This window comes from Rhizobium acidisoli, from assembly GCF_002531755.2.
GTDB classification, from domain to species: domain Bacteria; phylum Pseudomonadota; class Alphaproteobacteria; order Rhizobiales; family Rhizobiaceae; genus Rhizobium; species Rhizobium acidisoli.
Genome location: NZ_CP034998.1, coordinates 3,109,069 through 3,163,350, shown reverse-complemented (window position 1 = coordinate 3,163,350; position 54,282 = coordinate 3,109,069). Strand labels below are relative to the sequence as shown.

The following is a 54,282-nucleotide window of genomic DNA, read 5'->3' as shown; positions in this document are numbered from 1 at the left end:
TTTGCGAAGCCCGTGCGCGCCTAGCCACCACGGATAGACGGATGCCAGAACGTCACCGCCCGTTCGGTCAGGGCGATGATGCCATAAAAGATCGATCCGGCCAGCGCCGCGATAGCGATTTCCGCCCAAACCATGTCGACATTCATACGGCCGATCTCGGTGGAGATGCGGAAACCCATGCCGACGATCGGCGTCCCGAAGAATTCGGCAACGATGGCACCAATCAGCGCCAGCGTCGAGTTGATCTTCAGTGCGTTGAAAATGAAGGGCATGGCGGCCGGAAGCTTGAGCTTGAACAGCGTCTGCCAGTCGCTCGAGGCGTAGGTGCGCATCAGGTCGCGCTCCATGCTGCCGGAGGCGGCAAGGCCGGCGACGGTATTCACCAGCATCGGGAAGAAGGTCATGATGATGACGACGGCGGCTTTCGACGGCCAGTCGAAGCCGAACCACATAACCATCACCGGTGCGACGCCGATGATCGGCAAGGCCGACACCATGTTGCCGATCGGCAGGAGACCGCGGCGCAGGAAAGTGATGCGGTCAGCCAGCACCGCAACCACAAAGCCACTGAGGCAGCCGACGATATAACCGATCAGCACCGCCTTGAAGATCGTCTGCCTGACATCGGCACCGAGGATAGGCAGGGATGCCATGATACGGGCACCGATGGCGCTCGGCGGCGGCAGGATGATGAAGGGAATGCCGGCGCCGCGCGTCGCGGCTTCCCAGAGGATGAGGATCCAGGCGCCGAAGATCGCCGGGATCAGCAGCTGGAGCGCCGATTTGCCGAAAGAAGTGACGGGCTGCAGTTTCGACAGCTCGGTGACGCATCGCCAGGCAAGCAGCCAGCAGGAAAACAGCAGCAGGAAATACGCCCGCGTAGCCATGCCCTCATTGCCGGAGAGAGCGGAAAGCAGCATCCAGGCGGCGCCATGCGCGCCGATGAACAGCACGGTGGCGCGGTAGGCCGGCGGCTGCGGCGCAAAGGACAGCAGGGCAGCCGCAACGACGATGGTGAAGACGAGGCTTGCCGTGCCGTCGGTGAAGGGCTGCGCCGCACCTTCGGCCAGAAGCGGCAGGGTGACAAGCGCTGCCATGCAGAAGAGGAGGGCGGTCACGCCCTGCCAGGAGAAGGTCAAATGTCTCATGCCGGCCTCCCGCCCATGGCACGGTCGACGATCTTCGCCGCAAGGCCGACGATCGCAACCAGGATGCCCGCCAGCAGCGACCCGGCGACGAGAGCCGCCCAGATATCGATGGTCTGGCTGTAATAGGAACCGGCCAGCAGCTTCGAGCCGATACCGGCAACCGCACCTGTCGGCAGCTCGCCGACGATGGCGCCGACGAGGCTGGCGGCGATTGCGACCTTCATCGAGGTGAAGAGGAAGGGGATCGAGGCCGGAACCCGCAACTTCCAGAAGGTCTGCATGGGGCTCGCATAATAGGTGCGCATCAGGTCGAGATGCATGATCTCAGGTGACCGCAAGCCCTTCACCATGCCGACGGCGACGGGAAAGAAGGAAAGGTAGGTCGAAATCAGCGCCTTGGAGACGAGGCGGGAGGCGTCGGAATCGAGGTTTAACAGATGCGCAAGCGCATTATCGCCGGTCAGCACATTGTAGGAGATGATGACGATCATCGGCGCGATGGCGAGGATCGGGATGGTCTGGCTCGCTACCAGCCAGGGCATCAGCGAGCGGTCCATGGCGCGGTTATGCACGATCAGCACCGCAAGAAGAATGCCGAGCAGCATGCCGAAACCGAAGCCCAGCAGGGTGGAGGAGAGCGTCACCCAGCTGTGATAGATTAGGCTGCGATTGCTCGAAAGGCTGCGCAGGACGGTGTTCTCATAGACGTTTTGCGCCACCTGATGCGGCGCCGGCAAGATCGGCTTCGGCTGCGCCAGCGTCTTGCCGATGAACTCGAGCGTCGTCGGTGTGGCGCCGGCACGGCTGTCCATGTCGCGCTGGAACGGCGCGTTCATCAGAACGGCTGCGACATACCAGATGGCGATGAGAGCGAGCAGGATGGTGGTGACGGGGACGATCTTGTTTTTGAAGGTGTCGGGTTTCACAGCGACCGCCCCCATTTGTGTGCTTCCAAACTCAACCGCCTAAACCTCATGGCTATGCCCCGTCCTCAGCCCTTCGCGGACACGATGGGCGATCTCCAGAAACTCGGGGGTGTCGCGGATGTCGAGTGGGCGTTCGGCCGGCAGGGGCGAGTCGATTACGTCGGTGACGCGGCCGGGGCGCGGCGACATCACCACGATCTTGGTCGAGAGGTAGACTGCCTCGGGGATGGAATGGGTGACGAAACAGATCGTCTTGTTGGTGCGGGCCCAGAGTTTCAGCAGTTCTTCGTTCAGATGGTCGCGGACGATCTCGTCCAACGCGCCGAAGGGCTCGTCCATCAGCAGCAGGTCGGCGTCGAAGGCCAGCGCGCGGGCGATCGAGGCGCGCTGCTGCATGCCGCCGGAAAGCTGCCAGGGGAACTTCTTCTCGAAGCCGGTGAGGCTGACAAGATCGAGCGCCTCGGCGATGCGCCTCGTCCGGTCGGCGCTGGAATAACCCATGATCTCCAACGGCAGGGCGATGTTGTTTTCGATGGTGCGCCAGGGATAGAGCGCCGGGGCCTGGAAGACATAGCCGTAGGCACGGGCCTTGCGGGCTTCTTCCGGCGTCATGCCGTTGATCGAAATCTCGCCCGAAGTGCTCTTTTCGAGATCGGCGATGACACGCAGGAAGGTGGTCTTGCCGCAGCCGGACGGGCCGATGAAAGAGACGAAATCGCCCTTGCGGACATCGAGATTGACATCGCTCAGAGCCCTCACCGGGCCGTCATTCGCCTGGTAGGTGAGACAGAGATCCTTGGCGGATACGACGGAGGGTGCTTGCATCAATGCGACCGTTCTTGTTTTCGCCGCGGGGAGGCGGTTTGCATGTTACCATCGCCGCAGGCCCTGCCGGCGGCGCATTTCATGGAGGAAGAGAATGGACGCGACATCAAAACCCACCTGCCACATCGTTCGGCCCAACCATGCCTATGACGGCAAGCAGGGGCTCAGCTATTTCCAAGGGATCGCGGCCGAGACGGTGGGCGCCAAGGGCATCTGCATGCACCTGCTGACGATCCCGCCCGGCGTGCGCGCCAAGGCGCATCTGCACGAGGCGCATGAGACGGCGATCTACATGCTCTCTGGCGAGGCCCATACTTGGTACGGAGACCGGCTCGAGCAGCACGTTATCGTCCATGCCGGCGAACTCTTCTACATCCCGGCCGGCGTGCCGCATATGCCGGCAAACCTCAGCAGCACGCCGTGCACGGCGATCATCGCCCGCACCGATCCGAACGAGCAGGAAAGCGTCGTGCTGCTGCCGGAGTTGGATGCGCTGGTGCCGGCATGAGGTCATCGACATGAAGGCGCCGTTCTCCGGTTGATGGCCGTATCGTCATAGAACATCGTCAAACGCCGGTCGCCGGAATGCCGTTGCGCGTCACCTTGCGCGGGGCGGTGATCTCCTTCCAGGTGGAGAGTGCCTTGCTGACGGCCGTCACCGGTTCGCGCCTGACGAATTCACCATGGCCCTCTTGGGTCTTGATGGTGCTTTCCTCGATAGCGACGACGCCGCGCGTCAGCGTGTAGCGCGGCAAGCCGGTCACTTCCTTGCCTTCGAAGACATTGTAGTCGATCGCCGACTGCTGGCTCTTGGACGAGATGGTTTTCGACCGCTTCGGATCCCAGACGACGATATCGGCATCGGCGCCGACGAGGATCGCGCCCTTCGTCGGATAGATGTTGAGGATCTTGGCGATGTTGGTCGAGGTGACGGCGACGAACTCGTTCATCGTCAGCCGGCCGGTATTGACGCCGCGGGTCCAGAGCATCGGCATGCGGTCTTCGAGGCCGCCGGTGCCGTTCGGGATCTTGGTGAAATCACCGACGCCGAAACGCTTCTGCGCCGTGGTGAATGCGCAATGGTCGGTAGCAACCACCTGCAGCGAGCCGGAGGCAAGCCCGGCCCATAGGCTATCCTGATGCTGCTTGTTGCGGAACGGCGGCGACATGACGCGGCGGGCGGCGTGATCCCAGTCGGGATTGGAATATTCGCTCTCGTCGAGCGTCAGGTGCTGGATCAGCGGTTCGCCGTAGACACGCATGCCCTTGGCGCGGGCTCGGCGGATCGCTTCGTGTGCCTGCTCGCAGGAGGTATGCACGATATAGACCGGGCAGCCGGCCATGTCGGCGATCATGATGGCGCGGTTGGTGGCCTCACCCTCCACCTCGGCGGGGCGGGAATAGGCATGCGCCTCGGGACCGTTATTGCCTTCGGCGAGCAGCTTTGCCGACATCGAAGCGACCACGTCGCCGTTTTCGGCATGCACCAGCGGCAGCGCGCCGAGTTCGGCGCAGCGCTGGAAGGAGGCGAACATCTCGTCGTCATCGACCATCAGCGCGCCCTTGTAAGCCATGAAGTGCTTGAAGGTGTTGATGCCCTTGTCGCGGACGATAGTCTCCATCTCCTTGAAGACCTGCTCGCTCCACCAGGTGACCGCCATGTGGAAGGAATAGTCACAATTGGCCCGGGTCGACTTGTTGTCCCACATGGTCAGCGCTTCGAGCAGCGACTGGCCGGGGGCGGGCAGGGCAAAATCGACCACCATGGTGGTGCCGCCGGAAAGGGCGGCCCGCGTGCCACTTTCGAAATCGTCGGAGGAATAGGTGCCCATGAACGGCATTTCGAGATGGGTGTGCGGATCGATACCACCAGGCATGACATAACAGCCGGTCGCATCCAGCGTCTCGTCGCCCGAGAGGTTCGGGCCGATCTCGACGATCTTGCCGCCGTCGATCTTGACGTCAGCCTTGTAGGTCAGGTCGGCAGTGACGATGGTGCCGTTTTTGATGACTGTGGTCATGGCTGCTGTTCCTTCTCCCTGCGGTCTGTTGCTGTTACTGCTCAACTGCCATTGTGGGTGCGCCACTTCGCAGGAGCGTTGCGCCCTTGGCGATGAGGCCGTAGACGGCCTCTTCGCTCAAATCATCGGGCGCGTCGTGCTCTTCCTCATAATACCAGTCGGGTTGGTCAACAACGTCGGCGCCGCCAACTGACAATGACCAAAAGCCATCGCTTTCGCGAAAGTAGAAATCCTTGCCATCGATGAGCCCAGTTGACTGTACGGGTTGGCTGCCGTTGGGGCGTTCGATCAGTATTCCAGGCATGGAAGGGCCGAGTTCGATCCGAACGACGCCCGGCCCAGGCCCGGACAGATAGTAGGTTTGATGGGGTGCATGTGGGTCACGGTTATCTGAATCGGCCAGGTGAACACCGGTAGGTTTATATAGCCAGAAGCTTGATAGTTGCGGAAGTCTGATCCGCTCGCCTGCTAGGTTGATGCCAATATAGAAAACCTGCACGCCAGGGACGTCGCCCCACGGACCTTCGTTCACCGGCGTCACATTGGCATTGGCCCATGCAAGGTCGTCTGCGGTTCGCTGGTCATAGAACTTAAAAGCGTCAGCATCATTGAGATAGATTGCTGGCTGGTCTGGCGCCATCACACCACAATCTCCGCCGTCTCCACCACCGCATGGAACAGCACATCGGCGCCCGCCGTCGCCCATTCCTTGGAAATCTCTTCCGCTTCATTGTGCGACAGACCGCCGACGCAGGGGCACATGAGCATGGTCGCAGGCGCGACCTTGGCCGCCCAGCAGGCGTCGTGGCCGGCGCCGGAGATGAGGTTCATGTGGGTGTAGCCGAGGCGTTCGGCGGCGGAGCGAACCGAGGTGACGAGCTTTTCGTCGAAGGTAACAGGCGCGAAATGGCCGATCGCCTCGACGGAACAGCCGACACCCAGCGCATCGCAGATTTTTGGCGCTTCCGCCTCGATCTTTGCCCGCATGCGGTCGAGCTTGGCCTTGTCGGGCGAGCGGATGTCGACGGTGAAAACGGCTTTGCCGGGCAGCACATTGCGGGAGTTCGGCGAGAAGAACACCTGGCCGACACCGCCGACGGCGCCCGGCTGCTCACCCATCGCGACACCTTGCACCATTTCCAGGATGCGCGCCATGGCAAGGCCGGCATTGACGCGCATGTTCATCGGCGTCGAGCCGGTATGGGCTTCCTTGCCGGTCAGCGTGAATTCCAGCCACCAGAGGCCCTGACAGTGGGTGACGACGCCGATCTGCTTGTCTTCGGCCTCGAGGATCGGGCCCTGCTCGATGTGATATTCGAAATAGGCGTGCATCTTGCGGGCACCGACCTCTTCGTCGCCGAGCCAGCCGACGCGTTTCAGTTCGTCGCCGAAGAGATTGCCCTCGGGATCCTTGCGATTATAGGCAAAGTCGAGGCTGTGCACGCCGGCGAAGACGCCTGAGGCCAGCATGGCAGGGGCAAAACGTGCGCCTTCCTCGTTCGTCCAATTGGTGACGACAATGGGATGTTTGGTCTTGATGCCGAGATCGTTCATGGTGCGCACGACTTCGAGGGCTGAGAGCACGCCGAGCACGCCGTCATATTTGCCGCCGGTCGGCTGGGTGTCGAGATGCGAACCGACATAGACGGGCAGGGCATCGGGATCGGTGCCGGGGCGGGTGGCGAACATCGTGCCCATCTGGTCGATGCCCATGGTGAGGCCCGCTTCGTCGCACCATGTCTTGAAAAGGCTTCGGCCCTCGGCATCCGAATCCGTCAGCGTCTGGCGATTGTTGCCGCCCGCAATGCCGGGGCCGATCTTCGCCATGTCCATGAGACTGTCCCAGAGACGGTCGCCATTGACGCGCATGTTTTCGCCTGGTGCTGCCACCATTCTTCAAGCCCTCACCTGTTTGCGGCAGCCATGCGAAGTGGCATGCCCGCCTGTTCCCGTGGTCTCTTCCAACGCGCCTCTTATTGCTTTTGTCAAGCGCCGGAAAATCGCCAGTTGCCTTTGTTTTTCATCTGGCGGATAATTTGACCGATTGGTAAACATTACAACTTCCACCGCCGGGCTCAAGACGAAAATCACGAAAATTGCCGATAAAAATACGGGCAGTTGCTCAAGAATGCGGCAGGGTCGCCTCCTGCCAAAACTTGAGCGAAGAAGTTGAATTTCAAGGGGAAACGACAGCCTGTGACCATACCGAGAGCAGCGAAAACCCTGAGGCGGACGCGAATTCAGGAGGAGAAGGAAGAGCAGATCCTGGAAGCGGCGCTCGACGTGTTTTCGGCAAGCGGCTTTCGCGGCTCGACCATCGACCAGATCGCCGAAGTGGCCCGCATGTCGAAACCCAACCTGCTCTATTATTTCCGCACCAAGGAAGCGATGCATCGGGCGCTGATCGACCGGGTGCTCTACACCTGGCTGGAACCGTTGCGCGCCTTCGACGCCGAGGGCAATCCGGAAGAGGAAATCCGCAGCTACATCAGACGCAAGCTGGAGATGGCCCGCGATTTTCCGCGTGAAAGCCGGCTCTTCGCCAATGAGGTGCTGCAGGGCGCGCCGCATATCGAGGACGAGCTGAAGGGGCCGCTGAAGGAACTGGTCGACGAGAAGGCGGAGGTCATCCGCGCCTGGACGAAATCAGGCAAGATCGCCAAATGTGATCCCTACCACCTGATCTTCTCCATCTGGTCGACGACGCAGCATTACGCGGATTTCGACGTGCAGGTGCGTGCGGTGCTCGGGCAGGAGCATTCCGGCGAGGGGCGCTTCGAGGATGCGGCGCGGTTTCTGGAACAGCTCTTCATCGGCGGGCTGCGCCCGGATCGCTCTGAGAGCTGACGTTTATTGCTTGTTCAAAACGGGCAGGCGAGCGAGGGTGTCCGTCACACCGTCCATCGTATAGGGCTTCTGCAGCACGGGCGCGTCCGAGTGGCTGTTTGCCTGGGCAATGCCTTCCCCATAGCCTGTGGCAAAAGCGAAGGGCACGCCTTCGGCTGCCAGCCGGTCGGCAATTCCGAAACTCGTCTCATCGCCGAGATTGACGTCGAGAAGCGCCAGATCGAAGGACTGGCCGGCCAGGATCTCCATCGCCTCGGCGACACTGGGCGCCGTTGCCACGTCGGCGCCGAGGCGGCGCAGGATGTCCTCCCCGTCCATCGCGATGATCAGGTTGTTTTCCACCAGCAGCACCGTCAGGCCGGAGAGCGGCCGGTGATCGCCGGCAATCGGCGTATTATCGGCCGTGCCACCCGGACCCGGATCTGACCGTTCGCTCGTCGCTGTGACAACATATCGGGCCGGAATGGAGAAATCTGCTTCGACCCCATCTCTGTTGTAGCGAACGTCGGCCTTGCCGCCGAGATCATAGGGAATCGAGCGGCGGATGATCGTCGAACCGAAGCCGTGGCGTTTGGGCTCGACGACCGGCGGACCATCCTTTTCGCGCCAGTCGATGTGCAGATTGCCTTCGTCATCGCGGTGCCAACCGAGTTGGACGGTGCCGCTGCCGGTGCCGGAAAGGCTGCCATATTTGGCGCTGTTGGTCATCAGCTCATGGAAAACAAGGGCTGCGGTGGAGAAGGCCTGCGGCTCCAGCAGCACGTCTGCTCCGCCGATCTGAATACGCTGGGCATTTTTGCCGAGATAGGCGGCCGTCTCGGCTATCAGCAATTGCCGCAGCGACGCCGGCGCCCAATGATCGCGGGTGATCTGGTCATGCGCGCGGGCGAGCGACTGAACGCGGCCCTCGATCTGACGGATGTAGTCGCCAACGCTGACCGACGTCGCCTGCGATTGCCGAATGATGCCGGTAATCAGGCTCAGTATGTTGCGGACTCGATGGTTCAGTTCGGCGATCAGCAGTTCCTGGCGCTCGTTTGCGGCCTGGCGCGCCATGCTGGCCTCGTCGGTGAGGCGCAATACCACTTCGATCAGCGTGATACGGATCGTTTCGGCGACACGGCGCTCGGCCTCCGTGAAGGGCAGGGAGCGGCCGCGCACCAGTTCCGACCAGGCTTCGAGCGCGGCGTTAGCCGCGGGCCATTGGGGCCGTATTCAACCGGCTTGTGCGGGTCGCCGCCCCAGCGGACGGTGCGCACCAGCTCCTGGCGGAAAAGCACGACATAGTCGCGCGGCGAGCGCGAGATCGGGATGGCGAGCATGCCCGCCACCGCTTCGTCGAGTTCGAGATCCGGATAGGTCTCGGCAAGCCTGTCGACGGCGTAGATGCGGCCGGCGGCATTGCGGTTGAGATGGCGGACAAGGGCTGCGAAGCTTCTCTCATCCGGCCCGATGCCGGCAAGCGCCAGCCGGCCGTTGATCCAGACGCCGATGCCGTCGGCAGGAATGGCGTCGGCGAGCGCTTCGATCAGCCAGGCCGGATCGTCGAGCAGGCTGGCATTGTCGGCGACGGAGGTGAGAAGCCGGTCGGCGATGCGGCGCGCCTTGGTCTCATAGTCAAGCGCCAGCCGCCGTTCGCGGCTTTCAAGGCGCGACGCAAACATCTGGCCGAACAGTTCGGCGGTGGAGCGGCTTTGCGCCGAGGGCAGGCGCGGACCGTAATGATGGCAGGCAAACAGGCCCCAGAGCTTGCCGTCGACGACGATCGATATGGAGAGCGAGGCGCCGACGCCCATGTTCTTCAAATATTCGATGTGGATCGGCGAGACCGAACGCAACACCGACATAGAGAGATCGAGCGGCTGTCCGTTCTCGTTGAGTTGCGGGAGGATCGGGACCGGAGCGGCGTCGACATCGGCAATGATGCGGAACAGGTTGCGCAGATAGAGCGCCCGCGCCTGCACCGGAATGTCGGATGCCGGATAGTGCAGTCCGAGGAACGAGCCGATGCCGGCCCGGGCCGCTTCGGCCACCACTTCGCCGGAGCCGCTGTCGTCGAAGCGATAGACCATGACCCGATCGAAGCCGGTCAGGGCGCGCGCCTGTCTTGCCCCGTCGCGAAAGAAGGCCTCCATCGTTTCCGTGTGGTCGAGACGGGACATCATGCTGCGCATGGAAAGGGAGGGGACGTCGTGCCTGTCTTCCTGACAGCGCTCGCCTTCGATGATGACCCCGCTGTCACTCATATGCACGGCAAGATCGAACCTGTCCTGAGCTGATGTCAGGGCAATGCCGAAAATGCGCTCGACAACGTCGGAACCGCGCAGCGTGGTCAGCTTGTTGCGGATTGTGTGGAGCGACTCTGGTGTGATCAGCGAGGTGACAGGGCGACCGAGCGCGTCGGCCTGGGTAATTGCGAGGAACTCCGCCAGATTTGCCGAGGCGCGTGTGACAATCCAGTCCGAGGATATCGCCAGCAGAAAGCCGAAGGGTTGAACCGATCCGAGCTGATGGATCGGCTCGCGGTCGCAATTGGTCAGATCGACGGGTTCAAAGGTGCCGCTCATGGGACGGCTTCCAGTTCGAGTTGCCCGGCTTTTAAAAACAGGCCGAAAACATCGCGGGCTGCGGAAATGGCGGCGGCGGGATCGTCTATACCGCTCGCATCGAGACGATCCATAAACATCCTCGTGGCGCCCTTCGGACCCTGCGGTGTGAGGTAGCTGCCGGGCAGGTGATCGGGTACGGATTTGGCAAGCAGGGCGCCCCCGAGCTTGGAGCCTTCGAGCACGTAGACGGCGCCCCAAAGCGCTGCCTCGCCATGCAATGCCGGCGGCGGAAGCAGCGGGGGTATTGGATCGCCGAGCTTCCGGATATCGGCCAACAGCAGCTGCGTGCGCCGTCGTTCCGGCCAGTCGGGCAGCAGGCGGATGATTCCCGCATCCTCAAGGGCGTCTTCGGTCGCCGGCACAATCCGGGCATGGGCGCGCAGGAATGTGCTGTATTGCTGTCTATGGGAGAGGTCGAACGTGCCGAAAAGCTTGTCGACCTCGGCGTGGCAATCTGCTGTTTGTGCGCGAAGCACGCTGCGAAGTGACATGCGGACCGTGTTCTAAGGAATATGGCATAGGATGCCGTTCATGCGGGATGGCAAATTGGCGATATATTGCAGCATCCCTGTATTTCCAGACAAACCCATAGAAAAACATGGGCTTCCCCCTTCTCCGCAACTCGTTGGTCGCCTGCACCGCTAGAGAGCAAGGTCAGCCCATCAGGCGCGGTAGATCGGTCGCCAGCATATCGATGGCAAGGCGCACCTTCGGCAGCATGACGGGCGATCTCGGCCAGACGGCATAGGCATCGAAGATGCTTGGCGGTCTGTCGGTCAGAACCCGCACGAGTTTGCCCGACAAGACCCTGTCGCGCACCAGCCAGCAGGTCAGCCAGGCAAGTCCTCGGCCTGCGACAGCGGCGTCGGCTATCGAGGCGAGATCGTCGAGGCGCAGTCGCGATTTCGGCAGAATTTCGCGTGCGGAGCCCGCGACAGCTGGAAAGGTCCAAGCTTTGTCGTTGTCTCCCCGGCGATAGACGATGCCGTGGTGATGGGCAATATCGTCCAATGTTTGCGGCACCCCATATTTCTCCAGATAAGCGGGCGAAGCGCAGACGGTCATGGGCTGTCGGGCGATCGCCCGCGCCATCAGGTCGGGATTGTCTTTCAGCGGGCCGTTGCGAACGGCAAGGTCGAAACCGTCTTCCAGAAGATCGATGACGCGATCGCTGAAGGAGAGGTCGAGTTCGAGATCCGGATGGTCGTCGAGCAGGCGGGCCAGGATGGGGGCGGCGCAATGGCGGCCAAACAGCGTCGGCATCGATACGCGCAGCCGGCCGCGGACTTCGCGCTTGCCCGATTCAAGCTGGGCCTCGCCGATGCGGATTTCCTCGACGGCTCTCAGGCAGCGCTCGTAGAAAAATCGACCTTCGTCGGTCAGGTTCTGGGCGCGAGTCGTGCGGTTAAAGAGCCGGACGCCGAGCCGCTCTTCGAGCCTCGCAATCGTCTTGCTGACCGCCGAGCGGGTGAGATGGAGCCGCTCGGCGGCGGCCGAGAAACCGCCAGCCTCGACAGTCTCGACAAAGATCGAAATTCCCTTCAACTGCTCCATCTTTGTTTCCCAAGTGGCACCATTATGACGATTTATTATCGCAACTAGAGAGGAATATTCAACGATATATCTCCTGCTCCGCCATCGAGAAGGAGCAGAAAGATGCAGACGACAAGACAATGGCAGACCGATGCCATCGGCCCGCAGGCCAATCTGAAGATCGGCGAGGTAAGAATTCCCGAGGTGTCAGGCGCGATGATCCGGGTGCGCACGCAGGCCGTCTCCCTCAATTTCCGTGACAGGCTGGTGCTTGAGAGCGGCATGGGCCTGCCATTGCAATTCCCCTTCGTGCCGGCCTCGGACATGGCAGGCGTGGTCGATGCCGTTGGGCCTGATGTCACGCGCTTCAAACCCGGCGATCGGGTGATCTCCACCTTTTCCCCGGACTGGATCGACGGACGCGGGCCTGGAACTGCCCGCAATCCACATTATCAGACGCGCGGTGGCTTCTATTCAGGTGTACTTTCCGAGCACACGGTGCTTTCCGAGGAATGGTTTTCGCTTGCACCCAAAACGCTCGATGCGGCTGAAGCAAGCACATTGCCGTGCGCTGGACTGACGGCTTGGTTTGCGCTCATCGAATGCGGCAAGCTCAAGGCTGGCGACAAGGTGCTGGTGCAGGGAACCGGCGGTGTTGCGCTCTTCGGTCTGCAGTTTGCCAAGGCGCATGGCGCCAAAGTCTTCATCACATCAGGCAGCAGCGAAAAGCTCGAACGTGCATCGGCCCTCGGCGCCGATCATCTGATCAACCGGTACGCGGGCGACTGGGTGGAGCAGCTCCATCAACTGACCGGCGATTATGGCGCCGATCATGTGCTCGAAATCGTCGGCGGGCCGCATCTCGGCCAGGCACTGAAGGCTGTGGCGGTCAACGGCCGCATTTCGGTGATCGGTGTGTTCGAAGGCTTCGAAGTGTCGGCGCCGGTGGCGCCATTGCTTCTCAAGGCGCCCGTCGTGCAGGGAATTACCGTCGGTCATCGCCGAGCGCTGGAGGATCTGGTGCGGGCTGTCGATCAGATCGGGCTGAAGCCCGTGATCGACAGGCGTTACTCTTTCGAGAAGCTACCGCAGGCGTTCGATCATCTCTATCGCGGCCCGTTCGGCAAGGTCGTCATCGAGTTCTGAGACATACGCTCCCCTCCCTCAGAGGAGAGCGTTCTCCTATTCGGCGGCAATGGCTTCACTTTCGAAGGCGAATCCCTCGTCGGCCCAGCCGGTCATGCCGCCGATCATCAGCTTGGCCCTGAGGCCGAGTTTGGCCAGGCGGAAGGCGGCCTTATCGGCACCGTTGCAGTGAGGACCGGCGCAATAGACGACGAAGAGGGTGTCCTTCGCCCATTCCGACATGCGGTGCGCGGTCATCTTGCCGTGTGGAAGGTTGATCGCGCCCGGCAAGTGGGACTGCGCAAACAGCGCCGGCGAGCGCACGTCGAGGAGAATGAAATCGGCCTTGGCGCCGGCAAAGGCGGCGTGGACATCGGAGCAGTCGGTTTCGAAAGCGAGCTTGGCGGCAAAATGGGCGGCGGCGATATCTGGCTCGGCGGCCGGGATTTCGGAGACGGGGCTTGGCATCGGTCTTCCTTTCCATGTTTGAATTGCCGTCCGGTATCACCGATGTTAAAGCTCTGCGAAATTGGCCATCATGACCGATAGCGTAAAGATCATGCCAAACGCATTGTTGCAGCAGACGAAAGGACCATTGGTCGCAGCCCTTGCCTATGACGGGCTCTGCACCTTCGAATTCGGCATTGCCTACGAGGTCTTCGGCCTGCCGCGTCCGGAGATGGGCGAAGGCTGGTATCGCTTCTCGGTCTGCGGCATCGAACCGGGTCCGCTCCGCGCCGCGGGAGGGCTGACGGTCGCGGTCGACAAGGGGCTGGAGGTGCTCGACGAGGCGGAGCTAATCGTCGTGCCCGGCTGGCGGGCGATCGATGCGCCGGTGCCGGAGCCGCTTGCCGTAGCGCTCAAGGCAGCGCATCAGCGCGGCGCGCGCATCATGTCGCTCTGCTCCGGCGTGGCGGTTCTGGCCGGATCGGGACTGCTTGCCAACCGCAGGGCGACGACGCATTGGCGTTACGTCGCTTCGATCACCGCACGGTATCCCGACATTGCGCTCGATGCCGGCGTTCTCTACATCGACGAGGGCAGCCTGCTGACGGCTGCGGGGAGTGCCGCCGGCATCGATCTCTGCCTGCATGTGGTGCGCGGCGATTTCGGCGCGGAAGCGGCAAACAGCGTCGCCCGCCGCCTCGTCGTGCCGCCGCACCGTGAAGGCGGACAGGCGCAGTTCATCCACGCGCCGGTCCCCGAGGCGCGCGAAGGTATCCGCCTGGGCCCGCTGATCGAATGGATGCGGGCAAGCCTTTCCGAGCAGCAGCCGATCAGCCTGCTTGCGAAAAGAGCGGGCATGAGCATGCGCACCTTCCAGCGCCGGTTCGAGGCGACGACGGGTCTCAGCGTTGGCGAATGGCTGCTGAAGGAGCGGCTGCGCCATGCCCGCGATCTTCTCGAGAAAGAGCTTGCGGTGTCGCTCGACGACATCGCGGTATCAAGCGGCTTCGGCACGCTGGCGACGATGCGGCATCATTTTCGCAAGCGGCTCGGGACGAGCCCGAGCGCTTACAGGCGGTCGTTCGGTCTTTGACCCACCTCACGCTTGCATTTCTGTCTCACTTCGCCGACCTGACCGCGACAATAAACGACGCCCTTCGATGGAGGGCGCCGTCACGTTCAATCGCGGTCTCTAAAAATAGTGATCCCGTTCGATGCCGTCATAGCGGCCGGATTGCAGGCAGCAGTTTTTGAAACCGCCTCCTGGAACCGCAGGGGCAGGGATCGTTGCGGCCGAGTTTTTCGATCAGCTCGACGTCGCCATGAACGATCTGCGAGCCGGTCTTGACCCGGGCTTCGGACGGGAAGGATTTGCGTCGTTTCGACGTGACCTCAAAAGCTGAAGTCGGTGAGGTGTTTGCGAGCCATGGCTGCCTCCTCTGCGGTTACACGCTGCGATCGTGCAGCATGAACCCCCTAACTCCATTGCCGGCTCAGCGCAACGCCGCGGAGCGATCTTCTCCGCGGCGTGGCAAGCCGATCACTCCGCCGCCTGGCGGGCCATCGGGTTGTTCGGGTGCGTCGTCCAGTTGGCGTAGTTCGGGTCGACGGTGCGGCCGGTGCGCTTGTCGAGCGTGCCGGCGGCAAGCGGCTCCATGGTGATGCAGTTCTCGACCGGGCAGACGTTGACGCAAAGATTGCAGCCGACGCATTCTTCCTCGATCACCTCGAAATGGCGCAGGCCGTTGACGACGTTGGTGATCGCCTGATGCGAGGTGTCCTCGCAGGCGATGTGGCAGCGGCCGCATTTGATGCAGGCGTCCTGGTCGATCTTCGCCTTGGCGATGTAGTTGAGGTTCAGATACTGCCAGTCGGTGACGTTGGGCACGGCGCGGCCGGTGATATCGTCGAGGCTGCGATGGCCTTTTTCGTCCATCCAGTCAGAAAGGCCAGAAATCATTTCCTGCACGATCTTGAAGCCGTAGGTCATCGCCGCTGTGCAGACCTGGACGTTGCCGGCGCCGAGAACGAGGAATTCGGCGGCGTCCCGCCAGGTGGTGATGCCGCCGATGCCGGAGATCGGCAGGCCGTAGGTTTCGGGATCGCGGGCGATCTCGGCCACCATGTTGAGGGCGATCGGCTTGACCGCCGGGCCGCAATAACCGCCATGGCTGCCCTTGCCGCCCACCGTCGGATTGGGGGCGAAGTTGTCGAGATCGACCGAGACGATCGAATTGATCGTGTTGATCAGCGAGACGGCATCGGTGCCGCCGGCCTTGGCGGCGCGGGCGGGGCGGCGGACATCGGTAATATTCGGCGTCAGCTTGGTGATGATGGGCATGCGGGTGTACTGCTTGCACCAGCGCACGACCATTTCGATATATTCCGGCACCTGGCCGACGGCGGAGCCCATGCCGCGCTCCGACATGCCGTGCGGACAGCCGAAATTGAGTTCGACGCCGTCGGCGCCGGTCTCTTCGACGAGCGGCAGGATCGACTTCCAGGCCTGCTCCTCGCAGGGCACCATGATCGAGGCGATCAGCGCCCGGTCCGGCCAGTTCATCTTCACCTGCTTCATTTCACGCAGGTTGGTATAGAGGTCGCGGTCGGTGATGAGCTCGATATTGTTGAGGCCGAGCAGGCGGCGGTCGGCGCCAAAGATCGCGCCGTAGCGCGGACCGTTGACGTTGACGACAGGCGGGCCTTCCTCGCCGAGCGTCTTCCAGACTACGCCGCCCCAGCCGGCCTTGAAGGCGCGCTCGACGTTATAAGCCTTGTCGGTCGGCGGCGCAGAGGCCAGCCAGAACGGGTTCGGGGACTTGATGCCGACGAAATTATTGCGGAGATCAGCCATGTTTCATTCTCCCCTTCAAGCAACCGCGACAGCCGGAGCGGCGGCTGCGGTGAGGGTGCGATGGATGGATTCAGCCGCGTCGCGGCCGTGAGCGACGGCGGAAACCGTGAGATCGTCGCCGCCGAAGACGCAGTCGCCCCCGGCCCAGACGCCGTCGAGCGAGGTGTGACCGTCGGCATCGACAGCGATACGGCCGGATTCCATGCGCAACGAACCGAGGCCCGAGGCGTCAAAGCTCTGGCCGATCGCCTTGAAGATCTGGTCGGCGGCGATTACGCCGGTTTCGCCGGTGCCGATCAGGCGGCCTTCGAGGATCCGCGTGTATTCCACCTCGATGGCGGCGACCTTGCCGTCCTGCGACAGGATCGATTTCGGCGCCAGCCAGTGGCGGATGATAACACCCTTGGAGCTTGCCAGATCCTGCTCATATTCCGAGGCGTTCATGTGCTCCTTGCCGCGGCGGTAACAGATCGTCACCTCCTCGGCGCCGAGCAGCTTCGCCTGGACGGCAGCGTCGATCGCCGTCATGCCGCCGCCGAGGACGACGACACGGCGGCCGATGGCGATCTGGCTCTTGTCTTCGGCCTGGCGCAGTGCGGCGATGAAATCGACGGCGTCGTCGACGCCGGCGAGATTCTCGCCGTCGATGCGCAGCGCATTGACGCCGGCAAGGCCGATGCCGATGAAGACGGCGTCATATTGCGCCTGCAGATCGGCAAGCGAAAAATCGCGGCCGAGAAGAGTGCCGTGGCGAACCTCGATGCCGCCGATCGAAAGCACATAGTCGACTTCCGCCTGGGCGAAATCGTCGACCGTCTTATAGGTGGCGATGCCGTATTCGTTGAGGCCGCCGGATTTTTCCCTGGCATCATAGATGACGACGGAATGGCCCTTCACGGCCAGTCGATGGGCGGCGGCAAGGCCGGCCGGGCCCGCGCCGACGACGGCGATCGTCTTGCCTGATGCTTCGGCCCTGGCGTAGAACTGCCTGCCGGCCTGCATGGCGGTATCGGTTGCATAACGCTGCAGGCGGCCGATCTCGACAGGGCGTTCTTCGGCAGTGTTGCGCACGCAGGCCTGTTCGCAGAGCTCTTCGGTGGGACAGACGCGGGCGCACATGCCGCCGAGGATGTTCTGGTCGAAGATCGTCTTGGCCGAGCCGATCGGATTGCCGGTCGAAATCTGGCGGATGAACAGCGGAATGTCGATCGAGGTGGGACAGGCCGTCATGCACGGCGCGTCATAACAGAAATAACAGCGGTCGGCGGCGACCAGCGCCTCGTGATTGTCGAGGCGCGGATGAAGATCGGAAAAATTAGCCTCATACTCGGCGGGCGAAAGCCGGCCGGCATGAATCCCAGTTTCCAGTCGTTCCATTGAAGTTCCCTCATTATTGGTAGACGGCCTGTAAGGGAAAGCGTAACTCAGGTTTAAAAATTTATCAAACGGTAAAATTTTGACGGACTTGCCTTCGGCACGTTGAGGCAAGTGTCTGTTTTATCATCTTAATTTATACAGGTGCACATCGGCGAAACGGTTGTGCGTGGGGCGGGAGAAGGACATCCGAAAAAAGATACAAAAAAGTCGAATTTTTTTGTGGGTGGAGGGAACCAATGTCTGAGGTCGTCGTTATTGCGATATCCGGATGGTGATCGCATCGACCCAACATGCGCGCCCCCAACCCACTATCCGGACGTACTCACGGTCCCCTCCCGGTGAGTGAAGACAGCCGGTGCGCCGCCCTCGCACCGGCTGTTTTTCCGTTCGGCCGTCCCGTTTCCCAGGTGTCAGGTTTTCACACGCGCTTGAAGATTTCGAATTCGGTTTCCGGAATGGTCAGCCGATATTCGATACGGCCGGGAACGAGGTTGAGCTCCGCCTTGCCGTTGACCGACGAGGGTACAACACGCTCGAGCACGGTGCGGCCGAAGCTGTTGTCGCTGAATTCGTGGACTTCCCTCTGGTTCTGCAGCACCTCGGCCCAGGTGACTTCGATCGCCTTCTTCTCGCCGATCATGGCGTCGCGGCAATTCAAGGTGATCGAGGCGGCGCCACCGGATATCGCGCCATAGGAGGCGGAGTTGACGATGAGTTCGTGGAGGGCGAGCCCGAGATGGACGGCGGCGTTCGGCGTCAGATGGGCGTTGATGCCGTAGATCGGCATGGAGCCGGCCGTTTCCGGCCAGTAGGGAGCGAATTGCTTTTCGGCCAATTCGAAGAGATAGGCGCCGCGCCAGCTTGAATCGGTGATCAGATCCTGCGAGTTGGACAGGGATTGCAGCCTTCCGCGGAATTTGAGAAGGAAAGTGTCGAGGGAGAGCGTGTTGCGTGCCGTCTGCGTGGCGATGCCCTGGATGATGGCGAGAAGGTTCTTGGAGCGGTGCGAAAGTTCGCGCAACAGCGATTTCAGCACTTTTTCACGATGCCGGCTTTCGGTGACTTCCGCCATGACCGAGAGAAGTCCATGGGTGCCGCGTTTGCCGGTGCGCTGGATCTTCAGTTCATAGGTGCGCATTTCGCCGTCGACGTCGATCTCGACCTCGGCATTATTTGGCATTCCGGTTTCCAGCACCTTGTGTTTCAGCGCCGTCAGATACCGGCCGTGCGCATCGCCGAACAGGGCGGCATCGCCTTCGCCCGGCGTGAAGAGTGCTGCGAAATGCGGCGGCAGATTCTCGGCATAGAAGATTGCCAGCCGGTCATCCTGGCAGAGGATTGAAATCCCGGCGCTGCCGAGCGCACGTTCCATCATTGCGGCTTTGCCCTCGAAGGTAAAAGGCATGCCGGATAATGGTTCAGTGGTATTCACTCGGCCGCCTTTCCTTGTGACATCTTGAACGTCGCTGAAGGAAGCGCCCATAGGGACGCCGCCCGTCAACTTTAGAACAAAGCGCTGCAAAAACAGTTAAAGCAGCGGAGCGTCCCGGTAGCACCGGAACGTCTGCTTTGGCGATTTGGTTCCGAAGGCCGGAAAATTGCGTCTCAGGCAGCCACTCTGGTCGATTCGTTGAAGAAAAGAGCTTGGCTGATCAATGCCTTGACCATGTCTGGGTTGAACGGCTTGGTAACAAGGAAAGTCGGTTCCGGGCGCTCGCCGGTCAGAAGCCTTTCCGGGAAGGCGGTAATGAAGATCACCGGCACGCTCGAGGTCTTGAGAATGTCGTTGACGGCGTCGATGCCGGAGCTGCCGTCGGCCAGCTGAATGTCGGCCAGCACCATGCTCGGCTTGGTCTTGTTGTAGAGCGCCACGGCCTCAGCATGGGTGCGGGCAATGCCGGTGACGCGATGGCCGAGGCTTTCGACCATTTGCTCGATATCCATGGCGATCAGCGGTTCGTCCTCGATGATCATGATATCGGTGGCGACCTGACGTGAAATCTCCTGCGACGCCATGTCGAGCAGACGCATGACATCCTGTTCGTCGAGTTCCAGGATTTCGCCAATCTCGGCGACGCGGAAATTCTCTACGGAGGCGAGCAGGAAGGCTTGTCTGGCGCCCGGCGAAACCTTCGAAAGGTTCAGGGTGGCGCGCTGTTCCCAGGCATAGGGCGAGGTCGGCTCTGGAATCTGGACGGCGGTGGAACCAAACAATTGTGTAAACAGTTTGTAGAGTGCCACCCGGTCATTCGCCGTATCCGGGAAAATGGTGAGATCGGCGATGATAGCTTCGAGAACGGCAGCGACATACGCGTCGCCTGAAGTCTGAGTGCCGGTAAGGGCGCGGGAATAGCGGCGCAGATAAGGAAGGTGCGGCGCAATTCGAGTGGAAAGTGTCATTAAGTGCTCCCGTATGCAGGCCGGTCATTGGCTCCAATGAGCGGTTAACGTCGCCTTGATAAAAAAGTTCCGGAACGGCAGGAACTTTTTTTGTCGCGCCGCATTATCAAGCCGACGAAGAAAGGGCGTAGCGTTTTGACCCACCCAGCAAAATATGCCAGCGACATCGACAAGCGAAGGCTCGGTGTCGATGGTTGAAATCGCAATCAGCCCCGTGCACGCCCCAACAGATAACTGGCGAGAAGACGAATTGATGACGACACGCAAGAAAGAAGCAGCCGATCAGCGCAAGCTGGAGCTGCGGGCAAGCGATATCCTGGACCCGAACAATCAGATCGGCGTCAGGCTGCGGTCGCTCTATGCCTCCGCGCAGGAGGAGGCGATTCCCGATCGTTTTCTCGACCTTCTCGAAAAGCTTGACCATGCCGAAATGATGGCCTCTGCCAAGATGGCCGAATAGGATCATGCGCATGGAAGATAAAGCGCAACCCAGCTTCAAGCGGGAACTGCTGGCGGCCCTCCCAAGTCTCCGCGCCTTCGCAATTTCGCTCATTGGGCGGCATGATCGTGCCGATGATCTCGTCCAGGACACCATCATGAAGGCCTGGGCCAAACAGGATCATTTCGAGATGGGCACCAATATGAAGGCCTGGCTCTTCACGATCCTGCGTAACGAACTCTATAGCCAGATGCGCAAGAGCGGCCGCGAGATCCAGGACAGCGACGGGCTGTTCACGGAATCGATGGCGATGCACCCCTCGCAATACGGCGCCCTCGATCTGCAGGACTTCAAGAAGGCGCTGGACCAGCTGCCGCCGGATCAGCGCGAGGCGATCATCCTCGTCGGCGCCTCGGGTTTTTCCTACGAGGAAGCGGCCGAAATCTGCGGCTGTGCCGTCGGCACCATCAAGAGCCGCGTCAACCGCGCCCGCCAGCGGCTGCAGGAATTGCTGCAGATATCAGGCGAAGCCGATTTCGGCCCCGACGCCACCTCGGCGCCGCTGACGTCGAAGGCGTTTGCTTTCTGAGAAAGTGATAGAGAAGCCGGTTGCCTGTTGGGGCGCTGGCTTTTTTGGTGTTGTCGGTTGGTCGAGCAGAACGAGCATCTGCTTGGCCGACGCCATTAGGGCACCCCTCTTCACCCTTACTCCTGTGCCTGTCACAGGAATCCAGTGTGCCCAAGTCCTTGGGCGCGAAAGACTTTTCCATTGGTTCGGTTCATTCACGGCGCGGACGCGCCGTGGCTGGATTCCTGTGACAGGCACAGGAATGAGGGAGGATGGGCGACCGTCCTTGCCTAATTTTTTCACTGGCGCACGAGGAGGAGGTTGCGATGCTCGCTGCCAGTAACGGCGTTCATGAGCGGTTGTCCACTAACTGTTAAACCGCAGACAACGTGGCATGCCTATACCCACTCGAGATAAAACTCTCCCGAGGGGCTGGCAATCGGTCTGGAGAGCAGCTATCCGGCTCTGGCCTGCCCCAGACTCCTCCGGCTTGATGTTCAACGGCCGAAGCATGAGTGGACTTCGCGCGCCGCTCCGGACATCAGGAACTGAAGGCTGGAGAGATGGGATGAACCGTTAAAGCATCCATCCCATACCAATTGAGTGGTCTTCTCCCTGGTTTTGGTGAAAGGTCAGGGTGGGGCGCCTTGTCCAAGCCATCAATCCTCCCGCTTCGACCCCACCAGATTGGCCGCGACGATGGCCGCCAGTACGCCCGCGGTCAGCAGCGGTTGAGAGCGGATCAGGCCGATCCCCACTGCTGCCATCGATTCCAGTGCGGCGCGGCGCTCGCGGGCGCGACGCTTTTCCCGGGCATTGATAACCGCCATCACCACCAGTGCGATGATGGCGATCAGCAGCGCGCAGGCGGCGAGGAAGAGAACGGCGCCGAACGCGCCGTAGATGCCGGCGAGCCAGATAGCGCCGGCGGTGACGGCCAGCGCGTAGGCGGTGAGGAGAAAAAGCGCGGCGACCGCGATGAAAATGCTATTGCGCTTGGCGCGTGCAACGGTTCGGTGCACGCTTGCGCCCGTCACGAGACTGAGGATCGACAGCATCGCGCTTCCTCAGCGGCGGGCGAGGAAGGCGATGGCGAGGCCGAAAGCGGCAGCCGCGCCGAGGGTTGCCAGCGGATGTTTGCGCACGGTGTCGCGCATTTCGGTCGTGCCGCGCTCATAGCCGTGCTGCAATTCGCGTAAGAGATCCTCGCTGCGGCTGAGCAGTTCCTCATAACCGGCGCCGGCCTGGCTGCGGATTTTCTCGCTCTGGTGACGCGAATTCTTGCCGACGAGGCGCGTCAGTTCCGCGAGTTCGTCGCGCAGCGCTTCGACCTGCTCCTCGATGCCGGATTCCAGATTGTGGAAGGTGCCGTTGCGGCGGCTGCGGCCGGACTGGAAGATAGAATAGCTCATGGCTGTCTCCATTGGCTGGGGCGCGCGCAAGCCCGCCTATTTCGCACTGGGGGTCACCACCGTCCGTTGCATGAAAGATATCGCGCGGCATTGACCCAAATCACTGCCGAAAACGCCCTGGGCGGTCAAAAGTTCCGTCGCGCCGGCGGTCAGCGCTGGGAAACGGCGCTGTGGGCGAGCACGAAGGGCGTGCCGTCGGTCGGCACCTGGTTGATCCGCAGCGCGCAGCCGAAGACCGACAGCATGGTCTCGTCGGTCAACACGTCACGAATGCCGCCGGCAACGGCGAGGCGGCCGGATTTCATCAGCACGATGCGGTCGGCAAAGAGCGCCGTCAGGTTGAGATCATGCATGACGGCGATGACTCCGCCGCCGCGTTCGCAGAAATTGCGGGCAAGCGTCATGATCGTCAGCTGGTGGCTGATGTCGAGGCTTGAGACCGGCTCGTCGAGCAGCAGCCAGCAGGGTTTGCCATCGACGACAGGCTCGGCGATCTGGCAGAGCACGCGGGCAAGCTGAACGCGCTGCTGCTCGCCGCCGGAGAGTTCCTGATAGAAGCGGCCTTCGAAGCCGGTCAGGTCGACCGATGCAAGTGCGGCGGCCGCCGTCTGCTCGGCCTTGTCGGGATTGACGTTGATGCCCGATGTCAGGCCCATGCGGACGATCTCGCGCACGGTGAAGGGAAAGGAGATGGTGCTTGCCTGCGGCAGCACGCCGCGAATGGCGGCAAGCTGCCAGGGTTTCAGCTCTTTCACCTCGTCGCCGCCGATGCGCACTGAGCCACCATAGGCAAGCTCGCCGGAGATGGCTTTCATCGTCGTCGTCTTGCCGGAGCCGTTCGGCCCGGCAATCGCCGTCAGCTCGCCGGCCTTTGCCGTGAAGGCGACATCGCTGATGATTGATTTGCCGGAAAGGCGCACGGAGAGGCCGGACACTTCGATCATCTCGTCACTCACGACAGCACTCACAGGGCAAGGCGCGAACGCTGCCTCAGCAGAATCCACAGGAAGAACGGCCCGCCGACCGCCGCGGTGATGATGCCGATCGGCAGCTCGGCCGGGGCGACCAGGGTGCGCGCCAGGACATCGGCGAAAATCAGCAGCGAGCCGCCGAGAAGAGCTGCGGCCGGCAGCAGGAAACGATGGTCCGGACCGATCGCCATACGCAGGATATGCGGCACGACGATGCCGACGAAACCGATGCCGCCGCTGGCGGCGACGGACGCACCGGTCGCCGCGGCGACGCCGACGACAGCGACATTCTTCAGCCGCTGCACCGGCACGCCCATATGAAAGGCGGCGGCCTCGCCGAGGGTGATGGCATTGAGGCCGCGGGCCATGAAGGGCAGGGCGGTCAAGGACAGCAGAATGATCGGGGCGGCGGCGGCGATCTTCGTCCATGTGGCGCCGGCCAGCGAGCCCATGCTCCAGAATGTCAGGTCGCGCAGCTGCTGGTCGTTGGCCATGTAGATCAGCAGGCCGGTCAAAGCGAGCGTGAGGGCGCCGAGCGCGATGCCGGCCAGCAGCATCGTCGCTACCGAGGTTTGGCCGTGACGGGTGGCGATCCTGTAGAGCAGCAGCGTCGTGACGAGACCGCCGCCAAAGGCGGCCGCCGGCAGGGCATAGATGCCGAGAAGCGCCTGAAGCGGCGCTGCAAGGCTGCCGCCGAGCACGATCATGATAACCGCACCGAGACTTGCACCGGAGGAGACGCCGACAAGGCCGGGATCGGCCAGCGGATTGCGGAACAGTCCCTGCATCACCGTGCCGGAAACGGCCAGCGAAGCGCCGATCAGGAAGCCGAGGATCGCTCTCGGCAGGCGGATGTCGAAGATGATGATCCGGTCGCGCGTGCTCAGCGCCGTCTCGGAGCCGGCCATGTTGCCGACCACGTCGAGGATCGAGGCATCCGAGGCGCCCGTCGTTACCGAAAACAGCATCGAGAAGACCGAGCCGACGACGAGCAGCGCGATGACCAGCAAGGCGAGCCGCGTTCTGTCGCCCGCCTGCCGGTTTGCGCTGATCTCCACCATCGGGAATGTTCGCCTTCGGTCCATCATGGCTTGCGGCAGGGCCATGATCAGCCCCCGTAGATCGCCGCGTTGAGCTCACGCGCTGCGGCTGCGGTGCGCGGGCCGAAGCCGAGCAGGTAGATGCCGTCCATGCGGATGATCGCCTTCTTCTCGCCAGCCGGCGTCAGCGCGATCGCCGGCTGGGCCAGCAGGTCCTCGTTCTTGGTGCCGGCGCCATCGCCGCGGTTCATCATCAGGATGACGTCCGGCTTGGCTTCGATGATCGCTTCGTCGGTCAGCGGCTTGTAACCCGGGAATACGCCGACGGCGTTGATGGCGCCGGCGAGCTTGACGATGCCATCGGCCGCCGTGCCGGTGCCCGATGCCATGATCCGGCCGTTCTGGGCGCTGAGGATGAAGAGAACGCGCTTGCGCTCGGCCTCCGGGCGCTTTTCGGCGTCGGCAATCGCCGCATCGAGATCGGCGGCCACCTTTTCTTCAAGCGTCCTCGCCTTTTCGGGCACGTTAAGCAGCGCGCCGACGCGATCGATCTTGGCGATGATGCCATCGCGGGTAAAGGGGCTCGGCACGGTCTCGAAGGGCACGCTGGCATTCTTGAGCACAGCCAGCGCCTCCTTCGGGCCCGACCCCTCGACGGCGATGATCGCCGTCGGGTTCATGGCAAGGATGCCTTCCGGCGAAAGCGCCCGCATGTAACCGACGTTGGGCAGCTTCAGCGCCGCCTCAGGATAGATGCTCGTCGTGTCGCGGGCGATCAGCCGGCTTTCCTCGCCAAGCGCATAGACGATCTCAGTGATGTCGCCGCCGACCGAAACCAGGCGCGAGGTGTCGAGCTTCTTGTCCTCGGCGTGGGCGGCGCGCACGAAGGTGAGGCCCTTGAGCGCCGGTGCCGACGGGATCAGCGGCAGTGCCATGACGGCCGCCGTGAGTGCCAGTTGCCAGGGGCGAATCCGGCGCAGATTGTTACGCATCGTCATCGTTGCCATCCTTATGCGGCGACACTGGCTGCCCGCGGCAGGTTTTCCATGATCTCGCGCCACTCCACGCGTTCGTCGGACCCTTCCTTCCGCTTGCCGAAGAACTGGATGATCATCTCGCCTTGCGCATTGTAAGCCTCCAGCGAGGTGACGTGGCCGTCTTTAGTCGGCTTGCGCACCGCCCAGGTCTCGGCGATATGATCCTGGCGCAGATGCAGATGGAAGGTCGGGTCCATGATATTGATCCATGGGCCCATCGCCTGGACGTTGAAGATCGGACCGGAATGGATCTGGACGATGCCGTCATTGGCGACGAAGCACATGATCGGCAGGCCGGATTTCACCGAGGCATGCATCATCTCCGCCGTGGCGCTGCTGTCGAGCTTCCAGGCATAGTCGTCGCCGACGCTGCGCACGGCCGCCTGGCGGCCGATCTTCAGGCGCTTGAGCATGCCGAAGAACTCATGCGTGTCGGTGAGCCTGCTCCAGTTGTCGCGCAGCTCGTCGCGGCTGACGTCGGCGGTTTCATCGACGGTATCTGCGGTCTCGGCCTCGACGAAGTCCTGCGACTGGTCTTCCAGCTTCAACTCGGCGACCAGCGCGTGATAGGCCTCGACATTGGAATTCGGGCGCAGGTGCACCTTGTGCACGGCGTTGCCCGCCTTGTCGAAATATTGCAGGCTGAGGCGCAGCTGGTCGCCATCCTTCTTGGATACGGCGAAGCCATGTTCCCATCGGCTCGGGAAGATGCGCAGGTCGATATTCTCGCCGAGAACGATTGCGGCCTGCACGCCGCTTTTGATGTTTTCGAAGATGCCGATCTTTTCGTGCACGGCACTTTCGTTGCGCGACAGCGCCATCACTTCGCCGAGGCTCGCCACGCGTTCGAGAAGCTTCAGCGCGCTGCCATCGATGCGGGTGACGCTGATGCCGGTTTCGGCGGCGACGAGGGCTGCCTCGGAAATCTTCAGCTGGGCGGCGATATCGCGCTCGCGCATCTTCGGATTTTCGGCGCGAAACGCACGGATTTCGGCTGGCGCCGGTCTTGTCTGTTCAGTCATGTGTTACCTACTGTTGGCCCTACTTATTGAGAATGAGCTTGCCCTGACGGGTGATCTTCAGGCGATAGGTCACGCCCTCGTGTCTGATCATGATCTCGTTCGTGCCGCGGAAAAGATCCGCGCTTTCGACGATCCGGTGCTGCGCCGCGGGCTCGCTCGGCAGCGGCACGTGCTTAAAGTTATCTGGCTTTTCAACCATCATTTCGGTTGGCAATTCCGTGAGGCCGGGGATCTGGCTCCCCGGTTGTGATGACATTTATCTTGACTTTCTTACTCATAGTTTTTTAAAGACGCAATAGGAGACTATTATGGTCAAGTTTTCGAAATTGCTGATATGAGCTGCCTGCCGGCGGCTCTCGACGATGACGGAGAAGGTTTCATGACAGGTAGGTTTGCGGCTGTTGCGGCCGGCATGGCGATGGCGTTTTCAAGCGTATGTCAGGCGCAGGAGGCGGCACCGGCAGCTTCCCTCGATGTCGAACTCAATTCGCTGGCGCCCTCGCAGAAGGGCTGCATGATGACCTTCGTGGCGCTGAACCAGCTGCCTGCCGCCATCAACAAGGTCTCCTTCGAGCTTGCCTTCTTCAACGACAAGAATGCCGTCGACCGCATCACCGTGCTCGATTTCCGCGAGCTGCCGCAGGGCAAGAAGCGCGTGCGCCAGTTCGATATGCCGAATGTCAAATGCGAGAGCGTAACCCGCATCCTCATCAACGACACGCCGGTCTGCGACGGGCCGGCAGCGGGCGAATGCATGAAGGGTCTCGTCACCCGCTCGCAGATTTCGGTTCCCTTCGAGGGCTAAGATCATGCCGGGGATGATCCCCGGCGGACATGTTTTCCGGCTGTCTAAGGCGTACACAATGGCGATTTCAGCAAAATCCAGATCGAGACAGGTGCTCATCGGGGAGGCGGACGCCGATAGTAGCCTGAACGACAATACGCCCGGCATGCATCCTGGCCATGAGCTTTCCGAACTGCGCAATGCGCAGCGGCAGCCAGCCGGCGAAACGGTGATCCATTACACACGTTTTGCCCAGATATCCTCCTTTCCCGATCATCCGGAAACCGCACCGGCCGCTCCGCTCTCGGCGCCGCCGATGGATGCGACGGTGGAAAAGCAGGATGACGAGAAGAAGCCGGTGCGGCGACGGCTGGCGCTGACTTGTGTCGGTTCGTTCTTTTTTCATGCCGCGTTGGCCGTCACCTTGCTTGCGGTTATGCCTAAGCCCTCGGATGAGATGCTGATGGAGGCAGGCGAAGCGATCAGCGTCGTCATGCTCGGGAGTTCCGACGCCGATCAGAGCGCAGCCGGCGAGACCGAGGTGACTATACAGGAAGAAGTCGTTCCAGAAGCGGTTGAACCCGACACTATTAAGCCAGTCGAGACCGCAGAAGTACAGCCGCAGGCCGTTCAACCGGAAACTGTCCAACCGACTGACGCGGAGCCTGTCGAAGCTGTTCAGCCCACGCAGGAGGTTACGCGTCAGTCCGCGGAGACGGTGACGGCCGCAGAACCGGAAGTCCTCGTATCGGAAGGCCCTGCGGAAACCTCAGTCGCACAGCCGATGTCAACAATAGTGCCTGAGCAATCGCCGGAGCTGCCGATAACATCCGCGCAGCCTCCCGTCGCGGCCGCGATACAGTCAGAGCCGGAAGAGATTAAACCTGTTGAGACGGCCGCAATTTCTCCTGAGCCTGAGCCGCCAGCAGAGATCGTCATGCCGATGCCAAAACCAAAGTTGGAAAAACCGGCTGAAAAGAAGCCGGTGGAAAAAAAACAGCCTCCAAAGAAGGCGCAGGGCTCCGAGGGGGATGCCAACCAGGAGGCGCGCAGGGGCGCCGCCGACGGGCGGGCTGACGCCAACTCCGACAACAATTCACGCACGTCGGGCGGAAGGATTGGGACCGGGGGTGCCTCCGAAGCCAACTACCAAGGCAAGCTCGTCTCGCGACTATTCCGTTGCGTCGACCGGATTGAATCGCGATATCGTCGCGAATCCGCGTCCTTGAATGTTCGTATCACGATCAACCGCAACGGAAACATTACCGCATCGGGCCTTGTCAGAGGTTCGGGATTGGCTGATGTGGATAGTGCGGTTATTTCCCGGGTCGCTTCCTGCAGCCTTCCCGCCATGCCGGATGACTGGGCCGCATCCTCGCGCTCGTACACTTTTCCAATCCAGGTGACAGCCCGATAAAATATGATAAAAATAATCAACTTTATACTTTACTCTAAAAATCAAGTTTAATAAAGTCCACCCGCACACGCAGGAATCGTGTGACGATCAACGAGTGAACGGGTGGTATATGGCTCGCAAGGGCAAGAAGGGATCGAACCGGGAGGTCCGCGACGTCGCGGGCGAGGGCGTTGCTCAGGCGTCCGCCGGGCGATCCAAACTGGATGGCCGCAGTTTCCTCTATGTCGGCGGGCGTGACTGCCAAGTGGCGCATCTTCGCCAGATCGCCAGCAATTTCGGCGCCGAACTCCTTCATCACGACGGCGGCCTGCGCGAAGCGGTATCCCGCATCGATACCGTGCTGCCGTCGGTCGACTGCGTGTTCTGCCCGATCGACTGTATCAGCCACGATGCCTGCCTGCGCGTGAAGACCGGCTGCAAAAAGTTCGGCAAGGCCTTCATCCCGCTACGCAACGGCAGCAAGTCCAGCCTAGAGCGTGCGCTGCAGACGATGAACGAGCGAGACAATTCCCGATGAAAGACCAGCGTCCCGATGGCTTCACCATGATCGGCCTGCACAAGCTTGCCGCGCAGACGGGCGAGGGCCTCGTGCCCGAGTTCTACGAACTTTTCCGGCAGCATGCCGAACGCCAGGAGATTTACCAGAATGTGGCGCTGTTCCCGACCTGGGAAGCACGCATGCCCGGAGAAGCAACGACGAGGCCACTTGGCCCGGCGGCGGCAAACGGCAATAATGTTGTCGCCTTTCCCTCTTATGCGGCAAGGGCCGGCAAGAGGAAGGCGTAAGGAGATCGCATGTATATCGCAATGAACCGCTTCAAGGTCGCAACCGGGAACGAAGGTGATTTCGAGACGGTATGGCGCGATCGCGCTTCCAGCCTAGCCAACGTGCCCGGTTTCGTCGAATTCCGCCTGTTGCGCGGCAAGGCCAGCGAAGAGGAGGGCTACACGCTCTATTCCTCGCATACGGTCTGGACGAGCGAAGCGGATTTCCAGAACTGGACGAAGTCCGAGAATTTTCGCGCGGCGCACCGCAATGCCGGCGACCGCAAGGCCATGTACAAGGGCCCGCCGGTTTTTGAGGGGTTTAATGTGGTTGAGGGCGTATAACTGCGGAAGGCGCCTCGCGTGCCAACCGAAAATTTAACTGAAGGCCGCTAACCTCCGCACCTCATTCCTGTGCTCGTCACAGGAATCCAGCCACCGCGCGTCCGCGCGGTGAATAACTCAAGACGAAGTTGAAAAGCTTCTCTCGCGCCCAAGGACTTGGGCGCACTGGATCCCTGTGACGAGCACAGGGATGAGGGAGGAGAGGTTCGTGCCTTCCCATCAGCCCCCATTTCCGGATGGATTGCTCTGATATGGAGCATCCTCAGCCAAAGCTCTCTCAGGAGCGAACCCGAAACACAGCGCCTGCCGCAACGGCCAGCCACCCCAGCATCATCGCCCAGCCGCCGGTCGGGGCGGCGTAGGGGAAGAGACCAGAACCGGCAAAACGCAGGGTAACGAGATCGCCGGCAAAGAGCAGCGTTCCAACAATCATCAGAAAACCGGCCAGCCAGGCGGTTTTGAGCTTGGCGGTGCTAAGAGCCAATGCCAGCAGGGCAGGGGCGTGCGCGAGGCACATGGCGGATGCGGATGCCGCCAGGTTGGCTTGCCCGCCGCCATGGGCGGCAAGAGCCGCAAGAGCCACGCCGGCGACGCCGAACACACCGGCAAAAAGATAGAGCACTGGCTCCAGACGCGCATTCAGGCTCATGGTTATTCCCTGTTCTGCATGTGGTAGGCGAGCCGCTCCACCGGCGCCCAGATGAGATCGCGCAGCGCCTGGCTTGATATCGTCTCGTCGAGGGCGCGGCGGAAGCAGAGCAGCCACTCGTCGCGCTCGACGGGGCCGATCTCGGCGACGAAATGGCGGCTGCGCAGGCGCGGATGGCCGCGTTTGTCGGTATAAAGCGGCGGGCCGCCGAGATAGCCGCTCATATATTCGTAGAATTTCTCTTCGCTGCCGTGAAGGCTCGGCGGGTGCACGGCGCGCACGTTGCTTGCCTCCGGCAGCTTGTCCATCAGTTCGTAGAAACGGTGCGTCAGCGCCCGCACGGCAGGATCGCCGCCGATCGCTTCATATAAAGTGGTGACCTTCTCCGTCACGAAACCATCCCAGATATCATTCCCCGTCTGCCACCTTCATGCACCGGGGGTAAAATGATCGCAACTGTCATCAAGCTGCCGCGGCATTTTGCTCATAATGCCTGTAGCGCAGGGGCTTCGACCGATTCTCCTTGACAAAACCGTCCAGACGGTATCTTTTAATTAAATGTCGAACGCTCATCATCGCAAGAAACAGCCCATCCTTGTGCGCCAGCAGTTGCTGGATGTCGCGGCGCGCCTTGCTGCCAGCGAAGGCATGGCCGCGGTCACGCTCGATGCGGTCTCCGCCGCCTCCAGCGTCAGCAAGGGCGGGCTGCTGCATCACTTCCCGACGAAGAATGCGCTGCTGGATGCCCTGTTCGAGAGCCTGCTTCAAAAGTTCGACGCCGATATAGAGGAATTGATGCGCGGCGATCCGCTGCCGCAGGGCCGTTTCACCCGCGCCTATCTGCGGGCCGTATCCGGTCTCAAGGATCGTCCCGACGATTCCAGGAGCTGGACGCAGGTGACGATCGCGCTTCTTGCCGAACCCCGGCTGCGTCTTCGCTGGCGCCAATGGGTGCAGGCGCGGGCGGAGGAATATGTCGGCACCGATTCCTCCCTCGACGCACAGGTCGTGCGTTTTGCCGCCGACGGGCTGTGGTTCGCAGATACGCTGGAAAGCCATGATATCGACGGCGTTCTGAGGCGGGATCTCATCGATCGCCTTGTCGAACTGACCGGGAAATAATCCGAAGGAATTTCGCCATGAGCCAGGCCGCCGTCTACGGGCTGTTGTTTGCCGCCATCGTGCTCGAGGTCATCGGCACGACCGCGCTGCAGCTGTCGCAGCAGTTCACCCGCATCGGGCCGACGGTGCTCGTCGTCGCCTGTTATGCGGCCGCCTTCTACTGCCTGTCGCTGACGCTGAAAAGCATCCCTGTCGGCATCGCCTATGCAATTTGGAGCGCTTTGGGAATCGTCCTGATTTCCTCCGTCGGCCTGGTCTTCTTCAAGCAGCGTCTCGACCTGCCGGCGATCGTCGGGCTCGGGCTGATCATTTCAGGCGTTGTGGTCGTCAATCTCTTCTCGAAATCGGTTTCTCATTGATATTGCTGTGATATTTCCTGCCTGATTTTCGATCTTCCGGCGGTAAATTTTCCCCTTTGTCAAATTCCTGACAAAGGTCTATGTGTTGCTGAGACGTGGAGGAGACGAGGCGCAGCCGGCGCTGTTTTCCAAAGCGCTTTGAATCCCTGCCTTCCTGCCTCTCGATACTTCCAGTTTCTACAGGAGCACATCATGGCCATTCGCACCGTCGTCTGGGGAGAGAATATCCACGAGACTACCAATGAGATTGTCCGGGGGATCTATCCCGAGGGCATGCATACGACGATCGCCAATGCTTTGAATACCGACCCTGGCATTTCGGCGACGACGGCGACGCTGCAAGAGCCGGAACATGGGCTGAGTGAAGCCCGCCTTGCCGAAACCGACGTGTTGACCTGGTGGGGCCATAAGGATCACGGCGCCGTCTCCGACATCGTCGTCGAGCGGGTCGCCAAGCGCGTCTGGGAAGGCATGGGCCTGCTTGTCCTGCATTCCGGCCATTTCTCGAAGATCTTCAAACGGCTGATGGGCACACCCTGCGCGCTGAAATGGCGCGAGGCGGGCGAGCGCGAGCGGCTGTGGACGATCAACCCGCGCCATCCGATCGCCGCCGGCATCGGCGAGCATTTCGAACTCGAGAACGAGGAGATGTACGGCGAGCAGTTCTCGGTGCCGGAGCCGCTCGAAACGGTGTTCATCTCCTGGTTCCAGGGCGGTGAAGTGTTCCGCTCCGGCCTGACCTGGCGGCGCGGCGCCGGCAACATCTTCTATTTCCGCCCCGGCCACGAGACCTATCCGACCTATCACGACGCCACCGTCCAGAAGGTGCTGATCAACGGCGTCAAATGGGCGTACAACCCGCAAGGGTCGTTGACTGGCATTACCGACGCCCCAAATGTGCCGGTAGAAAAGGCACTGGAGCCGATCGTCGAACGCGGCCCGAGACTGCACCAGGCCGGCGAAGCCGGTTACCGCTGAGGAGCATCCATGCGAATACTCGTTCTTGGCACGGGCGTGATGGCGAAAAACCAGCTCGCCCGCTTTTCCCTCATCGATGGCGTGACGGTGGTCGGCGCCGTCGACACCGATCCCGAACGGCTTTCCGCCTTCGCCGACAAGTTCAACATCGAAAAGCGGTTTCTGTCCCTTGAAGAGGCGATCGCCTGGGGTGAATTCGATGCGGCGACGAATGTCACGCCCGACCGGATCCATCACCCGACGACCATGGCGCTGATTGCTGCCGGCAAACATGTGTTCTGCGAAAAGCCGCTGGCGGAGAACTATGCGAAGGCGCTGGAGATGACGGAGGCAGCGGAAAAGGCCGGCGTCATCAACATGGTGAACCTGACCTACCGCAATGTCGCGCCGTTGCAGCGGGCCCGCGAGATGGTACTATCAGGCGAACTCGGCACGATCAGGCATGTGGAAGCCTCCTATCTGCAGAGCTGGCTCGTGTCGCGCGCCTGGGGCGATTGGCGCACGGAATCGACCTGGCTGTGGCGGCTTTCCACTGGCCACGGCTCGAACGGTGTGCTTGGTGACGTCGGCATCCATATCCTCGATTTCGCCGCCTATGGCGCAGCGACCGACATCGACCACGTCTTCGCGCGGCTGAAGACCTTCAACAAGGCGCCGGGCGGCCAGATCGGCGAATATATGCTGGATGCCAATGACAGCTTCACCATGTCGGTCGATTTCGCCAACGGCGCGCTCGGCGTTATCCACGCCAGCCGCTGGGCCACGGGCCATCTGAACGAGCTGAAGCTGCGCATCTACGGCGAAAAAGGCAGTCTTGAGGTCATCCATCGCCCCAACGGCTCCGAGCTGCATGGCTGCCTCGGCGAAGGTGTCGAAACCGCCACCTGGACGCAGATCGAGGTTGAACCGGTGGCGACCAACTACGAGCGTTTTGCCGAGGCCGTGGCGACCGGCGTCCAGCCGGACCCGAACTTCCGCCACGCCGCCAACCTGCAGAAGGTGCTGGATCTCGCCATGGTGACCGAGCGCGAGCGGCGCGAGCTGAAAGTCTAATCTTCCCAAGGATTGAGGCGCAACGGGGGAAGGACAAGCGGCATGAAAAGCCTACTGACAAGCTGGCCGCTTTGGGCGCTTCTTTCCGCCGGCTTTGCAGCGCTCACGGCGATTTTCGCCAAGGTCGGCGTCGAGAACGTCAATTCCGACTTCGCGACCTTCGTTCGCACGATCGTCATCCTGCTGGCGGCGGCAATGATGGTCTATATCACGGGCAGCTGGCAGGAGCCGTCTTCGGTTTCGAGCCGGAGCTGGCTCTTCCTGGTGCTCTCCGGCCTTGCCACCGGCGCATCCTGGATTTGCTATTTCCGGGCTCTGAAGCTCGGGGATGCTGCCCGGGTCGCCCCGATCGACAAGCTCTCCGTCGTCTTCGTGGCCGTCTTTGCGGTGCTTTTCCTGGGTGAACGCCTGACGCTTCCGAACTGGCTTGGCGTTATCATGATCGCCGGCGGTGCGGTGCTCGTCGCTTACAGGGCATGAACCGGCGACGAGCATAATGCGTTTTCGCAAGTCCACGAAAAAAGGGCCCCGCCGAGGCGGGGCCGGAAGTTGCCGAGCCGCAGCAGGCGGCCTCGGTTGCTTGATTATTCGATGACCTGCACCACGCGGTGGGTGCGCGGCTCGACGATCACATGGCGATCGTTGATGACGGTGTAGGCATATTTCGGATTGTCGGGCACCGGCGTCACGACGACATCAGCCGGAAGCGGCTTGCCGACGACGATCGGCTCCTGGACCACCACCGAGGCGGTCGGGGCAGGCTGCTGCTCAACATAGGTGACGACCTCGCGCGGCGGCGGATCGACAACGGCACCGGCGACACCGCCGGCCACGCCGCCAATGGCAGCACCCACGGGACCACCGACGATTGCGCCGGTGATGGCGCCGCCGGCTGCACCGGTCACGGCGCCATCAGCGAACGCATTGGTGGCAAAAGACGACAGCGCAAGGGCGCTGGAGACAAGTAGGATCTTGTACATTTTGCTTCTCCTTTGCTGGGGTTGCGTTTGGGTAACGACCACGCCAATCCGAGGTTCCCGCAGGAGAGAGTCACGCTTTGGCAGGCCGGTTCACATTCTGTGAGCCGACCGAAGCATGCGGCGGTATTGGATTATTCCAGGCGCCGGCGGAAGAGCCAGGCGGCGGCGCTGAGTGTGACGGCGGCGATCAGCGCCAGCGGGATTGTCTGGTTCACCACCTCGCTCAAGGGGATATCCTTGAGGAAAACGCCTTTCACGATCACCAGGAAATAACGCAGCGGGTTGATCAGGGTCACCGGCTGCAGCCATGCCGGCATGTTTTCGATCGGCGTCGCGAAGCCCGAGAGCAGCATGGCCGGGACCATGAACAGGAAGGCGCCGAGGATCGCCTGCTGCTGCGTCATCGATAGCGCCGAGATGAAGAGACCGAGGCCTGCGACTGCACCGAGGTAGAAGACCGCGCTGCCGTAAAGCAGGAACAGCGAGCCGCGCAGCGGCACCTCGAACAGGAAGACGGCGGCCAGAATATAGACGGTGATGTGGAAGAGGCCGATCATCATCGGCGGGATCAGCTTGCCGATCAGGATTTCGTGCAGGCGCAGCGGCGAGACCATCAGCTGGTCGAAAGTGCCGAGTTCGCGCTCGCGGGCGATTGACAAGGCCGTGACGATCAGGCCGATCAAAAGCGCGATGCTGGCGATCAGGTTCGGCACCATGAACCATTGGTAGGTGAGGTTCGGGTTGAACCAATTGCGCGGCACCGATGAGACGATGCCGGCGCCGGCGCGTCTGCCTGCCGGTGTTTCGGCGGCAAGGGCGCCGCCGATCTGCGAGAGGTAGCCGGCGACGATCTGCGAGGCGTTGGAGCGGCGACCGTCGAGCACCACCTGCAGATCCGCAGGCGTTCCCGCCTCGATATTGCGCGAAAAGTCCGGGCCGATCTCGATCGCCGCGATGGCCGTCTGGTTATCGATCGCCACCCTGATATCCGCCTGGCTTTCCGCCATCTCGATCCGGCGGAAAGTCGGCGAGCCGTCGATACGCTCGATCAGCTCCTGGCCCCAGTGACCGCTGTCGCGGTTGAGGATCATCACATCGACATTGCGCACTTCCAATGTCGCGGCATAGGAGAAGACGAGAAGCTGGACGATCGGCGGGCCGATCAGGATGGCGCGGCCCTTGGGGTCGCGAAGCACGGCGAGCAGTTCCTTGACGATGAGGGCGTAGAGCCTTGTCCATCCCATCTCAGCCGATCCTCTTCCGGGTGCTGCGGGCCGCAAGCACGAACATGATGGCGCCGATCGCCAGCATGACGGCGATTGCCTTTGCGAACATCGGCCAGATGTCGCCGGCGAGGAATACCGTCTGCAGGCTGGGGATCAGGTAACGCGCCGGCACGATGAAGGTGATCCACTGAATGACAACAGGCATGGAGTTGATCTCGAACAGAAAGCCCGAGAGCAGAAAGGCCGGCAGGAAGGCAGAGATCAGTGCCATCTGCGAGGCGAGGAACTGGTTCTTCGTTGCCGTCGAGATCAGCAGGCCTTGCCCCAGCGCCGGGATCAGGAAGGCGGCCGAAAGCGCATAAAGGGCGGCGACCGAGCCGCGGAACGGCACGCCGAACAGGAAGACGGCAAGCAGCACGCAGAGCGACATCGAGGTGAGGCCGAGCAGGAAATAGGGCAGGATCTTGCCGGTGAGCAGTTCGACCGCCGTCACCGGCGTCGCCATCATCGCCTCCATGGTGCCGCGTTCCCATTCGCGGGCGACGACGAGCGAGGTCAACAGCGTGCCGACCAGCGTCATGACGATGGCGATGGAGCCGGGCACGAGAAAATTGCGGCTGGTGAGCTCCGGATTGAACCAGAAGCGCTGCTCGACCGCGATGGCGGGACTGCGGGAGGCGACGTCGGCCTGCCGCTGCTGTTCCCAGTTGGCGACGGCGCCCTGGGCGTAGTTCTGGACGAAATTGGCGGTGTTCGGGTCGGAACCGTCGACGATCACCTGGATGGCGGGACGGTTGCCTGCGGTGTAACGCGTGGTGAAATCGGCCGGGATGACGACGATGCCGCGCACCTTGCCGAGCACGAGGTCTTCCTCGAACAGTCGCCGGTCGCGGCCCATTGCGACATCGAAATAGCGCGAGGCCTGGAAGCTCGCCGACAGGTCCTGTGTCAGCGGCGTCAGCTCCTCGGTCACGAGGCCGATGCGGGTTCGGGTGGTATCGAGCGAGACGCCGTAACCGAAGAGAAAGAGCAGGATCAGCGGCAGCACGAAGGCAATGAGGATACTGCTCGGATCGCGGATCGCCTGGAAGCTTTCCTTGCGCACGAGGGCAAAAAGACGCCGACGTCGGCCGGAAGAGGCGCTCATGCAGCATCCTCCGCTTCCGATTGCTGCACCAGGGCGATGAAGGCATCCTCCATCGTCGGGTCCGGCTGCTCTTTCGTTGCCACCCGGGCCTTCAATTCATCCGGCGAGCCGAGCGCGATCGAGCGGCCTCGATAGATCAGCGAGATGCGGTCGCAATATTCCGCCTCGTCCATGAAATGCGTGGTGACGAGCACGGTGACGCCTTTTTCCACCAGCGCATTGATATGCGTCCAGAACTCGCGCCGGGTGATCGGATCGACGCCCGATGTCGGTTCGTCGAGGAAGAGGGCGCGCGGTTCGTGCATGACGGCGCAGGCAAGCGCCAGGCGCTGCTTGAGGCCAAGCGGCAGGTCCTTGGCGGGCTCATGGGCGTGGCGGCCGAAATCGAAAATGCCGGTCATCAGCGCGATGCGTTCGCGCTTGCGCTGCCCACGCAGGCCATAGACGCCGGCGAAGAATTCGAGATTCTGCATGACGGTGAGATCGCCGTAGAGCGAGAATTTCTGCGCCATGTAGCCGAGCTGGTTGCGGGCTTCGGCGGCATCGCGGCGAAGGTCGAAACCGGCGACGCGGCCTTCGCCGCCGGTCGGTTTCAACAGGCCGCAAAGCATCTTGAACGTCGTGGATTTGCCGGCGCCGTTCGGGCCGAGCAGGCCGAAGATCTCACCGCGGCGGATATCGAAGCTGATGTCGTCGGCGGCGGTGAAATCGCCGAAACGCTTGGTCAAGCCCTTGGCCTCGATCACCGGCCGGTCGCCCTCAGCCTTCAGCGGCTCCTGAGCCTCGGCAAGCCTGGAGCGGCCGCCGGGGCCGCCGCCCAGCATATCGACAAAGGCATCCTCGAAGCGGGGCGGGGCGGGGCTAAGCGATGCGCCGTCGCCGGCCTTACCGATATCGGGCTTTTTGTCCTTAGCCGCCACCAGGCGGATCGCCTCGCCCTGGATCACGCCGTCGATGACGCCGTCGGCCTGCAGGAGTTCGGCAAGCACCTGCCGGCGGCGCCCGGCGACATCGGACACCCTGAAGACCCGGTCGTTGACGCGCTCGGTCATCTCCGCCGGTTTTCCGGAGAAGAGCAGCTTTCCCTGGTTCAGCAGCAGCACATGGTCGCAGGCTTCCGCCTCGTCGAGATAAGCGGTCGACCAGAGCACGCCGATGCCTTCCCTGGTCAGGTTCTCGACCATCTTCCAGAGGTCGCGGCGCGAGATCGGGTCGACGCCGACGCCGGGTTCATCGAGCAGCAGCAGGCGCGGCTTCTTCAGAAGCGCGCAGGCAAGGCCGAGCTTCTGCTTCATACCGCCGGAGAGTTTGCCGGCGAGCCTGCCGGTGAAACGCTTGAGGTCGGTGAAGGTCAGCAGCTCGTCGAAGGCGTCCGCGCGTTCGCTTTTCGGCAGGCCGCGCAGATCGGCATAGAGATCGAGATTTTCCTGGACCGAGAGGTCCTCATAGAGGCCGAAACGCTGCGGCATGTAGCCGATTGCCGCCTGGATGCCGGCGGCGTTCTTCCTGGTGTCGAAGCCGAGGACCTCCACTGTCCCCGTATCCGGCAGCATCAGGCCGGTCATCAGGCGGATCAGCGTTGTCTTGCCGGCGCCGTCAGGGCCGACGAGGCCGGTGATGGCACCGCCGCCGATGATGCCCGAGACGGCGTCGAGGGCTGCGGGCGCATCGCCGAAACGTTTGGTGACGCCGTCGATGCGGACGAGCGGCCTGTCGTCCCGCTCTGTCCGGGGGGCGGTTTCGGCGGCGGTCATCGTCCGTCTGCCTGAGAATGGGGAAGGCGCACGGTAACCGGCATGCCCTGGCGCAGATCCGTGCCTGGTTTGTCGATGACGATCCTCAGGCGATAGACGAGACCGGTCCTCAGTTCCGGCGTCTCCACCGATTTCGGGGTGAATTCGGCGACCGGCGAGATGAAACCGATCGTGCCTTCATAGGGCTTGTCGGGTGCCGTATCGGAGGCGACGGAGACCTTCATGCCGGGGTGGATGCGGCCGAGATCGGGCTCGGCGACATAGCTGCGCACCCAGACGGGCTCGGTCAGGGAGAGCACGAAGACGGTATCGGCCGGCGAGACGATTGCGCCGTTCTCCCGCACACGCGAGAGGATGACGCCGTCGTTCGGTGCGCGCAGCTCGGTATCGGCAAGCGAGGTGCGGGCCGAGGCGAGCGTTGCCTCGGCTGCCTTCACCTGCGCATCGGCGGCGGCGATATCCTCGATGCGCGAACCCTCCTGCAGCAGCTTCAGCGCCTCGTTGGCGGACTCGGAGCGGGCAGCGGCCATCGCCCTTGCGGCGGTCGCCTGGTCGAGCGTCGCTTCGGAAATTGTGCCCTGCGGACGAAGCTGGCGGGCTCGGTCATAGGCGAGGTTGGCATTTTCGAGATCGGCGAGGCTTTCGTCATAGGCGGCGCGCGCCTGGGCGATCTCGGTCGGGCGGGGGCCCGCCTTCAGCTTGTCGAGCGTTGCCCGAAGGGCCGAGGCATTGGCTTCGCCTGAGCGGACGGCGAATTCATAGGGCGCGGCATCGAGCTTTGCCAGAACCGTTCCGCTCTTGACGACATCGCCTTCGTCGACGCCGAGTTCGGAGAGACGGCCGCTGACGCGGAAGCCGAGCGAGACCTGGCGGATGTCGACATTGCCGTAAAGGACGAATTCGCGGCGGGCCTCGGGCAGCCAGCCGAGCTTTTCAGGCAGGCCGTACCACCAGGCGGCGGCGCCTGCCGCAACGAGGAGAAGGAAGGTGATGGGGACGAGGCGTTTCATGCCGCGCCTCCCTTCGAGGGGCCGAGCATATCGACCAGTTCGGCGGCGAGGCCGCGCAAGGTTTCCACCTGTTCCGGGCCGACGGCGTCCCATTCCATCTGAGCAAGCACGGCCGCGTGGGTGACGCGAAACACAAGGATGCTGCCGATAAGGTTGAAGGTGCGCAGGCGCACGTGTTCCGAGGCGGGATCTTCCCGCAGGATGGCGCCGATCAGCCGCCGACCCATCTCGATCATCGGCAGCATGATGCCCTGATAAACCCGTGCGAAGGCTTCGGTCGGCTCCATCTGCTCGCGGATCAGGAAGCGTGCCCAGGATTCGGATTCCTTGCCGACGAAAAGCGTCACCATCGTCTGGAGAATTTCTGTGAGGAACAGGCGGGCGTGCGTTTCGCCGAGTGTTTCACCGGCGGCGTCGAGCGCCATGAGACGCGTGCCGATGCGGGCTCTCATGTCGCCGACATGCGTATCGATGCGGGCCATCAGATACTCGGCGGTGGCGATATAGAGGCCTTCCTTGCTGCCGAAATAATAGGGGATCGCCTGCAGATTGACGCCGGCGGCTTCGGTCAGCTGCCGTGTCGAGGCGCCGTCAAAACCGTAGCGGCCGAAGACGTCGAGGGCGGCGGCCAACATCTTCTGCCGCGCGGCCTCGGCGCGGGCGGATGCTGGTGGAGTTTGGGTGTCGTGTTCCTGGTTCATGACAGTTTTATAACGCCAATCGCAAAATAAGTCAATCGATTGATATATTTTGCGATCAGGTTCGATATATTGAGGGATATCGGCCGCCTTCGGCAAATGTCGGGGAAAAAGCAAAGAGGCCCGTGGCAAACGGACCTCTGAGGGTTCTCAAGGTGGCTCGGGGTTGGCTGCCAAAAGGTGGCTACGGACCATCGCTAATTCACGCGATACTGATATGTTTGATCCCAAACGCACGGGGAAAAACCCCGCCGATTTTTTCTATTTCCGCGGTCATTTTTTGACACAAAACTGCCTTGCTCTTTCCGTATCGCCGATGAGATGCGTATCCAAATTTATATTATTGCGCTGCTCCTGAGCGCCATCATGTGGTCGATCTCGTTCGATGCGGCGCGCGAATCCTATCATGCCGCCCAAAGTGCGGGATTGATGCCCAACCTGCATATCAACAAGAAGCTGGATCGCGTTCTCTAAAGCGCGTCGCGATCTTTCAGATTCGCTCGTCGCGCTTTAGCTCTTTGTTTTTGCGCATGTCGTTGCCGCAAAACCGCTGCACACTTTTGCGCGACATGTTTTAGATTGCGGTCAGCGTCCCTCGTTATTCCGTCGATCTTGCCTTGGCGACGTCATGGCGGGGAAAGCGTTTTCCCGTGTGCCCTATCGGGACAGAAAACCGAATTTCATAAAATTTGACTGATCCGCTTAAAAGCCCTGCAAATACTGATGTGTAGAGTGGCCTCATGAAAGCGACCGAAGCGTGGACAGACGCGTCGATCGTTTGGAGACGGGCAAAGCGAAGCCCGCCGATCCGCAAACGGGGACTTCGACATGCACAAAATTCTTGCCGCCATCGCTTTGACTCTGACCATCACGGCCGCCGCCGGGCCGGCGTTCGCCATCGGTCCGGCCAGCCTCGGCCGCGACCTGATGTACACCTCCGCCATCGGCCATTCGCCGGAAATTCCGTTGACGACACGCGCCGGTTTCGTGCGCCCGGGCGTTCCTTTCGTCCTGCGCGGCCCTGCTGAAATCGAGGGCAAGACTGATCAGCTCAAGGCCTATTCGCAGACACTGACGGTTGTCGTCGACTATGTGTTTTCGAAGGCGGTCGACGCGGTTGAAGCGGCGGCGTTTCTGCGCTGATATTCCTGGTCATAGGAAAGACAATTCGGGTCGGCGCCGGGGATAACCCAATTAGGCGTCGAGTTCGCCGCGGACGTCGAGATACCAGTCGACGAAGGCCTTGACGCCGACATCCAAAGTCGTATCCGGCTTGTAACCCGTCAGCGCAACGAGCAGATCGGGTGCTGCGAAGGTGCGCGGGACGTCGCCCTTCTGCATCGCCAGCATCTTGCGGATGGCCGGACGGCCAAGCGCCTTTTCCACCGTTTCGACGAAATCCATCAGGCTGACCGGCTGGCCGCCGCCAATATTGACGACCCGAAAGGGCGCCTGGCGCGAAAGCGTTTCGACAGCCACGTTGTCCAGGCGGTTATCCTCACCAGGGGCGATCGCCGACAGCCTGACGATCCCCTCAATGAGATCGTCGATATAGGTGAAGTCACGGCTCATATTGCCTTCGCCGTAGATCTCGATCGGCTGTCCCTCAAGCATGTTCTTGGTGAATTTGAACAGCGCCATGTCGGGCCGGCCCCAAGGGCCGTAAACGGTGAAGAAGCGAAAGGCCGTCGTCGGGATCTTATGTAGATGGGCATAACTATGCGCCATCAGCTCCATCGATTTCTTCGTTGCGGCATAGATGGTCAGCGGCTCGTCGGCGCGATCGGTCTCGTGAAAGGGAACGGTCGCATTGGCGCCGTAGATCGATGACGTCGAGGCCAGCATCAGGTGACGGATTTCGACGCGCCGGGCGATTTCCATGATGTTCCACGAGCCTTCGACATTCGATCGAAGATAGGCCTCGGGATTTTCCAGGCTGTATCGCACGCCGGCCTGGGCGGCGAGGTGGATCAATATGTCCGGCTTGGCCGCGACAACCGCCGCCTCAAGCGCTTCGCGCTCCTCGAGCATAGCGATGACCGGTTTGAAGGCCGGGAACTGGGAGAGTGCTGCATGGCGCATCTCCTTGAGCTTGACGTTGTAATAGGGAGTGAGGCCGTCGAAGCCGGTGACCTCGTGGCCTTCCTGCAGCAGGCGCCTAGCCAGATGAAAACCGATAAAGCCGGCCGTCCCGGTAATGAAGTAGCGCATTCCCACCTTCTCTCGGCTCGCTGCCGACGGCAAAAGCCGATTCCGTATCGCGTGACCCCACTTACAAGATAAGAAGAGGCCGAGTCGATAGATCTTTGAAAGAGAAGGCAGCCGCCGCCTTTGCTGTGGTTGCCGGCATTTCGGCCGCTGCCCTGCCGATGATGCAGGGCCGTCAATATGGTCCGAAGGCCCGGCTGCGGCCTTCGGCAATTATGCTGCGTTGCAACATTTCGGCCTGCATGTTATGGCCGGCGGGTCGTCTGCAAGCAGGTCAGGATCGATGAGAGAGATAATTTATTGGATTCTCTGCGCGTTTCTGACCGTTGCCATCGCGATCGTGTCCTTGCGCTATGTCACGAACTTCTGGCTGCTGTCCTTTCTCTACAGCTTTCAGGTTCACTTCGGCGTCCTCTTTGTGGCCGCCAGCCTTGTCATTCTGGCTGTCAGGCGACAGATTTACGGCTTCGTCCTTCTGTTTGTCTCGCTTCTTCTCATCGCTCACGGCGTCATCATGCTGCGGGAGTTTTCGCAGGACGGCAGAGGCACGGACAGGCCGCCGCTTTTTCGTCTGATGTCGTTCAACATCGCGATCGACAACTGGAAAAACTCGACTGCCATCACCGACATGGTGATCGCGTCGAATGCCGACGTCGTCAATTTGCTTGAAGCCAAGCCGCTGACGTTCCATCTGCAGCAATTGTTCAAGGCCTATCCCTATCATATCGGTTGCGACACCGGGAAAGATACGTGCGATACGCTGGTGCTGTCCAAACGGCCGTTCGTCAACCAGCAGGTCGTTAGCATGGGCAGTTTGCGGAAAAACAGGCTGGTTATATCGAGCGTCGACTTCGGCGGCGAAACCGTCAGTCTGGTGTCGGCGCATCTGAGCAAACCATATTTCGACGATTTCCAGATGGCTGAATTGGAAGATCTCGCCAAAGCGCTTGGCTCGATCGACGGCCCTGTGGTGCTGTCAGGCGATTTCAACTCTTCATCGATCGCCCCGAGTATCCAGGCTTTCCTGCGCAAACAGGGACTGAAGACGATCGCGCCCGAACCGGCGACATGGCCGATTGCTGCCGGCTCATTGGGGATCGCCATCGATCACATATTTGCGCGCGCGCCGCTTTATCTGACATCGCTGAAACGTCTCGATGACAATCTTGGCTCGAACCATTCCGGCCTGATCGCCGAATTCGTTCTCGACAGAGACGGTGAAACTGCACCGGCAAAATAAGCCTGCCGGGTAAGTTAAAATTTCGTCCTGCCGCCTTTCTTGTCGATCATCTGAAATTTCTCGCCGTCGGTCTTCACGCTGACGCAGTCGGTCGACTTGTTGGCAAACCGGACGCACACCTGGCCATTGGTTATCTTATAGCCATTGCTGTTGCCCTGGCGATATTCGTAACCGTTGCTGCTTTCTTTCAGTTCCGACGTGCCCGGCAGGTGCTCGCGGATTTCAGCTTCGCTTGCGGTTCGCATCTTTCCGGTTTCGGCAAACGCCATTGCCGGGGCCATGATTAAAAGAAATCCGGCGAGGGCGGGCAGGATGCGCATCAGGGGATATCTCCGGTCATGTCTCTCGGTACGTCCATTCTACGAGAAGTGCGATAGCGAATTCAACAGCGATGGCGGGTCGCGCGGGAAAAGCATTGTTTGGGCCTGGCCAGGCGGTTCGGCTGCGACCTCACGTTCTTCCGAACTCATCGACGATGCGGATGATGTCGTCCTCGCCGAGATAGGAGCCCGTCTGCACCTCGATCAGTTCGAGGAGGATCTTGCCGGGGTTGGCGAGACGATGGACTTCGCCGAGCGGAATATAGACGCTCTCGTTTTCGCGCAGCATCCGTACCGTCTCGCCGACCGTCACCTCGGCCGTTCCCTTGACGACGACCCAGTGTTCGGAGCGATGGTGATGTTTTTGCAGCGAGAGCTTCTTGCCCGGTGTCACGAAGATACGCTTCACCTGGAAGCGATCGCCGTTGAAGATCGAGGTATAGCCGCCCCAGGGACGATAGGATGTCGGATGGGTTTCGGTGAATTTCGCCGTCGCGGAAGAGGAGGCCAGCATCTTGACCAATTGCCCGACATTCTGGCTGTCCTTGAGCGGTCCGACATAGACGGCGTCCTCGCTGGCGATGACGGCCACATCCTCCATGCCCTGGACGGCAAGATGCACGCCGTGGGTCATGACCAGCGAATTGCGCGTATTGACGACGGTGGTGTTTGCGGCGGCGACATTGCCGTTGTCGTCACGCACGCCTGATTTCCAAACGGCATCCCAGCTTCCCATGTCCGACCATTTGAACGGCGAGGGGACGACAGCGGCCTTGGAGGTCTTTTCCATGATCGCATAGTCGATTGAGATATCGGGGCTCTTGGCGAAATGGTCGGCGTCGAGGCGGGTAAAGTCGAGGTCGCGGCTTGCCTTGGAAACGGCCTTGCTCGCCGCCTTCAGCACATCGGGCGCATATTCCTGCAGCTCGGCGATGAGTTCCTCCACCGGGAACATGAAGATGCCGGAGTTCCAATAGAAGCCGCCGTCGGCAAGCATCTGCTCGGCCTTTTCCAATGCCGGTTTTTCCACAAAACGGTTGACCTTGTGGGCGCCGTTTTCAAGCGCATCGCCGATTTCGATATAGCCGTAGCCGGTTGCTGGCTCGGTTGGGCTGATGCCGAAGGTAACGAGCTTGCCGTCGGCCGCAGCATTCCGGGCGATGCGGATGCAATCGAAATAGCTCTTGTCGGCGAGGATTTCGTGATCCGAGGCGAGCATCTGGATGATGGTGTTCTTGCCGAAAAGCTCGGCGGCAAGGGTAGCGGCGGCGGCCACCGCGGCGGCAGTGTTGCGGGCGACCGGCTCAAGCAGCACCGCGGCGAGCGGGACGCCCAGCGTGCGGGCCTGCTCGGCGACGAGGAAGCGAAATTCCTCATTGGTGACGATGATCGGGGCTTCATAGAGCTCCGGGTTGGAAACGCGTTCGAGCGTCTCCTGAAACAGCGTCTTGTTGCCGACGAACTGGATGAACTGCTTCGGTGCGGTGGCACGGGAAAGCGGCCAGAGCCGCGTGCCTTTGCCGCCGGCCATGATCACGGGAACGATTTTCTGCGTCATAGGCGGGTTCCTTGAAAAAAGCTTGTTCGTGGCATGTTTAGCGGGCGTTTGCCCAGTCCGTTATTCGGGTGAGCCCTGTCTTCAGCAGATCCAGGGCGGCGGTTTCGCTCCCGGCTTCGACGTAGCAGCGCATTTCGGGCGCATTGCCGGAGGGGCGGAAATGAATGATGCTGCCGTCTTTCAGCGTTACGCGAAGTCCGTCGATGTCGGATTTCGCCGCCACCTCGCCGATCGGCTGCAGGAAAGCGGCAAGGTTTTCACTGGAGGCGCGCAGATGCTCCATCAGCGCCGCACTCGTCTCCAACGGAAAATTCTCCAGGCGATCGGCGGCGGCAAAGGGCAGATGATAGGAGGCGGCAACGGCCGAAAGCGGCTGCCTGCGAATGGCGGCGAGCGACAGGATCGCAAGCATCGGGAGAAAACAATCGCGCGTCGGCAAGGCGCTGACGGACCTGCCGTTGATATCGAACGGGGTTGCGGTCAGCAGCCCGCCATTGGCTTCGAAGCCCATGACATGATCTTGACCGGCGGCCACGGCCTCTTCCATGCCTGCGATGACGAAGGGTGAGCCGACGCGGGTGCGCCTGACAGCGAAAGCGCCCGCGGCCTCGATGCCGGAATTGGAGGTCACCGGTGTCACGACCGTGCCGGCGCCGAGAAAATTGGCTGCGACAAGGCCGAGAAGGTCGCCGCGCAGCGGCATGCCGGTTTCGTCTGCGACCAGCGGACGGTCGCCGTCGCCATCGGTCGAGACGATCGCATCGAATTTGTACTCGGACGCCCAGCGTTTCATCAGCGTGATCGTCTCGTCGGAAACGGCTTCGGTGTCGACGGGAATGAAACTCTCCGAACGTCCAAGAGCAATGATCTCGGCGCCATAATGGGCGAGAACGTTAACCAGCATATCGCGGGCGACGGTGCTGTGCTGGTAGACGCCGATCTTCAAGCCGGATAGTGCGCCTTGCGGCAGCAGGTCGGCGTTGCGTTGGAAAAACAGCTGACGGCAGATCGCCTCATGATCTTCGGTCTCAGCCGGGGCCTCTGCAACGGTCTCGCCGGTTCGCTCGATCTCGGCCGCCGATGCGGTGATATGAGCCTCGTCCGATTTGTCGATCTCGCCGTCCGGGCGATAGAACTTGATGCCGTTGCGGTCTGCCGGAATATGCGAGCCCGTCACCATCAGGCATGCAGCGTTGCTCTCGAGGCCATAGAGGGCAAGGGCGGGTGTCGGGACATTGCCGCAGTCCAATACCCGGAAGCCGAGTGCGGCGAGTGCGCCGGCACAATTTCCCGAAATATCGGGGCTCGAATCGCGAAAATCGCGGCCGATCAGAATGGCGTCGCCGAGCTGCGCCTTGCCGGTCTGCAGCAGATATCTGCCGAACGCCGTCGCATAAAGCGCAGAGGCGCGTCCCTTGAGATCCACTGAAAGTCCGCGAAGGCCGCTCGTGCCGAATTTCATTTGAAGACATGTCTCCGGTTTATCATAAGGTTCTACTCAGGCTGCCAGCCGGCGTAAATACCAAAGCCGTCATATAGTTAAACACGGACGGCCGTGCCTCGGACAGCCCTCGCAATCTTCTCTCGCCGATTCTATCTCCCTGGACCCATTGCCGAGCCGACAGGCATTGCAGCGTAGATCGATTTTGTTAGAACCGTGTGTCCGTTGTTTCGTGATATGCGAAGGGTTTGCTGGATGAGCGATACATCAGTCAGTCTCGAAGAGAGCTGGAAAGCCGCCTTGGCGGGGGAGTTCTCAAGCCCCTATATGCAGCAGCTCAAGTCCTTTCTTGTCGCGCAGAAGCAGGGCGGTAAGCGCATTTTCCCCCGGGGCAGTGAATATTTCCGCGCCCTCGACCTGACACCGATCTCCAGCGTCAAGGTCGTCATTCTCGGGCAGGACCCCTATCACGGGCTGGGGCAGGCCCATGGGCTGTGTTTCAGCGTGCGGCCGGGCGTGCGCATCCCGCCCTCGCTCGTCAATATCTATAAGGAGATGCAGACCGATCTTGGCATAGCGCCGGCGCGTCACGGTTTTCTCGAACATTGGGCAAGGCAGGGCGTGCTGCTGCTGAACAGCGTGCTGACTGTCGAGGAAGGGCAGGCGGCGGCCCATCAGGGCAAGGGGTGGGAGCGTTTCACCGACGCCGTCATCCGCAAAGTCAACGACGAGTGCGAATCCGTCGTCTTCCTGCTCTGGGGCTCCTATGCCCAGCGCAAGGCCGCCTTTGTCGATACGACGCGGCATCTGGTGCTCAGGGCGCCGCATCCCTCGCCGCTTTCGGCCCATAACGGATTTTTCGGCTGCGGGCATTTCTCGAAGGCGAACGATTTCCTGCAGTCGCGCGGGCGGTCCCCGATCGATTGGCAGTTGCCGACCGATCCCCAAGATATCGAGGTGTGAACGCAAACCGGTGTTCGTTCACTAAAAGAAGACAATGCGTTTTGGTCTGGGGGTCTGTTCCCACGGAGTTTCAGCGCGCATCTTAGCCCCATCGAAAGCCTGCGAATTGCGGGCAAGAAAGGGGTCTCACATGCTCGATCAGATCAAGGGTCTGCACCACGTCACGTCGATGGCGGAGGACGCCCGGACCAACAATCAGTTCTTCACCAATGCGCTTGGCCTGCGCCGCGTCAAGAAGACGGTGAACTTCGACGCGCCTGATGTCTATCACCTCTATTATGGTGACGAGACCGGTGCGCCCGGCACTGTCATGACCTATTTCCCGTTCCCGAAGATGGCACAGGGCCGTCCCGGCACCGGGGAGGTCGGCACGACGGTGTTGTCCGTTCCGCAAGGCTCGCTCGGCTTCTGGAGCGATCGTTTCAGCGCGTTGAATATCGGCGGGCTGAAGGCCGAGGAAAGTTTCGGCGAGAAGCGCCTGAATTTTTCCGGTCCCGACGGTGACGGCTTTGCGCTCGTTGAGGTCAAGGACGATGCCCGCCAGCCCTGGACACACGGCGGCATCAGCGAAGACCACGCCATCCGCGGCTTCCATTCCGTGGCGATGCGGCTGAGGGATGAAGGCGCCACCACCGAACTCCTGAGGTTCATGGGCTACGAGGTCGCCGAGGAACGGGATGGCGTCAAGCGGCTGATCAAGCCTGACGGCAACGGCGCGCATCTCATCGATCTCGAGACCATGCCGAACATCGCCCGCGCGCTTCCAGGCGCCGGCTCCGTTCACCACGTCGCCTTCGCCGTCGAAAACCGCGAAAAGCAGCTCGAAGTGCGCAAGGCGCTGATGGATACCGGCTATCAGGTGACGCCGGTGATCGACCGCGATTATTTCTGGGCGATCTATTTCCGCACGCCGGGCGGCGTGCTGTTCGAGGTCGCGACCAATGAGCCGGGCTTCAACCGCGACGAGGACACGGCCCATCTCGGTGAAGCCCTGAAGCTGCCCCAGCAGCACGCTCATCTTCGCGCGTTGCTCGAGCAGCACCTGCAGCCGCTCGAAGCGTAAGGAGAGGCGCTATGACCGAAGCTGGATATGTGCACCGGCTGCATGCCGGTGCACCTGATAGACCCATTCTGCTGGTGCTGCATGGCACCGGTGGCGACGAGAACCAGTTCTTCGATTTCGGCCGGCGCCTGCTGCCCGAAGCGACTGTCCTCTCGCCGCGCGGCGACGTTTCCGAACATGGTGCGGCGCGGTTCTTCCGTCGCACCGGGGAGGGGGTCTACGACATGGCCGACCTCTCACGGGCGACGGAGAAGATGGCCGCCTATGTCAAGGCATTGGCTGACAAGCATCAGGCTTCCCAAATTCTCGGTCTGGGTTTTTCGAATGGCGCAAACATTCTTGCCAATGTGTTGATCGAGAAGGGCATCTTCGATGCCGCCGTTCTGATGCACCCGCTCATTCCGTTTCAGCCCGAAGCCCAGGCAACTCTTGCGGGGAGAAAGGTGCTGGTGACGGCCGGGCAGCGCGATCCAATCGCTCCCGTCCCGATGACCGAGGCGCTGTCTGAGCATCTGAAGGATCGCGGCGCTGATGTCAGAACGGTCTGGCATCCCGGCGGCCATGAGATTGCGCCGCTCGAGATCAATGCAGTTCGCGATTTCTTCAGTGGCTATTGATGGAATGTGCGCCGGTCGGTGGCACTGATTTGCGGGGCCGGTGATGCCGGTCCCGCATTTTAGCTGAAGTTAAAGATCACATTAGGGGCGGGGAGGATATTTGCCCCTGATTGCCGTCATATAAAAATTTCCCGGGGATTCCGCCATCGTCAAGCCGACGACAACTCCCTTGGGGACGCCTTCATATTCCCGCCTCTGACCGTTTGTCAGATAGACCCGTAGATGCCGGCTGTCTTCGTCGTAGCTGATCGCCTCGATAAGTTTCGAATCAACCGCAGTTTCCACTTTGCACCCCGCAGTTTTGGATCTGAGAATCCCGGTAAAGAATGTCATTCACGCTCGCAATGCGCCATCATCATGCGCCGGTGCAGTAGCGTCAAGCGTGATAAGCTTAAGCGTTCATTTTTTTCTACAGGCTCTCGCTATAGTTGATTTATGCAGCTTTTTTGGAGGTGTCGCCTGTGGAAATCCGGTTGCCGGAAGTTCTTTGGTTTGGAGAACTAGCGGCGGACACAGCCGCTGCTGGAACGAATAATATGGCTTAACGCTGAATTAACCCTCATCTACCAAAATACAGCGCGATATTGACCGTGATGTCCTTCTAAAACGGCCGAATACAAATTGCGTTTCTCGCAATCATAATTTCGCTGTCGCGGGGACGTTGCGTAAGGGCAGCACGATGTGACTGCGAAAGCCGATCTGCATAAAAGCCGCAAGCGAAGATGCGAGGATTGGGTGATTCGACGCGAGGCTGAGTGTCCGGTGGGGAGGAGACCGTTCCGGCAGCGATCGACGACGCAGGAAAAGTGCTGTCGGTTCACGGGCGACGGCCGCATAGCCTCTTCACGCGGGGTTCCGGTTACAATTTCGATGAGGCCGTGATCGGGCCAATTTCTTTTTGAACACTGAGCCTCATACCCATGCAAGGATGGGCAGGAAATGGAGCTTTTCCGATACCCTCGAGGGCTGTCGGACCTCATATATGGGTTACATGTTTAACTATCTCGGGCCGTGGCGACAACAGATACGGATACTGGCCGGCAACCACAAAGGACGCGCTCGGCTGACGTTTGCCGAAGGCGAATTCGCTGCGGTCTATGCGATGAGCGATGTTCACGGATGTTATAAGGAGCTCGTCGAGGCGCATCGCCGCATCGAGGAGGACGCAGCGCGCATTCCGGGGCCGAAACTTATCGTGATGCTCGGCGATTATGTCGACCGCGGGCCTGATTCGAGCGCGGTGCTGGAGTTCCTGAGCAAGAGCCCGCCGCCGGGATTTCAGCGTTTCGCGCTATGCGGCAATCACGACGCGGAACTGGTCAAGCTCTATCGTAAACCGGCGCACATTCTTGAATGGCTCGGCTTTGCCGGGACCGAGACACTGCACTCATACGGCATCGATATCGAGCATCTGCTACAGTCGGCGGCTGGAAGCGAAATGATTGCCCGGGTCATTCGCAACATGATCCCCGAGCGGCATATTCAGTTTCTGGAATCGCTGCCGATCATGCTGCGGATGGGCAGGGTGGTCTTTGTCCATGCCGGCGTCAAACCGGGCATCGACCTTAAAAAGCAGAAGGACAGCGACCTGATGTGGATCCGCCAACCCTTCCTGGATGACGGGCCGCAGCTTCCCGTCCTGGTGATCCACGGGCATACCCCGGCGCGAACCCCGACATTCGGTCCGCAACGGATCGGCATCGACACCGCGGTCTCGGCGACGGGTCGGCTGACCGTGCTGACGATAAAAGGAACGCGGGTCGGGCTCCTCAACTAAAGCGCGTTCAGGCCTTTTGGCGCAGTGCGCTAAAGCGCGTCGCATCAAACTTGATTCATGTGACGCGCTTTAGCTCTTGTTTTGATGCATGTCGTTATCCCGGAACCGCTGCACACTTCCGGGCGACATGCATTGAAAACCAAAACGCCGCGGGATTTGCTCCGCGGCGTCAGGACGATTACCGGTTCACCAGAACCTGTCAGGCGTTTGATTCCTGATAGAGATTGGTGCCGATGCCGGTATAGGTAAAGCCGTATTTGCGGACCTCGTCGCTGCGGTAGATATTGCGCAAGTCGACCAGGACCGGAGCGCGCATCGACTGCTTCAGGCGATTGAAATCGAGCGCGCGGAACTGGTTCCATTCGGTGACGATGACAAGCGCATCCGCATCGGCGGCCGCTTCATAGGGACCGTTCGCATATTCGATGTTCTCGATCACCTTGCGGGCGTTCTCCATGCCCTCGGGATCGTAGCCGACCACCTTGGCGCCGGCGTCCTGCAGGGTCTGGATTACCGCAATCGCCGGGCTGTCGCGCATGTCGTCGGTGTTCGGCTTGAAGGTCAGGCCGAGAATAGCGATCTTCTTGCCGCGAATGTCTCCGCCGACGGCCGAGATGACTTTGCGTCCCATCGCCCGCTTGCGGTTGTCGTTGATCGAGATCGTCGTCTCGATGAGACGGATCGGCGCGTCGTAATCCTGCGCCGTCTTGGCAAGAGCAAGCGTATCCTTGGGGAAGCACGAGCCGCCGTAACCCGGGCCGGCATGCAGGAACTTGGCGCCGATACGGCCGTCGAGACCGATGCCGCGCGAGACGTCCTGGACGTTTGCGTCGACCCGTTCGCAGAGATCGGCGATCTCGTTGATGAAGGTGATCTTCATCGCGAGGAAGGCATTGGCCGCATATTTGATCAGTTCCGAGGTGCGGCGGGTGGTGAAGACCAGCGGCGCCTGGTTGAGGTAAAGCGGACGATAGACCTCGGTCATGGTTTCGCGCGCCCGGTCGTCATTCAGCCCGACGACGATACGGTCAGGACGCTTGAAATCTTCGATCGCCGCACCTTCGCGCAGGAATTCCGGATTGGAAACGACGGCGACATCCGCCGCAGGATTGGTTTCGCGCATGATGCGCTCGACTTCGTCGCCGGTGCCGACCGGCACCGTCGACTTGGTGACGATAACGGTGAAGCCTTCCACGTAAGTGGCAATCTCGCGCGCAGCGGCGTAGACATAGGAAAGATCCGCGTGGCCGTCGCCGCGCCGGGATGGGGTGCCGACCGCGATGAAGACGACATCGGCGCTACGGACGCTTTCACCGACATCCGTCGAAAACGACAGCCGGCCGGTGCTGGTATTTTCGGCGACCAATTGTTCCAGACCCGGCTCGTAGATCGGAATGCGGCCTTCGCGAAGGGCTTCGATCTTACTCAGATCCTTGTCTACGCAGATGACGTCGTGGCCGAAATCCGCAAAGCAAACGCCTGAAACGAGGCCGACATAGCCTGATCCAATCATCGTGATGCGCATAATTCCCTCAAATCATTAGAGTAGGACATCATGCTGCGTCGCAGCATGGGCGTCCGTCATACTTAATCTGGGCGAAAAGACAATATCGAAGATCGCTTGATACCCACACCGGAAATCGAACTCGGGGCGCCGCAGTTCTGTGTCGGTGGCCCTGCCGATAGCAAAAAGCATAGGTTTATGTGGGCGATATGACAAGTCGAGCCGCACATCAGAGCGGCTCGACTTCGATCTCGAGGAGGTGCGTTCGGTTTATTTTGCTGCGCCCGCTGTTACAGCCGGTACCAGACATAGGGGTCTGTTCCCGATTGAATCTTGTCCCAGCGCAGGTCGGTGTCTCGCCAGTTCTTGATGCTGCTTTGCCTGTTGTCGAGCACGAGGTCGCCCTTATCGGTCCTGACCACCAGGACGGCATGTCCTTCACCGGAGGGCGTATAGGCGGTCGCAATCCGCAAAGCGCGCGACGACCAGCCCATCGCAATCAGCCGGCTGCGCTTGGTGAGGGCGAAATCTTCGCAGTCACCGCTGCGGACATTCACCTTCCAGACGTCGCCGTTCAATTCGCTGCGGGAATCGTTCCTGCCGATCATCGTACGATTGACGGCGCCGTTCACGGTTTTCAGCTGCAGCATCTGCTCATCGGTGAGCGCGATGACCGAGACACCGTTGTTGTCACGGCATTCGG

General features: G+C 61.3%; 59 protein-coding genes and 1 pseudogene (1 of these 60 only partly in view). 23 read left to right on the top strand and 37 right to left on the bottom strand.

Translation table 11 applies throughout. From position 1 onward, the window contains the following. Positions 1–20: 20 nt before the first annotated feature. The 3 genes from CO657_RS15600 to CO657_RS15590 are packed head-to-tail and all read right to left on the bottom strand — an operon-like array spanning position 21 to position 2,899. A complete protein-coding gene (locus tag CO657_RS15600; RefSeq protein WP_054182888.1) occupies positions 21–1,148 on the bottom strand; it encodes an ABC transporter permease in 1,128 nt (375 codons plus the stop codon). Beyond that, positions 1,145–2,074: an ABC transporter permease gene (locus CO657_RS15595; protein ID WP_054182969.1), complete on the bottom strand. Its 930-nt coding sequence runs from the start codon at positions 2,072–2,074 to the stop codon at positions 1,145–1,147. Before CO657_RS15595 ends, CO657_RS15600 begins: the two co-directional genes overlap by 4 nt. A 39-nt stretch (positions 2,075–2,113) precedes the next feature. After that, positions 2,114–2,899 (bottom strand): ABC transporter ATP-binding protein, encoded by a 786-nt coding sequence (locus tag CO657_RS15590; RefSeq protein WP_012558716.1) that lies wholly within the window; start codon positions 2,897–2,899, stop codon positions 2,114–2,116. A 94-nt stretch (positions 2,900–2,993) separates the two neighbouring features. On the opposite strand from CO657_RS15590, the gene CO657_RS15585 reads away from it, so the two are divergent. Further along, positions 2,994–3,407, top strand: a complete 414-nt coding sequence (locus CO657_RS15585; RefSeq protein WP_012558715.1) for a cupin domain-containing protein — start codon at positions 2,994–2,996, stop codon at positions 3,405–3,407. A gap of 58 nt (positions 3,408–3,465) precedes the next feature. On the opposite strand, the gene hydA is transcribed toward CO657_RS15585, so the two are convergent. From hydA to CO657_RS15570, 3 genes are read right to left on the bottom strand one after another with little or no spacing between them, the layout of a single operon-like run. Next, complete coding sequence (gene hydA / locus CO657_RS15580; protein WP_054182887.1) at positions 3,466–4,920, bottom strand: dihydropyrimidinase; 1,455 nt, start codon at positions 4,918–4,920, stop codon at positions 3,466–3,468. A 34-nt stretch (positions 4,921–4,954) separates the two neighbouring features. Next, positions 4,955–5,560 (bottom strand): hypothetical protein, encoded by a 606-nt coding sequence (locus tag CO657_RS15575; RefSeq protein WP_054182886.1) that lies wholly within the window; start codon positions 5,558–5,560, stop codon positions 4,955–4,957. After that, positions 5,560–6,813 (bottom strand): Zn-dependent hydrolase, encoded by a 1,254-nt coding sequence (locus CO657_RS15570; protein WP_054182885.1) that lies wholly within the window; start codon positions 6,811–6,813, stop codon positions 5,560–5,562. The genes CO657_RS15575 and CO657_RS15570 overlap by 1 nt, the downstream gene beginning before the upstream one ends. A 276-nt stretch (positions 6,814–7,089) precedes the next feature. Here CO657_RS15570 and CO657_RS15565 point away from each other — a divergent pair, with 276 nt between their 5' ends. Continuing rightward, positions 7,090–7,767, top strand: coding sequence for a TetR family transcriptional regulator C-terminal domain-containing protein (locus CO657_RS15565; RefSeq protein ID WP_054182884.1), 678 nt, complete (start codon positions 7,090–7,092; stop codon positions 7,765–7,767). A 3-nt stretch (positions 7,768–7,770) separates the two neighbouring features. On the opposite strand, the pseudogene CO657_RS15560 reads toward CO657_RS15565, so the two are convergent. The 3 genes and pseudogenes from CO657_RS15560 to CO657_RS15550 form a co-directional block, all read right to left on the bottom strand. Next, a pseudogene (locus CO657_RS15560) lies at positions 7,771–10,334 on the bottom strand (HWE histidine kinase domain-containing protein). Then, positions 10,331–10,867, bottom strand: a complete 537-nt coding sequence (locus tag CO657_RS15555; protein ID WP_054182883.1) for a biliverdin-producing heme oxygenase — start codon at positions 10,865–10,867, stop codon at positions 10,331–10,333. The pseudogene CO657_RS15560 and the gene CO657_RS15555 overlap by 4 nt, the downstream one beginning before the upstream one ends. A gap of 163 nt (positions 10,868–11,030) precedes the next feature. Continuing rightward, the gene (locus tag CO657_RS15550; protein WP_054182882.1) at positions 11,031–11,930 is read right to left on the bottom strand and encodes a LysR family transcriptional regulator; all 900 of its coding nucleotides are present in this window, start codon (positions 11,928–11,930) and stop codon (positions 11,031–11,033) included. A gap of 102 nt (positions 11,931–12,032) precedes the next feature. On the opposite strand from CO657_RS15550, the gene CO657_RS15545 reads away from it, so the two are divergent. Next, on the top strand, positions 12,033–13,055 hold the full coding sequence (locus CO657_RS15545; protein WP_054182881.1) for a zinc-dependent alcohol dehydrogenase family protein: 1,023 nt from the start codon (positions 12,033–12,035) through the stop codon (positions 13,053–13,055). 36 nt (positions 13,056–13,091) lie between these two features. Here the strand turns inward: CO657_RS15545 and CO657_RS15540 are convergent, their stop codons facing one another. After that, positions 13,092–13,502 (bottom strand): rhodanese-like domain-containing protein, encoded by a 411-nt coding sequence (locus CO657_RS15540; RefSeq protein ID WP_054182880.1) that lies wholly within the window; start codon positions 13,500–13,502, stop codon positions 13,092–13,094. 70 nt (positions 13,503–13,572) lie between these two features. On the opposite strand from CO657_RS15540, the gene ftrA reads away from it, so the two are divergent. Continuing rightward, a complete protein-coding gene (ftrA, locus tag CO657_RS15535; RefSeq protein ID WP_054182879.1) occupies positions 13,573–14,574 on the top strand; it encodes a transcriptional regulator FtrA in 1,002 nt (333 codons plus the stop codon). 127 nt (positions 14,575–14,701) lie between these two features. Here the strand turns inward: ftrA and CO657_RS37305 are convergent, their stop codons facing one another. From CO657_RS37305 to CO657_RS15510, 5 genes are all read right to left on the bottom strand, one after another. Continuing rightward, complete coding sequence (locus CO657_RS37305) at positions 14,702–14,788, bottom strand: SEC-C metal-binding domain-containing protein (RefSeq protein WP_245292962.1); 87 nt, start codon at positions 14,786–14,788, stop codon at positions 14,702–14,704. 233 nt (positions 14,789–15,021) lie between these two features. Further along, positions 15,022–16,335: an NAD-dependent dihydropyrimidine dehydrogenase subunit PreA gene (preA, locus tag CO657_RS15525; protein WP_003590617.1), complete on the bottom strand. Its 1,314-nt coding sequence runs from the start codon at positions 16,333–16,335 to the stop codon at positions 15,022–15,024. A gap of 15 nt (positions 16,336–16,350) precedes the next feature. After that, positions 16,351–17,712 (bottom strand): NAD(P)-dependent oxidoreductase, encoded by a 1,362-nt coding sequence (locus CO657_RS15520; protein ID WP_003590618.1) that lies wholly within the window; start codon positions 17,710–17,712, stop codon positions 16,351–16,353. 418 nt (positions 17,713–18,130) lie between these two features. Next, on the bottom strand, positions 18,131–19,117 hold the full coding sequence (locus tag CO657_RS15515; RefSeq protein ID WP_054182878.1) for a sensor histidine kinase: 987 nt from the start codon (positions 19,115–19,117) through the stop codon (positions 18,131–18,133). 200 nt (positions 19,118–19,317) lie between these two features. Further along, the gene (locus tag CO657_RS15510; RefSeq protein WP_003581798.1) at positions 19,318–20,112 is read right to left on the bottom strand and encodes a response regulator; all 795 of its coding nucleotides are present in this window, start codon (positions 20,110–20,112) and stop codon (positions 19,318–19,320) included. A gap of 253 nt (positions 20,113–20,365) precedes the next feature. Here CO657_RS15510 and CO657_RS15505 point away from each other — a divergent pair, with 253 nt between their 5' ends. Further along, complete coding sequence (locus tag CO657_RS15505) at positions 20,366–20,572, top strand: NepR family anti-sigma factor (RefSeq protein ID WP_007630755.1); 207 nt, start codon at positions 20,366–20,368, stop codon at positions 20,570–20,572. Positions 20,573–20,582: 10 nt separating this feature from the next. After that, on the top strand, positions 20,583–21,140 hold the full coding sequence (locus tag CO657_RS15500) for an RNA polymerase sigma factor (RefSeq protein WP_003565924.1): 558 nt from the start codon (positions 20,583–20,585) through the stop codon (positions 21,138–21,140). Between the two features lie 638 nt (positions 21,141–21,778). On the opposite strand, the gene CO657_RS15490 is transcribed toward CO657_RS15500, so the two are convergent. From CO657_RS15490 to hemP, 7 genes are all read right to left on the bottom strand, one after another. Then, entirely contained in the window at positions 21,779–22,177 is a 399-nt protein-coding gene (locus CO657_RS15490; protein WP_003590626.1) for a hypothetical protein, read from the bottom strand. A gap of 9 nt (positions 22,178–22,186) precedes the next feature. Continuing rightward, positions 22,187–22,531 carry a DUF883 family protein gene (locus CO657_RS15485; RefSeq protein WP_003590628.1) on the bottom strand — a complete coding sequence of 115 codons (345 nt, stop codon included), beginning with the start codon at positions 22,529–22,531 and terminating at the stop codon, positions 22,187–22,189. 149 nt (positions 22,532–22,680) lie between these two features. Then, complete coding sequence (locus CO657_RS15480) at positions 22,681–23,475, bottom strand: heme ABC transporter ATP-binding protein (RefSeq protein ID WP_054182877.1); 795 nt, start codon at positions 23,473–23,475, stop codon at positions 22,681–22,683. A gap of 20 nt (positions 23,476–23,495) precedes the next feature. Continuing rightward, a complete protein-coding gene (locus tag CO657_RS15475; protein WP_054182876.1) occupies positions 23,496–24,608 on the bottom strand; it encodes a FecCD family ABC transporter permease in 1,113 nt (370 codons plus the stop codon). A 2-nt stretch (positions 24,609–24,610) separates the two neighbouring features. Next, complete coding sequence (locus tag CO657_RS15470) at positions 24,611–25,540, bottom strand: heme/hemin ABC transporter substrate-binding protein (RefSeq protein ID WP_054182968.1); 930 nt, start codon at positions 25,538–25,540, stop codon at positions 24,611–24,613. An 11-nt stretch (positions 25,541–25,551) separates the two neighbouring features. Next, complete coding sequence (locus CO657_RS15465) at positions 25,552–26,601, bottom strand: hemin-degrading factor (RefSeq protein ID WP_054182875.1); 1,050 nt, start codon at positions 26,599–26,601, stop codon at positions 25,552–25,554. A 19-nt stretch (positions 26,602–26,620) separates the two neighbouring features. Further along, a complete protein-coding gene (gene hemP / locus CO657_RS15460; RefSeq protein WP_054182874.1) occupies positions 26,621–26,803 on the bottom strand; it encodes a hemin uptake protein HemP in 183 nt (60 codons plus the stop codon). 177 nt (positions 26,804–26,980) lie between these two features. Between hemP and CO657_RS15455 the strand changes: the two genes are divergently transcribed. The 5 genes from CO657_RS15455 to hmuQ all read left to right on the top strand — a co-directional run bounded on the left by CO657_RS15455 (position 26,981) and on the right by hmuQ (position 29,912). Beyond that, positions 26,981–27,406 carry a hypothetical protein gene (locus tag CO657_RS15455; RefSeq protein ID WP_054182967.1) on the top strand — a complete coding sequence of 142 codons (426 nt, stop codon included), beginning with the start codon at positions 26,981–26,983 and terminating at the stop codon, positions 27,404–27,406. Between the two features lie 58 nt (positions 27,407–27,464). Beyond that, positions 27,465–28,802 carry an energy transducer TonB family protein gene (locus CO657_RS15450; protein WP_054182966.1) on the top strand — a complete coding sequence of 446 codons (1,338 nt, stop codon included), beginning with the start codon at positions 27,465–27,467 and terminating at the stop codon, positions 28,800–28,802. A 109-nt stretch (positions 28,803–28,911) separates the two neighbouring features. Then, positions 28,912–29,319 carry a DUF2325 domain-containing protein gene (locus CO657_RS15445; protein ID WP_003590644.1) on the top strand — a complete coding sequence of 136 codons (408 nt, stop codon included), beginning with the start codon at positions 28,912–28,914 and terminating at the stop codon, positions 29,317–29,319. Next, a complete protein-coding gene (locus CO657_RS15440; protein WP_054182873.1) occupies positions 29,316–29,588 on the top strand; it encodes a hypothetical protein in 273 nt (90 codons plus the stop codon). The genes CO657_RS15445 and CO657_RS15440 overlap by 4 nt, the downstream gene beginning before the upstream one ends. A 9-nt stretch (positions 29,589–29,597) precedes the next feature. Continuing rightward, the gene (hmuQ, locus tag CO657_RS15435; protein ID WP_054182872.1) at positions 29,598–29,912 is read left to right on the top strand and encodes a heme-degrading protein HmuQ; all 315 of its coding nucleotides are present in this window, start codon (positions 29,598–29,600) and stop codon (positions 29,910–29,912) included. 277 nt (positions 29,913–30,189) lie between these two features. Here hmuQ and CO657_RS15430 read toward each other — a convergent pair whose 3' ends face one another. Both CO657_RS15430 and CO657_RS15425 read right to left on the bottom strand, forming a co-directional pair. Continuing rightward, positions 30,190–30,561 carry a DUF423 domain-containing protein gene (locus CO657_RS15430; protein ID WP_054182871.1) on the bottom strand — a complete coding sequence of 124 codons (372 nt, stop codon included), beginning with the start codon at positions 30,559–30,561 and terminating at the stop codon, positions 30,190–30,192. A gap of 2 nt (positions 30,562–30,563) precedes the next feature. Further along, positions 30,564–30,953: a group II truncated hemoglobin gene (locus tag CO657_RS15425; protein WP_054182870.1), complete on the bottom strand. Its 390-nt coding sequence runs from the start codon at positions 30,951–30,953 to the stop codon at positions 30,564–30,566. Positions 30,954–31,119: 166 nt separating this feature from the next. Here CO657_RS15425 and CO657_RS15420 point away from each other — a divergent pair, with 166 nt between their 5' ends. The 5 genes from CO657_RS15420 to CO657_RS15400 all read left to right on the top strand — a co-directional run bounded on the left by CO657_RS15420 (position 31,120) and on the right by CO657_RS15400 (position 34,553). Then, a complete protein-coding gene (locus CO657_RS15420) occupies positions 31,120–31,683 on the top strand; it encodes a TetR/AcrR family transcriptional regulator (RefSeq protein ID WP_054182869.1) in 564 nt (187 codons plus the stop codon). Between the two features lie 17 nt (positions 31,684–31,700). Then, a complete protein-coding gene (locus CO657_RS15415) occupies positions 31,701–32,042 on the top strand; it encodes an SMR family transporter (RefSeq protein ID WP_003590653.1) in 342 nt (113 codons plus the stop codon). Positions 32,043–32,234: 192 nt separating this feature from the next. Beyond that, positions 32,235–33,020 carry a ThuA domain-containing protein gene (locus CO657_RS15410; RefSeq protein WP_054182868.1) on the top strand — a complete coding sequence of 262 codons (786 nt, stop codon included), beginning with the start codon at positions 32,235–32,237 and terminating at the stop codon, positions 33,018–33,020. A 9-nt stretch (positions 33,021–33,029) separates the two neighbouring features. After that, positions 33,030–34,073, top strand: coding sequence for a Gfo/Idh/MocA family protein (locus CO657_RS15405; protein ID WP_054182867.1), 1,044 nt, complete (start codon positions 33,030–33,032; stop codon positions 34,071–34,073). 42 nt (positions 34,074–34,115) lie between these two features. Then, the gene (locus tag CO657_RS15400) at positions 34,116–34,553 is read left to right on the top strand and encodes an EamA family transporter (RefSeq protein WP_054182866.1); all 438 of its coding nucleotides are present in this window, start codon (positions 34,116–34,118) and stop codon (positions 34,551–34,553) included. Positions 34,554–34,657: 104 nt separating this feature from the next. On the opposite strand, the gene CO657_RS15395 is transcribed toward CO657_RS15400, so the two are convergent. The 6 genes from CO657_RS15395 to CO657_RS15370 form a co-directional block, all read right to left on the bottom strand. Further along, on the bottom strand, positions 34,658–35,053 hold the full coding sequence (locus CO657_RS15395; protein WP_003590658.1) for a DUF1236 domain-containing protein: 396 nt from the start codon (positions 35,051–35,053) through the stop codon (positions 34,658–34,660). Positions 35,054–35,184: 131 nt separating this feature from the next. Then, positions 35,185–36,297, bottom strand: coding sequence for an ABC transporter permease (locus CO657_RS15390; RefSeq protein WP_054182865.1), 1,113 nt, complete (start codon positions 36,295–36,297; stop codon positions 35,185–35,187). A gap of 1 nt (position 36,298) precedes the next feature. Further along, positions 36,299–37,426, bottom strand: a complete 1,128-nt coding sequence (locus CO657_RS15385) for an ABC transporter permease (protein WP_054182864.1) — start codon at positions 37,424–37,426, stop codon at positions 36,299–36,301. After that, positions 37,423–39,180, bottom strand: a complete 1,758-nt coding sequence (locus CO657_RS15380) for an ATP-binding cassette domain-containing protein (RefSeq protein ID WP_054182863.1) — start codon at positions 39,178–39,180, stop codon at positions 37,423–37,425. Before CO657_RS15380 ends, CO657_RS15385 begins: the two co-directional genes overlap by 4 nt. Then, complete coding sequence (gene hlyD / locus CO657_RS15375; RefSeq protein WP_054182862.1) at positions 39,177–40,190, bottom strand: secretion protein HlyD; 1,014 nt, start codon at positions 40,188–40,190, stop codon at positions 39,177–39,179. Before hlyD ends, CO657_RS15380 begins: the two co-directional genes overlap by 4 nt. Then, positions 40,187–40,891: a CerR family C-terminal domain-containing protein gene (locus CO657_RS15370; protein ID WP_054182965.1), complete on the bottom strand. Its 705-nt coding sequence runs from the start codon at positions 40,889–40,891 to the stop codon at positions 40,187–40,189. Before CO657_RS15370 ends, hlyD begins: the two co-directional genes overlap by 4 nt. Positions 40,892–41,209: 318 nt before the next feature. Here CO657_RS15370 and CO657_RS36755 point away from each other — a divergent pair, with 318 nt between their 5' ends. Further along, the gene (locus CO657_RS36755; RefSeq protein ID WP_003581757.1) at positions 41,210–41,362 is read left to right on the top strand and encodes a hypothetical protein; all 153 of its coding nucleotides are present in this window, start codon (positions 41,210–41,212) and stop codon (positions 41,360–41,362) included. A 354-nt stretch (positions 41,363–41,716) separates the two neighbouring features. Beyond that, positions 41,717–42,031 carry a hypothetical protein gene (locus tag CO657_RS15365; RefSeq protein ID WP_054182861.1) on the top strand — a complete coding sequence of 105 codons (315 nt, stop codon included), beginning with the start codon at positions 41,717–41,719 and terminating at the stop codon, positions 42,029–42,031. Between the two features lie 51 nt (positions 42,032–42,082). On the opposite strand, the gene CO657_RS15360 is transcribed toward CO657_RS15365, so the two are convergent. Next, complete coding sequence (locus CO657_RS15360; RefSeq protein WP_054182860.1) at positions 42,083–43,099, bottom strand: NAD-dependent epimerase/dehydratase family protein; 1,017 nt, start codon at positions 43,097–43,099, stop codon at positions 42,083–42,085. Between the two features lie 280 nt (positions 43,100–43,379). Here CO657_RS15360 and CO657_RS15355 point away from each other — a divergent pair, with 280 nt between their 5' ends. Next, positions 43,380–44,336, top strand: a complete 957-nt coding sequence (locus CO657_RS15355) for an endonuclease/exonuclease/phosphatase family protein (RefSeq protein WP_054182858.1) — start codon at positions 43,380–43,382, stop codon at positions 44,334–44,336. A 14-nt stretch (positions 44,337–44,350) separates the two neighbouring features. Here CO657_RS15355 and CO657_RS15350 read toward each other — a convergent pair whose 3' ends face one another. The 3 genes from CO657_RS15350 to CO657_RS15340 all read right to left on the bottom strand — a co-directional run bounded on the left by CO657_RS15350 (position 44,351) and on the right by CO657_RS15340 (position 47,676). Then, entirely contained in the window at positions 44,351–44,656 is a 306-nt protein-coding gene (locus tag CO657_RS15350; RefSeq protein ID WP_012558682.1) for a hypothetical protein, read from the bottom strand. Positions 44,657–44,786: 130 nt separating this feature from the next. Beyond that, entirely contained in the window at positions 44,787–46,214 is a 1,428-nt protein-coding gene (locus CO657_RS15345; protein ID WP_054182857.1) for a mannose-1-phosphate guanylyltransferase/mannose-6-phosphate isomerase, read from the bottom strand. 37 nt (positions 46,215–46,251) lie between these two features. After that, complete coding sequence (locus tag CO657_RS15340; protein ID WP_054182856.1) at positions 46,252–47,676, bottom strand: phosphomannomutase; 1,425 nt, start codon at positions 47,674–47,676, stop codon at positions 46,252–46,254. Between the two features lie 234 nt (positions 47,677–47,910). On the opposite strand from CO657_RS15340, the gene ung reads away from it, so the two are divergent. From ung to CO657_RS15325, 3 genes are all read left to right on the top strand, one after another. Next, positions 47,911–48,618: a uracil-DNA glycosylase gene (gene ung / locus CO657_RS15335; RefSeq protein WP_054182855.1), complete on the top strand. Its 708-nt coding sequence runs from the start codon at positions 47,911–47,913 to the stop codon at positions 48,616–48,618. Positions 48,619–48,748: 130 nt separating this feature from the next. Further along, positions 48,749–49,681 carry a VOC family protein gene (locus CO657_RS15330; protein ID WP_054182854.1) on the top strand — a complete coding sequence of 311 codons (933 nt, stop codon included), beginning with the start codon at positions 48,749–48,751 and terminating at the stop codon, positions 49,679–49,681. Positions 49,682–49,692: 11 nt separating this feature from the next. Beyond that, positions 49,693–50,298 (top strand): alpha/beta hydrolase, encoded by a 606-nt coding sequence (locus CO657_RS15325; RefSeq protein WP_054182853.1) that lies wholly within the window; start codon positions 49,693–49,695, stop codon positions 50,296–50,298. An 81-nt stretch (positions 50,299–50,379) separates the two neighbouring features. Here the strand turns inward: CO657_RS15325 and CO657_RS15320 are convergent, their stop codons facing one another. Beyond that, positions 50,380–50,631, bottom strand: a complete 252-nt coding sequence (locus CO657_RS15320) for a KTSC domain-containing protein (protein ID WP_003590684.1) — start codon at positions 50,629–50,631, stop codon at positions 50,380–50,382. A 649-nt stretch (positions 50,632–51,280) separates the two neighbouring features. Between CO657_RS15320 and CO657_RS15310 the strand changes: the two genes are divergently transcribed. Further along, positions 51,281–52,075: a metallophosphoesterase gene (locus CO657_RS15310; RefSeq protein WP_054182852.1), complete on the top strand. Its 795-nt coding sequence runs from the start codon at positions 51,281–51,283 to the stop codon at positions 52,073–52,075. Between the two features lie 199 nt (positions 52,076–52,274). On the opposite strand, the gene CO657_RS15305 is transcribed toward CO657_RS15310, so the two are convergent. Next, the gene (locus CO657_RS15305; RefSeq protein WP_012558675.1) at positions 52,275–53,600 is read right to left on the bottom strand and encodes a UDP-glucose dehydrogenase family protein; all 1,326 of its coding nucleotides are present in this window, start codon (positions 53,598–53,600) and stop codon (positions 52,275–52,277) included. Positions 53,601–53,869: 269 nt separating this feature from the next. Then, positions 53,870–54,282, bottom strand: partial view of a transglutaminase-like cysteine peptidase gene (locus CO657_RS15300; RefSeq protein ID WP_012558674.1) — the 3' portion only. Its footprint extends 187 nt past the window's final position; the window shows 413 of its 600 coding nt (coding positions 188–600); its start codon lies beyond the right edge, outside the window; the stop codon is at positions 53,870–53,872.

What these genes read in the sequence shown, in the direction of transcription:
- CO657_RS15600 (WP_054182888.1), bottom strand. Translation starts at nt 1,148, where the DNA reads ATGAGACATTTGACCTTCTCCTGGCAGGGCGTGACCGCCCTCCTCTTC.
- CO657_RS15590 (WP_012558716.1), bottom strand. Translation starts at nt 2,899, where the DNA reads ATGCAAGCACCCTCCGTCGTATCCGCCAAGGATCTCTGTCTCACCTAC.
- CO657_RS15585 (WP_012558715.1), top strand. Translation starts at nt 2,994, where the DNA reads ATGGACGCGACATCAAAACCCACCTGCCACATCGTTCGGCCCAACCAT.
- hydA (WP_054182887.1), bottom strand. Translation starts at nt 4,920, where the DNA reads ATGACCACAGTCATCAAAAACGGCACCATCGTCACTGCCGACCTGACC.
- CO657_RS15575 (WP_054182886.1), bottom strand. Translation starts at nt 5,560, where the DNA reads ATGGCGCCAGACCAGCCAGCAATCTATCTCAATGATGCTGACGCTTTT.
- CO657_RS15570 (WP_054182885.1), bottom strand. Translation starts at nt 6,813, where the DNA reads ATGGTGGCAGCACCAGGCGAAAACATGCGCGTCAATGGCGACCGTCTC.
- CO657_RS15555 (WP_054182883.1), bottom strand. Translation starts at nt 10,867, where the DNA reads ATGTCACTTCGCAGCGTGCTTCGCGCACAAACAGCAGATTGCCACGCC.
- CO657_RS15550 (WP_054182882.1), bottom strand. Translation starts at nt 11,930, where the DNA reads ATGGAGCAGTTGAAGGGAATTTCGATCTTTGTCGAGACTGTCGAGGCT.
- CO657_RS15545 (WP_054182881.1), top strand. Translation starts at nt 12,033, where the DNA reads ATGCAGACGACAAGACAATGGCAGACCGATGCCATCGGCCCGCAGGCC.
- CO657_RS15540 (WP_054182880.1), bottom strand. Translation starts at nt 13,502, where the DNA reads ATGCCAAGCCCCGTCTCCGAAATCCCGGCCGCCGAGCCAGATATCGCC.
- ftrA (WP_054182879.1), top strand. Translation starts at nt 13,573, where the DNA reads ATGACCGATAGCGTAAAGATCATGCCAAACGCATTGTTGCAGCAGACG.
- preA (WP_003590617.1), bottom strand. Translation starts at nt 16,335, where the DNA reads ATGGCTGATCTCCGCAATAATTTCGTCGGCATCAAGTCCCCGAACCCG.
- CO657_RS15520 (WP_003590618.1), bottom strand. Translation starts at nt 17,712, where the DNA reads ATGGAACGACTGGAAACTGGGATTCATGCCGGCCGGCTTTCGCCCGCC.
- CO657_RS15515 (WP_054182878.1), bottom strand. Translation starts at nt 19,117, where the DNA reads ATGCCTTTTACCTTCGAGGGCAAAGCCGCAATGATGGAACGTGCGCTC.
- CO657_RS15510 (WP_003581798.1), bottom strand. Translation starts at nt 20,112, where the DNA reads ATGACACTTTCCACTCGAATTGCGCCGCACCTTCCTTATCTGCGCCGC.
- CO657_RS15505 (WP_007630755.1), top strand. Translation starts at nt 20,366, where the DNA reads ATGACGACACGCAAGAAAGAAGCAGCCGATCAGCGCAAGCTGGAGCTG.
- CO657_RS15500 (WP_003565924.1), top strand. Translation starts at nt 20,583, where the DNA reads ATGGAAGATAAAGCGCAACCCAGCTTCAAGCGGGAACTGCTGGCGGCC.
- CO657_RS15490 (WP_003590626.1), bottom strand. Translation starts at nt 22,177, where the DNA reads ATGCTGTCGATCCTCAGTCTCGTGACGGGCGCAAGCGTGCACCGAACC.
- CO657_RS15485 (WP_003590628.1), bottom strand. Translation starts at nt 22,531, where the DNA reads ATGAGCTATTCTATCTTCCAGTCCGGCCGCAGCCGCCGCAACGGCACC.
- CO657_RS15480 (WP_054182877.1), bottom strand. Translation starts at nt 23,475, where the DNA reads ATGATCGAAGTGTCCGGCCTCTCCGTGCGCCTTTCCGGCAAATCAATC.
- CO657_RS15475 (WP_054182876.1), bottom strand. Translation starts at nt 24,608, where the DNA reads ATGGCCCTGCCGCAAGCCATGATGGACCGAAGGCGAACATTCCCGATG.
- CO657_RS15470 (WP_054182968.1), bottom strand. Translation starts at nt 25,540, where the DNA reads ATGACGATGCGTAACAATCTGCGCCGGATTCGCCCCTGGCAACTGGCA.
- CO657_RS15465 (WP_054182875.1), bottom strand. Translation starts at nt 26,601, where the DNA reads ATGACTGAACAGACAAGACCGGCGCCAGCCGAAATCCGTGCGTTTCGC.
- hemP (WP_054182874.1), bottom strand. Translation starts at nt 26,803, where the DNA reads ATGATGGTTGAAAAGCCAGATAACTTTAAGCACGTGCCGCTGCCGAGC.
- CO657_RS15455 (WP_054182967.1), top strand. Translation starts at nt 26,981, where the DNA reads ATGACAGGTAGGTTTGCGGCTGTTGCGGCCGGCATGGCGATGGCGTTT.
- CO657_RS15450 (WP_054182966.1), top strand. Translation starts at nt 27,465, where the DNA reads ATGGCGATTTCAGCAAAATCCAGATCGAGACAGGTGCTCATCGGGGAG.
- CO657_RS15445 (WP_003590644.1), top strand. Translation starts at nt 28,912, where the DNA reads ATGGCTCGCAAGGGCAAGAAGGGATCGAACCGGGAGGTCCGCGACGTC.
- CO657_RS15440 (WP_054182873.1), top strand. Translation starts at nt 29,316, where the DNA reads ATGAAAGACCAGCGTCCCGATGGCTTCACCATGATCGGCCTGCACAAG.
- hmuQ (WP_054182872.1), top strand. Translation starts at nt 29,598, where the DNA reads ATGTATATCGCAATGAACCGCTTCAAGGTCGCAACCGGGAACGAAGGT.
- CO657_RS15430 (WP_054182871.1), bottom strand. Translation starts at nt 30,561, where the DNA reads ATGAGCCTGAATGCGCGTCTGGAGCCAGTGCTCTATCTTTTTGCCGGT.
- CO657_RS15420 (WP_054182869.1), top strand. Translation starts at nt 31,120, where the DNA reads ATGTCGAACGCTCATCATCGCAAGAAACAGCCCATCCTTGTGCGCCAG.
- CO657_RS15415 (WP_003590653.1), top strand. Translation starts at nt 31,701, where the DNA reads ATGAGCCAGGCCGCCGTCTACGGGCTGTTGTTTGCCGCCATCGTGCTC.
- CO657_RS15410 (WP_054182868.1), top strand. Translation starts at nt 32,235, where the DNA reads ATGGCCATTCGCACCGTCGTCTGGGGAGAGAATATCCACGAGACTACC.
- CO657_RS15405 (WP_054182867.1), top strand. Translation starts at nt 33,030, where the DNA reads ATGCGAATACTCGTTCTTGGCACGGGCGTGATGGCGAAAAACCAGCTC.
- CO657_RS15400 (WP_054182866.1), top strand. Translation starts at nt 34,116, where the DNA reads ATGAAAAGCCTACTGACAAGCTGGCCGCTTTGGGCGCTTCTTTCCGCC.
- CO657_RS15395 (WP_003590658.1), bottom strand. Translation starts at nt 35,053, where the DNA reads ATGTACAAGATCCTACTTGTCTCCAGCGCCCTTGCGCTGTCGTCTTTT.
- CO657_RS15390 (WP_054182865.1), bottom strand. Translation starts at nt 36,297, where the DNA reads ATGGGATGGACAAGGCTCTACGCCCTCATCGTCAAGGAACTGCTCGCC.
- CO657_RS15385 (WP_054182864.1), bottom strand. Translation starts at nt 37,426, where the DNA reads ATGAGCGCCTCTTCCGGCCGACGTCGGCGTCTTTTTGCCCTCGTGCGC.
- CO657_RS15380 (WP_054182863.1), bottom strand. Translation starts at nt 39,180, where the DNA reads ATGACCGCCGCCGAAACCGCCCCCCGGACAGAGCGGGACGACAGGCCG.
- hlyD (WP_054182862.1), bottom strand. Translation starts at nt 40,190, where the DNA reads ATGAAACGCCTCGTCCCCATCACCTTCCTTCTCCTCGTTGCGGCAGGC.
- CO657_RS15370 (WP_054182965.1), bottom strand. Translation starts at nt 40,891, where the DNA reads ATGAACCAGGAACACGACACCCAAACTCCACCAGCATCCGCCCGCGCC.
- CO657_RS36755 (WP_003581757.1), top strand. Translation starts at nt 41,210, where the DNA reads ATGCGTATCCAAATTTATATTATTGCGCTGCTCCTGAGCGCCATCATG.
- CO657_RS15365 (WP_054182861.1), top strand. Translation starts at nt 41,717, where the DNA reads ATGCACAAAATTCTTGCCGCCATCGCTTTGACTCTGACCATCACGGCC.
- CO657_RS15360 (WP_054182860.1), bottom strand. Translation starts at nt 43,099, where the DNA reads ATGCGCTACTTCATTACCGGGACGGCCGGCTTTATCGGTTTTCATCTG.
- CO657_RS15355 (WP_054182858.1), top strand. Translation starts at nt 43,380, where the DNA reads ATGAGAGAGATAATTTATTGGATTCTCTGCGCGTTTCTGACCGTTGCC.
- CO657_RS15350 (WP_012558682.1), bottom strand. Translation starts at nt 44,656, where the DNA reads ATGCGCATCCTGCCCGCCCTCGCCGGATTTCTTTTAATCATGGCCCCG.
- CO657_RS15345 (WP_054182857.1), bottom strand. Translation starts at nt 46,214, where the DNA reads ATGACGCAGAAAATCGTTCCCGTGATCATGGCCGGCGGCAAAGGCACG.
- CO657_RS15340 (WP_054182856.1), bottom strand. Translation starts at nt 47,676, where the DNA reads ATGAAATTCGGCACGAGCGGCCTTCGCGGACTTTCAGTGGATCTCAAG.
- ung (WP_054182855.1), top strand. Translation starts at nt 47,911, where the DNA reads ATGAGCGATACATCAGTCAGTCTCGAAGAGAGCTGGAAAGCCGCCTTG.
- CO657_RS15330 (WP_054182854.1), top strand. Translation starts at nt 48,749, where the DNA reads ATGCTCGATCAGATCAAGGGTCTGCACCACGTCACGTCGATGGCGGAG.
- CO657_RS15325 (WP_054182853.1), top strand. Translation starts at nt 49,693, where the DNA reads ATGACCGAAGCTGGATATGTGCACCGGCTGCATGCCGGTGCACCTGAT.
- CO657_RS15320 (WP_003590684.1), bottom strand. Translation starts at nt 50,631, where the DNA reads ATGACATTCTTTACCGGGATTCTCAGATCCAAAACTGCGGGGTGCAAA.
- CO657_RS15310 (WP_054182852.1), top strand. Translation starts at nt 51,281, where the DNA reads ATGGGTTACATGTTTAACTATCTCGGGCCGTGGCGACAACAGATACGG.
- CO657_RS15305 (WP_012558675.1), bottom strand. Translation starts at nt 53,600, where the DNA reads ATGCGCATCACGATGATTGGATCAGGCTATGTCGGCCTCGTTTCAGGC.